The 57,325-nt window shown below is 57.9% G+C and carries 50 protein-coding genes and 2 pseudogenes (2 of these 52 only partly in view); 37 read left to right on the top strand and 15 right to left on the bottom strand.

Translation table 11 applies throughout. The features are described from left to right. Together yfhb and tadA are read left to right on the top strand one after the other, a co-directional pair. Positions 1-243: the final stretch of a phosphatidylglycerophosphatase C gene (yfhb, locus tag QZH36_RS18325; RefSeq protein ID WP_253459257.1), read on the top strand. It extends 396 nt beyond the left edge of the window; 243 of the gene's 639 nt are visible here — the last part of the coding sequence; its start codon lies off the left edge, out of view; the stop codon is at positions 241-243. A gap of 39 nt (positions 244-282) precedes the next feature. Continuing rightward, entirely contained in the window at positions 283-795 is a 513-nt protein-coding gene (gene tadA, locus QZH36_RS18320) for a tRNA adenosine(34) deaminase TadA (protein ID WP_301252051.1), read from the top strand. Between the two features lie 132 nt (positions 796-927). On the opposite strand, the gene mltF is transcribed toward tadA, so the two are convergent. Then, entirely contained in the window at positions 928-2,385 is a 1,458-nt protein-coding gene (gene mltF, locus QZH36_RS18315; RefSeq protein ID WP_253459260.1) for a membrane-bound lytic murein transglycosylase MltF, read from the bottom strand. Between the two features lie 268 nt (positions 2,386-2,653). On the opposite strand from mltF, the gene purL reads away from it, so the two are divergent. The 5 genes from purL (at position 2,654) to glnB (ending at position 11,087) form a co-directional block, all read left to right on the top strand. Continuing rightward, entirely contained in the window at positions 2,654-6,544 is a 3,891-nt protein-coding gene (purL, locus tag QZH36_RS18310) for a phosphoribosylformylglycinamidine synthase (protein ID WP_301730819.1), read from the top strand. Between the two features lie 600 nt (positions 6,545-7,144). Then, on the top strand, positions 7,145-8,572 hold the full coding sequence (locus QZH36_RS18305; RefSeq protein ID WP_301252049.1) for a sensor histidine kinase: 1,428 nt from the start codon (positions 7,145-7,147) through the stop codon (positions 8,570-8,572). 38 nt (positions 8,573-8,610) lie between these two features. After that, positions 8,611-9,276, top strand: a complete 666-nt coding sequence (qseG, locus tag QZH36_RS18300; RefSeq protein ID WP_253459268.1) for a two-component system QseEF-associated lipoprotein QseG — start codon at positions 8,611-8,613, stop codon at positions 9,274-9,276. Then, the gene (gene glrR, locus QZH36_RS18295) at positions 9,273-10,607 is read left to right on the top strand and encodes a two-component system response regulator GlrR (protein ID WP_253459270.1); all 1,335 of its coding nucleotides are present in this window, start codon (positions 9,273-9,275) and stop codon (positions 10,605-10,607) included. The genes qseG and glrR overlap by 4 nt, the downstream gene beginning before the upstream one ends. A gap of 141 nt (positions 10,608-10,748) precedes the next feature. Then, positions 10,749-11,087 (top strand): nitrogen regulatory protein P-II, encoded by a 339-nt coding sequence (glnB, locus tag QZH36_RS18290; protein ID WP_125289509.1) that lies wholly within the window; start codon positions 10,749-10,751, stop codon positions 11,085-11,087. A 49-nt stretch (positions 11,088-11,136) separates the two neighbouring features. Here the strand turns inward: glnB and hmpA are convergent, their stop codons facing one another. Beyond that, positions 11,137-12,321, bottom strand: coding sequence for an NO-inducible flavohemoprotein (hmpA, locus tag QZH36_RS18285; RefSeq protein ID WP_301730818.1), 1,185 nt, complete (start codon positions 12,319-12,321; stop codon positions 11,137-11,139). A gap of 333 nt (positions 12,322-12,654) precedes the next feature. Between hmpA and glyA the strand changes: the two genes are divergently transcribed. Further along, positions 12,655-13,908, top strand: a complete 1,254-nt coding sequence (gene glyA, locus QZH36_RS18280) for a serine hydroxymethyltransferase (protein ID WP_301730817.1) — start codon at positions 12,655-12,657, stop codon at positions 13,906-13,908. A 118-nt stretch (positions 13,909-14,026) separates the two neighbouring features. Then, positions 14,027-15,178 (top strand): 3-phenylpropionate MFS transporter, encoded by a 1,152-nt coding sequence (locus tag QZH36_RS18275; protein WP_253459279.1) that lies wholly within the window; start codon positions 14,027-14,029, stop codon positions 15,176-15,178. A gap of 353 nt (positions 15,179-15,531) precedes the next feature. Here QZH36_RS18275 and csiE read toward each other — a convergent pair whose 3' ends face one another. Further along, positions 15,532-16,797, bottom strand: a complete 1,266-nt coding sequence (gene csiE / locus QZH36_RS18270; RefSeq protein WP_301730815.1) for a stationary phase inducible protein CsiE — start codon at positions 16,795-16,797, stop codon at positions 15,532-15,534. A gap of 183 nt (positions 16,798-16,980) precedes the next feature. On the opposite strand from csiE, the gene QZH36_RS18265 reads away from it, so the two are divergent. Both QZH36_RS18265 and QZH36_RS18260 read left to right on the top strand, forming a co-directional pair. Then, positions 16,981-17,577, top strand: a complete 597-nt coding sequence (locus tag QZH36_RS18265; protein ID WP_301730876.1) for a DUF1007 family protein — start codon at positions 16,981-16,983, stop codon at positions 17,575-17,577. Then, on the top strand, positions 17,568-18,569 hold the full coding sequence (locus tag QZH36_RS18260) for a nickel/cobalt transporter (protein WP_301730814.1): 1,002 nt from the start codon (positions 17,568-17,570) through the stop codon (positions 18,567-18,569). Before QZH36_RS18265 ends, QZH36_RS18260 begins: the two co-directional genes overlap by 10 nt. Before the next feature lie 55 nt (positions 18,570-18,624). Here the strand turns inward: QZH36_RS18260 and suhB are convergent, their stop codons facing one another. Continuing rightward, a complete protein-coding gene (suhB, locus tag QZH36_RS18255) occupies positions 18,625-19,428 on the bottom strand; it encodes an inositol-1-monophosphatase (RefSeq protein ID WP_253459288.1) in 804 nt (267 codons plus the stop codon). A 117-nt stretch (positions 19,429-19,545) separates the two neighbouring features. Between suhB and trmJ the strand changes: the two genes are divergently transcribed. From trmJ to sseB, 5 genes are all read left to right on the top strand, one after another. Then, positions 19,546-20,274 (top strand): tRNA (cytosine(32)/uridine(32)-2'-O)-methyltransferase TrmJ, encoded by a 729-nt coding sequence (trmJ, locus tag QZH36_RS18250; protein WP_253459291.1) that lies wholly within the window; start codon positions 19,546-19,548, stop codon positions 20,272-20,274. A 151-nt stretch (positions 20,275-20,425) separates the two neighbouring features. Beyond that, complete coding sequence (iscR, locus tag QZH36_RS18245) at positions 20,426-20,923, top strand: Fe-S cluster assembly transcriptional regulator IscR (RefSeq protein WP_253459294.1); 498 nt, start codon at positions 20,426-20,428, stop codon at positions 20,921-20,923. A 112-nt stretch (positions 20,924-21,035) separates the two neighbouring features. Then, a complete protein-coding gene (locus QZH36_RS18240) occupies positions 21,036-22,217 on the top strand; it encodes an IscS subfamily cysteine desulfurase (RefSeq protein WP_253459297.1) in 1,182 nt (393 codons plus the stop codon). Between the two features lie 130 nt (positions 22,218-22,347). Beyond that, positions 22,348-23,631: an aminopeptidase PepB gene (gene pepB / locus QZH36_RS18235; RefSeq protein ID WP_253459300.1), complete on the top strand. Its 1,284-nt coding sequence runs from the start codon at positions 22,348-22,350 to the stop codon at positions 23,629-23,631. 47 nt (positions 23,632-23,678) lie between these two features. Then, positions 23,679-24,434, top strand: a complete 756-nt coding sequence (sseB, locus tag QZH36_RS18230) for an enhanced serine sensitivity protein SseB (RefSeq protein ID WP_301730813.1) — start codon at positions 23,679-23,681, stop codon at positions 24,432-24,434. Positions 24,435-24,561: 127 nt separating this feature from the next. Here sseB and sseA read toward each other — a convergent pair whose 3' ends face one another. Then, the gene (gene sseA / locus QZH36_RS18225) at positions 24,562-25,407 is read right to left on the bottom strand and encodes a 3-mercaptopyruvate sulfurtransferase (RefSeq protein ID WP_253459307.1); all 846 of its coding nucleotides are present in this window, start codon (positions 25,405-25,407) and stop codon (positions 24,562-24,564) included. A gap of 274 nt (positions 25,408-25,681) precedes the next feature. On the opposite strand from sseA, the gene ndk reads away from it, so the two are divergent. From ndk to QZH36_RS18170, 11 genes are all read left to right on the top strand, one after another. Beyond that, positions 25,682-26,113 carry a nucleoside-diphosphate kinase gene (gene ndk, locus QZH36_RS18220; RefSeq protein ID WP_125289523.1) on the top strand — a complete coding sequence of 144 codons (432 nt, stop codon included), beginning with the start codon at positions 25,682-25,684 and terminating at the stop codon, positions 26,111-26,113. Between the two features lie 180 nt (positions 26,114-26,293). Further along, a complete protein-coding gene (gene rlmN / locus QZH36_RS18215; protein WP_253459309.1) occupies positions 26,294-27,454 on the top strand; it encodes a dual-specificity RNA methyltransferase RlmN in 1,161 nt (386 codons plus the stop codon). Positions 27,455-27,520: 66 nt separating this feature from the next. Further along, positions 27,521-28,243 (top strand): type IV pilus biogenesis/stability protein PilW, encoded by a 723-nt coding sequence (gene pilW / locus QZH36_RS18210; protein WP_301730812.1) that lies wholly within the window; start codon positions 27,521-27,523, stop codon positions 28,241-28,243. After that, positions 28,233-29,246, top strand: a complete 1,014-nt coding sequence (rodZ, locus tag QZH36_RS18205; protein ID WP_301730810.1) for a cytoskeleton protein RodZ — start codon at positions 28,233-28,235, stop codon at positions 29,244-29,246. The genes pilW and rodZ overlap by 11 nt, the downstream gene beginning before the upstream one ends. 37 nt (positions 29,247-29,283) lie before the next feature. Further along, a complete protein-coding gene (gene ispG / locus QZH36_RS18200; RefSeq protein ID WP_125289527.1) occupies positions 29,284-30,405 on the top strand; it encodes a flavodoxin-dependent (E)-4-hydroxy-3-methylbut-2-enyl-diphosphate synthase in 1,122 nt (373 codons plus the stop codon). Between the two features lie 60 nt (positions 30,406-30,465). Then, a complete protein-coding gene (gene hisS, locus QZH36_RS18195) occupies positions 30,466-31,755 on the top strand; it encodes a histidine--tRNA ligase (RefSeq protein WP_253459318.1) in 1,290 nt (429 codons plus the stop codon). 11 nt (positions 31,756-31,766) lie between these two features. Then, positions 31,767-32,387 carry a YfgM family protein gene (locus tag QZH36_RS18190; RefSeq protein ID WP_253459321.1) on the top strand — a complete coding sequence of 207 codons (621 nt, stop codon included), beginning with the start codon at positions 31,767-31,769 and terminating at the stop codon, positions 32,385-32,387. A gap of 31 nt (positions 32,388-32,418) precedes the next feature. Continuing rightward, positions 32,419-33,600, top strand: a complete 1,182-nt coding sequence (gene bamB / locus QZH36_RS18185; RefSeq protein ID WP_253459324.1) for an outer membrane protein assembly factor BamB — start codon at positions 32,419-32,421, stop codon at positions 33,598-33,600. Between the two features lie 152 nt (positions 33,601-33,752). After that, a complete protein-coding gene (gene der / locus QZH36_RS18180) occupies positions 33,753-35,243 on the top strand; it encodes a ribosome biogenesis GTPase Der (RefSeq protein WP_301252036.1) in 1,491 nt (496 codons plus the stop codon). A 218-nt stretch (positions 35,244-35,461) separates the two neighbouring features. Beyond that, on the top strand, positions 35,462-35,689 hold the full coding sequence (locus tag QZH36_RS18175; RefSeq protein ID WP_253459330.1) for a zinc ribbon domain-containing protein: 228 nt from the start codon (positions 35,462-35,464) through the stop codon (positions 35,687-35,689). Between the two features lie 441 nt (positions 35,690-36,130). Next, a complete protein-coding gene (locus QZH36_RS18170) occupies positions 36,131-38,563 on the top strand; it encodes a glucose/quinate/shikimate family membrane-bound PQQ-dependent dehydrogenase (protein WP_301730807.1) in 2,433 nt (810 codons plus the stop codon). A 47-nt stretch (positions 38,564-38,610) separates the two neighbouring features. Here QZH36_RS18170 and QZH36_RS18165 read toward each other — a convergent pair whose 3' ends face one another. Together QZH36_RS18165 and QZH36_RS18160 are read right to left on the bottom strand one after the other, a co-directional pair. Next, a complete protein-coding gene (locus QZH36_RS18165; RefSeq protein WP_301252034.1) occupies positions 38,611-38,943 on the bottom strand; it encodes a protealysin inhibitor emfourin in 333 nt (110 codons plus the stop codon). After that, a complete protein-coding gene (locus QZH36_RS18160) occupies positions 38,940-39,953 on the bottom strand; it encodes a M4 family metallopeptidase (protein ID WP_301730805.1) in 1,014 nt (337 codons plus the stop codon). Before QZH36_RS18160 ends, QZH36_RS18165 begins: the two co-directional genes overlap by 4 nt. Before the next feature lie 176 nt (positions 39,954-40,129). On the opposite strand from QZH36_RS18160, the gene QZH36_RS18155 reads away from it, so the two are divergent. Then, the gene (locus QZH36_RS18155) at positions 40,130-40,648 is read left to right on the top strand and encodes a hypothetical protein (RefSeq protein ID WP_301730803.1); all 519 of its coding nucleotides are present in this window, start codon (positions 40,130-40,132) and stop codon (positions 40,646-40,648) included. 180 nt (positions 40,649-40,828) lie between these two features. Next, complete coding sequence (locus tag QZH36_RS18150) at positions 40,829-41,146, top strand: contact-dependent growth inhibition system immunity protein (RefSeq protein ID WP_301252029.1); 318 nt, start codon at positions 40,829-40,831, stop codon at positions 41,144-41,146. A gap of 185 nt (positions 41,147-41,331) precedes the next feature. Here the strand turns inward: QZH36_RS18150 and QZH36_RS18145 are convergent. After that, positions 41,332-41,442 (bottom strand): annotated as a pseudogene (locus QZH36_RS18145) (protealysin propeptide domain-containing protein); the annotation flags it as partial. 226 nt (positions 41,443-41,668) lie between these two features. Between QZH36_RS18145 and QZH36_RS18140 the strand changes: the two are divergent. Further along, positions 41,669-41,926 (top strand): type II toxin-antitoxin system RelB/DinJ family antitoxin, encoded by a 258-nt coding sequence (locus QZH36_RS18140; RefSeq protein WP_253459348.1) that lies wholly within the window; start codon positions 41,669-41,671, stop codon positions 41,924-41,926. Next, positions 41,926-42,201 (top strand): annotated as a pseudogene (locus QZH36_RS18135) (type II toxin-antitoxin system YafQ family toxin). Before QZH36_RS18140 ends, QZH36_RS18135 begins: the two are co-directional and overlap by 1 nt. Before the next feature lie 45 nt (positions 42,202-42,246). On the opposite strand, the gene xseA reads toward QZH36_RS18135, so the two are convergent. Further along, positions 42,247-43,617, bottom strand: coding sequence for an exodeoxyribonuclease VII large subunit (gene xseA / locus QZH36_RS18130; protein ID WP_301730802.1), 1,371 nt, complete (start codon positions 43,615-43,617; stop codon positions 42,247-42,249). A 170-nt stretch (positions 43,618-43,787) separates the two neighbouring features. Between xseA and guaB the strand changes: the two genes are divergently transcribed. Next, the gene (guaB, locus tag QZH36_RS18125; RefSeq protein WP_253459355.1) at positions 43,788-45,254 is read left to right on the top strand and encodes an IMP dehydrogenase; all 1,467 of its coding nucleotides are present in this window, start codon (positions 43,788-43,790) and stop codon (positions 45,252-45,254) included. Between the two features lie 77 nt (positions 45,255-45,331). Then, positions 45,332-46,912 (top strand): glutamine-hydrolyzing GMP synthase, encoded by a 1,581-nt coding sequence (gene guaA, locus QZH36_RS18120; protein ID WP_253459358.1) that lies wholly within the window; start codon positions 45,332-45,334, stop codon positions 46,910-46,912. Between the two features lie 162 nt (positions 46,913-47,074). On the opposite strand, the gene QZH36_RS18115 is transcribed toward guaA, so the two are convergent. From QZH36_RS18115 to QZH36_RS18105, 3 genes are all read right to left on the bottom strand, one after another. Then, positions 47,075-48,229, bottom strand: coding sequence for an epoxide hydrolase family protein (locus tag QZH36_RS18115; protein ID WP_301730801.1), 1,155 nt, complete (start codon positions 48,227-48,229; stop codon positions 47,075-47,077). Positions 48,230-48,702: 473 nt separating this feature from the next. Beyond that, the gene (locus QZH36_RS18110; RefSeq protein ID WP_301730800.1) at positions 48,703-49,665 is read right to left on the bottom strand and encodes a GlxA family transcriptional regulator; all 963 of its coding nucleotides are present in this window, start codon (positions 49,663-49,665) and stop codon (positions 48,703-48,705) included. A gap of 57 nt (positions 49,666-49,722) precedes the next feature. Continuing rightward, the gene (locus QZH36_RS18105) at positions 49,723-50,499 is read right to left on the bottom strand and encodes an MBL fold metallo-hydrolase (RefSeq protein ID WP_301730799.1); all 777 of its coding nucleotides are present in this window, start codon (positions 50,497-50,499) and stop codon (positions 49,723-49,725) included. A gap of 429 nt (positions 50,500-50,928) precedes the next feature. Between QZH36_RS18105 and QZH36_RS18100 the strand changes: the two genes are divergently transcribed. From QZH36_RS18100 to QZH36_RS18090, 3 genes are all read left to right on the top strand, one after another. Next, positions 50,929-51,285 (top strand): MarR family winged helix-turn-helix transcriptional regulator, encoded by a 357-nt coding sequence (locus QZH36_RS18100; protein WP_253459366.1) that lies wholly within the window; start codon positions 50,929-50,931, stop codon positions 51,283-51,285. A gap of 24 nt (positions 51,286-51,309) precedes the next feature. Next, on the top strand, positions 51,310-52,044 hold the full coding sequence (locus QZH36_RS18095) for an NADPH-dependent F420 reductase (protein WP_445235136.1): 735 nt from the start codon (positions 51,310-51,312) through the stop codon (positions 52,042-52,044). A 112-nt stretch (positions 52,045-52,156) separates the two neighbouring features. Continuing rightward, the gene (locus QZH36_RS18090) at positions 52,157-52,921 is read left to right on the top strand and encodes an NADPH-dependent F420 reductase (protein ID WP_301252014.1); all 765 of its coding nucleotides are present in this window, start codon (positions 52,157-52,159) and stop codon (positions 52,919-52,921) included. A 130-nt stretch (positions 52,922-53,051) separates the two neighbouring features. Here the strand turns inward: QZH36_RS18090 and mgtE are convergent, their stop codons facing one another. Both mgtE and QZH36_RS18080 read right to left on the bottom strand, forming a co-directional pair. Then, on the bottom strand, positions 53,052-54,491 hold the full coding sequence (gene mgtE, locus QZH36_RS18085) for a magnesium transporter (RefSeq protein ID WP_125289544.1): 1,440 nt from the start codon (positions 54,489-54,491) through the stop codon (positions 53,052-53,054). Positions 54,492-54,592: 101 nt separating this feature from the next. Continuing rightward, on the bottom strand, positions 54,593-54,769 hold the full coding sequence (locus QZH36_RS18080) for a YfgG family protein (RefSeq protein ID WP_125289545.1): 177 nt from the start codon (positions 54,767-54,769) through the stop codon (positions 54,593-54,595). 287 nt (positions 54,770-55,056) lie between these two features. Between QZH36_RS18080 and QZH36_RS18075 the strand changes: the two genes are divergently transcribed. Further along, on the top strand, positions 55,057-57,303 hold the full coding sequence (locus QZH36_RS18075) for a sensor domain-containing phosphodiesterase (protein WP_301730798.1): 2,247 nt from the start codon (positions 55,057-55,059) through the stop codon (positions 57,301-57,303). Positions 57,304-57,306: 3 nt separating this feature from the next. Here the strand turns inward: QZH36_RS18075 and tehB are convergent, their stop codons facing one another. After that, a protein-coding gene (gene tehB / locus QZH36_RS18070) for a tellurite resistance methyltransferase TehB (protein ID WP_301730796.1) crosses the window boundary here: on the bottom strand, positions 57,307-57,325 show its 3' portion. 578 nt of this gene lie beyond the right edge of the window; the window shows 19 of its 597 coding nt (coding positions 579-597); the start codon falls outside the window, past its right edge; the stop codon is at positions 57,307-57,309.

Here is a 57,325-nt window from a genome sequence, read left to right as displayed (position 1 = left end):
GACTCTGCTTTTCTGCCGAAGGTAAAAACGATCGCCAGCCAGATGTCACGCGGCTACGGTGGACGAGTGCTGACAATGCGCTGCCTGGGACATGAAAAGGTGGCGCAGCTGGAAAAACGTATCGGCACGCCTTTACAGCTTTACAGTGGCTACAGCGACAGCAAACAGGATAACCCGCTGCTTTTCTTCTGCCAGCATCGCTGGCGGGTGACGCCGCAGGGCGAACTGCAACAGCTGGAGTAAACGGGTATACTGCCCCGCGATTTTTTGCTGGAGGCTCAGGTGAGCGATACCCAAATTGATGAAAAATGGATGCGCCATGCTTTAACGCTGGCGCGCCGTGCCTGGGAAGAAGGCGAAGTGCCCGTCGGCGCCGTGCTGGTGCAGGGCGATACCGTTATCGGCGAAGGCTGGAACCGGCCTATCGGCTATCACGATCCGACCGCACATGCGGAGATTATGGCGCTGCGGCAGGGCGGCAAGGTGCTGGAAAACTATCGGTTGCTGGACACCACGCTGTACGTAACGCTGGAGCCGTGCGTGATGTGTGCGGGCGCGATGGTGCACGGCAGAGTGGGGCGGCTGGTGTTTGGCGCGCGGGATGAGAAAACCGGCGCGGCGGGGTCGTTGCTGGATATCTTAGGCCATGCGGGCATGAATCATCAGGTCAGCGTGGAGCAGGGCGTGCTGGCGGCAGAGTGCGCGGCTATGCTAAGCGATTTCTTCCGCCATCGTCGGGCGGAGAAAAAGGCGCTGCGCGACAGGCTGCGCGCGGAGCTGCTAAAAGGAGAATAAACAAGGGCGCTGGATAACAGCGCCCTTTTACAGAAAAGAGCAGAGAACGTGGCCTGGCTTAAAGACGCATAAAATGTCGCCCGTGCCGCGCTCAGGGTGTTTTTACTTCCCCGCCGTTCGCCGCGCCCACATTCAGTTCATCGCCACCTGCGGCTCCACGGCCGGATAGCCTTTACCCAGCTGCGCTTCCATTGCCGCCTGCTGCGCCAGCTTCCTTTCCTGATCCTGTAAATAGCCCACCAGGCTCAGCTGGTAAATGCGGATGTTCTCCACATAGTTGTAGGCTTCCTGGCCGCGCGCGTAGCCGTAGGTGGTCTGGCTGTAATAGCGTTTCTGGCTCAGCATCGGCAGCCGCTGCTTGACGTCGGCCCAGCTGTCCGGATTGCCTTTTTGCTTTTCGGTCAGCCTGCGCGCGTCCAGCATATGCGCGTAGCCCATGTTATACGCCGCCAGCGCGAACCAGATGCGCTCATCTTCCGGGATGGTCGGCGGCACCTTCTCCATCATTTTCACCAGATACGCGCTGCCGCCGCGAATGCTCTGTTCCGGATCGGTTCTGTCGCTGACGTTGACGCTGTCCGCCGTATTGCGGGTCAGCATCATCATACCGCGCACGCCGGTAGGCGAGGTGGCCTGCGGGTTCCAGTGCGACTCCTGCCAGGAAATAGCCGCCAGCAGCCGCCAGTCGATCTCGCTGGCGTATTTTTGAAACAGCGGGCGGATAGCAGGCAACATACTGTCGATGGCGCGCAGAAAAGTGCGGGTATCGACATAGTCGAAGGTGCCGACGTGGCCCAGATACTTCTCATCCAGCCGCGCCATCGCGCCTTCTTCCGCCATCTGGTTAAAGTAGTCCAGCATCGCCGCATACAGGCTGTCATCTTCGTCGCGCGCCATATACCAGGTCACCGGCTCTTCATCCGTGATATCGAAAGCCACCGCCAGCTGCGGATGGATCCGCTGTAGCAGCGCGATCGACACCGAATCGCCCACCGTATAGTCGAGCTTGCCGTCCGCCACCGCTTCCAGCAGGGCATTCGGGCTCTGATCGGTAGAGATGGCCCAGTCCAGATCGGGATACTGATTTTGCCGGATATCGCGCAGCGTCGAAGCGAACGCGGAATCGGACGCAACCGTCAGGCGACCCTTCAGCGCGCCCAGATTCGGCGGACGCGGCTTGCCCATCCGGTAAACCAGCTGCTGGGAAACGGAATAGTAGGTCGGGCCGGTGCGAAAGCGCGACAGGCGATCGCTGTTGTAGATTAGCCCCGCCGCCAGCACGTCCGCTTTATCCTCTTCCAGGTCGTCAAACAGCTCGCTGAGGTTTTGACGCACCGTGATTTGCAGCTTTACGCCCAGATAATCGGCAAAGCGTTTCGCCAACTCGTAATCCATACCGGCCGGTGCTTTATTCACTGTGTAGTAAGTCAGGGGCGAATTGAGCGTGCTGACGCGCAATACTCCCCGTGCTTTTATCTGTTCCGTTCGGTCCAGCCCGCTGCTGTGCCACGGGATCGACGGCCACAGCGCAAGCGCGAGCAGTACCGTCACCAGCCCGATGAACAGATAATTAATTTTCAGGCGTTTCAAATGGTTATCTCTCGATTTCTCTCAGGATTCTGTCTGTAACGGCAGTATTTGTGGTCTTTAATGGTCCCTGAGCGTGGGGCATTTTGCGCAACTCCCTGCGGCGGCGCAACCAGATTTGTGCAGAATTGTGCGCTTTTCAGGCAATTCCCTGTGCCGATTAATTCTGCGCAAACGGTTTCGTAACAGGTGGGGATTCTTTATAATGGCGCCCGTTTTCCCCTGTTGCGCCCAAAGAAGCGTCGCCTGGCGCTCTGACGAGAGATCTTTAATGATGGAAATTCTGCGTGGTTCGCCCGCTCTGTCGGCATTTCGTATTAACAAACTGCTGGCCCGCTTTCAGGACGCTCACCTGCCGGTGAGTGACATTTACGCCGAGTACGTCCATTTCGCCGATGTCAGCGCGCCGCTTGACGAGGCTGAAAAAGCCCGTTTACAGCGCCTGCTGAAATATGGTCCTTCTCTCGCCGAACATACCCCCGAAGGTCGCCTGCTGCTGGTGACGCCTCGTCCGGGAACGATTTCCCCGTGGTCTTCCAAGGCGACCGATATCGCCCACAACTGCGATCTGCCGCAGGTGAAGCGCCTGGAGCGCGGGCTGGCTTTCTATATTAAAGCGCCGCAGCTGACCGAAGCGCAGTGGACGCAGCTGGGCGCGCTGCTGCATGACCGCATGATGGAAGTGGTGCTTGGCGATCTGTCTCAGGCCGCGCAGCTGTTCGCGCATCATCAACCGGCTCCGCTCACCAGCGTGGACGTGCTGGGCGAAGGCCGTACGGCGCTGGAGCTGGCCAACCGCAGGCTGGGCCTGGCGCTGGCGGAAGACGAAATCGACTATCTGCAGCAGGCTTTTGAAAAACTCGGGCGCAACCCGAACGACATTGAGCTGTATATGTTCGCCCAGGCGAACTCAGAGCACTGTCGTCATAAAATCTTTAACGCCGACTGGATCATCGACGGCGAACAGCAGCCAAAATCGCTGTTCAAAATGATCAAAAACACCTTTGAGAAAACGCCGGATCACGTGCTGTCCGCCTATAAAGATAACGCGGCGGTGATGGAAGGCTCGCAGGTTGGCCGCTTCTATGCCGATGCGGAAAGCCGCTACGATTTCCATCAGGAAGAGGCGCATATCCTGATGAAGGTGGAAACCCACAACCACCCGACGGCGATTTCGCCGTGGCCCGGTGCGGCAACCGGTTCCGGCGGTGAAATCCGCGATGAAGGCGCAACCGGACGCGGCGCGAAGCCCAAAGCGGGCCTGGTGGGTTTCTCCGTCTCCAACCTGCGCATTCCCGGTTTTGAACAGCCGTGGGAAGAGGATTTCGGCAAGCCTGACCGCATCGTTACCGCGCTGGATATCATGACTGAAGGCCCGTTGGGCGGCGCGGCGTTTAACAACGAGTTCGGCCGTCCGGCGCTGACCGGCTACTTCCGTACCTATGAAGAAGAAGTTAACAGCCACAACGGTGTCGAGCTGCGCGGCTACCATAAGCCGATTATGCTGGCCGGCGGCATCGGTAATATTCGCGCCGATCACGTGCAGAAAGGCGAAATCACGGTGGGCGCGAAGCTGATCGTGCTGGGCGGCCCGGCGATGAATATCGGCCTGGGCGGCGGTGCAGCCTCTTCCATGGCTTCCGGCCAGTCGGATGCGGATCTCGACTTTGCCTCGGTACAGCGCGACAACCCGGAGATGGAGCGCCGCTGTCAGGAAGTGATCGACCGCTGCTGGCAGCTGGGCGAAGAGAACCCGATCCTGTTTATCCACGACGTGGGCGCGGGCGGTCTGTCTAACGCCATGCCGGAGCTGGTCAGCGACGGCGAACGCGGCGGCCGCTTCAACCTGCGCGATATCCTCAGCGATGAGCCGGGCATGAGCCCGCTGGAAGTCTGGTGTAACGAGTCGCAGGAGCGTTACGTGCTGGCCGTGTCGCCGGACAAACTGGCGCAGTTCGCTGCGCTTTGCCAGCGTGAGCGCGCGCCTTACGCCGTTATCGGCGAAGCCACGGAAGAGATGCACCTGTCGCTGAGCGACAGCCATTTCGATAACAAGCCGATCGATATGCCGCTGGACGTGCTGCTGGGCAAAACGCCGAAGATGACCCGTGAAGCCGTCACGCTGAAAGCCAAAGGCGAGCCGCTGGCGCGGGAAGGCATTACCGTTGCCGATGCCGTTAAACGCGTGCTGCATTTACCGAGCGTGGCGGAAAAAACCTTCCTGATCACCATCGGCGACCGTACCGTTACCGGCATGGTTGCGCGCGATCAGATGGTGGGGCCGTGGCAGATCCCGGTCGCCAACTGCGCCGTGACCACCGCCAGCCTCGACAGCTATTACGGCGAGGCGATGGCGCTGGGCGAGCGCGCGCCGGTAGCCCTGCTGGATTTTGCCGCTTCCGGCCGCCTGGCGGTAGGCGAGGCGCTTACCAATATCGCCGCCACGCAGATTGGTTCGTTAAAGCGCATCAAGCTTTCCGCTAACTGGATGGCGGCGGCAGGCCATCCAGGCGAAGACGCCGGGCTTTATGAAGCCGTTAAAGCGGTAGGCGAGGAGCTTTGTCCGGCGCTGGGCATCACTATCCCGGTCGGCAAAGACTCCATGTCGATGAAAACCCGCTGGCAGCAGGGCACCGAGCAGCGCGAAATGACGTCGCCGCTTTCGCTGGTGATCACCGCTTTTGCCCGCGTGGAAGACGTGCGCCGCACCGTGACGCCGCAGCTGCAAACCGCCAACCATGACAATGCGCTGCTGCTGATCGACCTTGGCCAGGGCGTGAATGCGCTGGGCGCGACGGCGCTGTCGCAGGTGTATCGTCAGCTGGGCGACAAGCCTGCCGACGTGCGCGATGCGCAGCGGCTGGCGGGCTTCTTCACGGCCATGCAGACGCTGGTGGCGGAAGAGAAGCTGCTGGCCTATCACGACCGCTCCGACGGCGGCCTGCTGGTGACGCTGGCGGAAATGGCCTTTACCGGCCACTGCGGCGTTGAGGCGGATATCGCCGCGCTGGGCAGCGATGCGCTGGCCGCGCTGTTTAACGAAGAGCTGGGCGCCGTCATTCAGATTGCGGCGGCCGATCGTGAATACGTAGAGCAGGTTTTTGCCGCTCAGGGACTGGCGGACTGCGTGCACATGCTGGGCCGCGCGCTGCCTGGCGATCGTTTTGTGATCACCTCCGGCAATTCGGCAGTCTACAGCGAAAGCCGCAGCACTCTGCGTACCTGGTGGGCAGAAACCACCTGGCAGATGCAGCGCCTGCGCGACAATCCGGCGTGCGCCGATCAGGAACATGAAGCGAAGAAAAACGATCTCGATCCGGGCCTGAACGTGAAGCTGACCTTCCGGCCGGAAGAAGACATCGCGGCGCCTTATATCGCAACGGGCGCGCGGCCAAAAGTGGCCGTATTGCGCGAGCAGGGCGTTAACTCCCACGTCGAGATGGCGGCGGCTTTCCATCGCGCCGGGTTTGATGCGGTCGACGTGCATATGAGCGATCTGCTGGCTGGCCGTCGCGATCTGGCGGATTTTCAGACGCTGGTGGCCTGCGGCGGTTTCTCCTACGGCGACGTGCTGGGCGCGGGCGAAGGCTGGGCCAAATCCATCCTGTTCAACAATCGCGTGCGCGACGAGTTTGAAACCTTCTTCCATCGTCCACAAACGCTGGCGCTGGGCGTCTGCAACGGCTGTCAGATGATGTCCAACCTGCGCGAGCTGATCCCCGGCAGCGAAGCCTGGCCGCGCTTTGTGCGTAACCAGTCAGAGCGCTTCGAGGCCCGTTTCAGCCTGGTGGAAGTGGCGGCCAGCCCGTCGCTGCTGCTGGTCGGCATGGCGGGATCGCAGATGCCGATTGCCGTTTCGCACGGCGAAGGCTTTGTGGAAGTGCGCGACGAGGCCCATCTGGCCACGCTGGAGCATAAAGGCCTGGTGGCGCTGCGCTTTGTCGACAACTTCGGCAAGGTGACCGAGCAGTATCCGGCTAACCCGAACGGCTCGCCGAACGGGATCACGGCGGTGACCAACGAAAGCGGCCGCGTCACCATTATGATGCCGCACCCGGAACGCGTTTTCCGCACGGTCAGCAACTCCTGGCATCCGGCAGAGTGGGGCGAAGACAGCCCATGGATGCGGATTTTCCGCAACGCGCGTAAGCAGCTTGGTTAAGTTTAGCCTCAACCTTAAAGGCAGCTTCGGCTGCCTTTTTTTATGTTTTCTGAGCCGATGGTGAACAACCGTTGCAAAATAGCGACAGGCCGTCAATCGGGTGTCTCTTAATGGCGACATTTAACTTATTGATTATGCTGTGTTCCTGAGGTTAATCCTAATCCTGTTCCCGAACGGCGACACTTTCTGCCAGCCGGGCGAACTCTTCTGACGCCATTGCGCCGTGCTGTTTTTAAAAAGCTATTTAAAATAAAGCGTTATAATTTAATTCCAAACATGGCATGGAATTTGCTATACTAGGCCCAGCGGCTCATTCACCTGGTTATGACAGCCCTGCGCAAGCGGTCAAGCGCTTCATAACGTTCCGAATGACGCACAATACGGTGCCTGCCGTCCAGCGAGACCGATACAGCTCCGGCTCTATCACACTCAGGGCGCAACGTTGAGTTAGGCACCACCTATTCAGGCATGTCGGGATCCCGGCATCGCATCGCATGACGGCAGGCTCCCTGAGCCTGCCGTTTTTCGTTTTACGCTAAGGCTTTCCTCTCGCAGCACACTCCGTTAGCATCGGGCTGACTAAAAACAGGAGAGCTTCCCGTGAAAAAATGGCGTCTGTTTCCCCGATCGCTGCGCCAGCTGGTGCTGATGGCCTTTCTGCTGGTGCTGCTGCCGCTGCTGGTGCTCGCCTGGCAGGCGTGGGAAAGCCTCTCCGCGCTGAGCAATCAGGCGGCCGATATCAATCGCAATACGCTGACCGATGTGCGCCGCAGCGAGGCGATGGCGCGCACCGCGCTTGAACTGGAACGAAGCTACCGCCAGTACTGCGTGCTGGACGATCCGATGCTGGCGAACCTTTATCAGACTCAACGAACCAAATATGCCCGCATGCTGGAAGAGCAGGCGGCGGCGGTGCCCGACGATCGGCTAACGCAGTCGTTGCAGCAGCTGCTGTCCGGACTGGCGAAAATAGCGTGCGACAACAGCAGTCCTGTTAAGACGGCTTCCGACAATCTGGAACGTTTTTCCGCCGTCAACGGCCGGCTGGTGCAGTCCACGCGTGATGCAGTATTTTCACGTGGGCTACAGCTGCAGCGCGAAATAGCCGAACGCGGCCAGTATTTCGGCTGGCAGGCGCTGATCCTGTTTCTGCTCAGTTTAGGGCTGGTGGTGCTGTTTACCCGCATGATCATCGGGCCGGTCAAGGCGGTCGAGCGCATGATCAACCGGCTGGGTGAAGGGCGTTCGGCCGGGCACAATCTCGCGCTGAAAGGCCCGCGCGAGCTGCGTTCTCTCGGCCAGCGGATCTTATGGCTTAGCGAGCGCCTGGCCTGGCTTGAATCGCAACGACATGAGTTCCTGCGCCATATCTCTCACGAGCTGAAAACGCCGCTGGCCAGCATGCGTGAAGGGACGGCGCTGCTGGCGGATGAAGTCGCCGGCCCGCTGACCACCGATCAGCGCGAGGTGGTCGCCATCCTCGACGAAAGCAGCCGCCATCTGCAACGGCTGATTGAGCAGCTGCTGGACTATAACCGCAAGCTTTCAGAGGCGCAGGTGGTGCTGAAGCCGGTGGAGCTGCAACCGCTGATCGAGCGCATCGTCAGCAGCCACAACCTCACGGCACGCAAGCGCCTGATCCAGACCGATATTGCCCTGACCGCCACCGCCTGCCGGGCGGATGAAGCCCTGCTGACAAGGGCGATCGATAATCTCTACTCGAATGCGATACACTACGGCGATGAATCCGGTACCATCTGGATCCGCAGCTGGCCGCAGGGCCGCAAGGTCATCATCGAGGTCGCCAACAGCGGCACGCCGATACCGGATGCGGAGCGGGCGATGATTTTTGAGCCTTTCTTTCAGGGAAGCCAGCAGCGCAAAGGCGCGGTAAAAGGCAGCGGTCTGGGCCTGAGCATCGCCAAAGACTGCGTGCATCGCCTGCTGGGCGATCTACAGCTGACCGCCAGTAAAGAGGCCGACGTCTGCTTTCGCATCGAACTTAACTCCATTGGCGAGAACAAATAATGCGATTACCTTTCTTTTTTCCGGCTGCGGGATCGGTTATGCAGCTGGGCAAATACACGGCAGCCGCGCTGCTGGCTGGCCTGCTGGCCGCCTGCGCGAGCGACGCGCCCGGCGCTAAAATCGTGGGTCATAGCGCGCCCGTAGAACCGGAAGCAAAGATAGTGGACTACCGGCTGGTGGACTGCGCCCGGATCTGGGACGTGGAAGAGAGCAAAACCAGCAATCCGCTTTACTGGCTGCGGGCGACAGACTGCGCGGCGCGGCTTTCTGCCGCTGACGCGCGCGCTCAGGCACGCCAGCAGGGCGGCGACAGCTGGCAGGGCGCTTTCAAAGAGGCGGTGCTGATGGCCAACGGTAACGTCACGCCCGTCGAGCGGCGTCAGTATATGCTCCAGCTGGACGCCTTCAGCCGCGACTATCCCGCCGCCGTGCGCCCGCTGCTTCAGCTGTGGCGTGATAACCAAATGGCGCAGCTGCAGCTCTCCGAGGAGCGCACCCGCTACCATCATTTGCAGCAGACCAGCGATGCCCAGCTGGACGCGCTGCGCCAGCAGCAGGCGACGCTGAACAGCGAGCTTAAAGTCACCCGACGCAAGCTGGACACGCTAACGGATATTGAACGTCAGCTCTCCACGCGCCGTTCGCCCGACGGCAGCGACGGCCACAGCGAGAAAAACGACGCGGAAAAAGGAGCGCAGCGATGATAAAAAAATCGGCAAACCTGCTGCTGGTGGATGACGATCCCGGCCTGTTAAAGCTGTTAGGGATGCGCCTGGGCAGCGAAGGGTTTAGCGTATCCACCGCCGAAAGCGGGCCGGAGGCGCTGCGCACGCTGCAAAACGAGCGCATTGATTTGGTCATCAGCGACCTGCGCATGGATGAAATGAACGGTCTGGCGCTGTTTGCCGAGGTGCAGAAAAGCCATCCCGGCATGCCGGTGATTATTCTTACCGCTCACGGCTCGATCCCCGAAGCCGTTTCCGCCACGCAGCAGGGCGTATTCAGCTTTTTAACCAAGCCGGTGGATCGCGACGCGCTCTATAGCGCCATCGATCAGGCTCTGGCACATCGCGCGCCGGCCAGCGACGACGCCTGGCGGGAAAGCATTGTTACCCGCAGCCCGGTGATGCTGCGGCTGCTGGACCAGGCCAGGATGGTGGCGCAGTCCGACGTCAGCGTGCTGATCAACGGCCAGAGCGGAACCGGAAAAGAGATCCTGGCGCAGGCGATTCATGCCGCCAGCCCGAGAGCCGGCAAGGCTTTTATCGCGATTAACTGCGGCGCGCTGCCGGAGCAGCTGCTGGAGTCCGAGCTGTTCGGCCACGCAAAAGGTGCTTTTACCGGCGCGGTGAGCCAGCGCGAAGGGCTGTTTCAGGCCGCAGAAGGCGGCACGCTGTTTTTAGATGAAATCGGCGATATGCCGCAGGCGCTCCAGGTCAAGCTGCTGCGCGTGCTGCAGGAGCGCAAGGTGCGGCCGCTGGGCAGCAATCGCGATCTGGATATTAACGTACGTATTATTTCCGCCACGCATCGCGATCTGCCGAAGGCCATGGAGAAAAAAGAGTTCCGCGAGGATCTCTATTATCGTCTGAACGTGGTGACGCTGCGCCTGCCGGCGCTGCACGAGCGCGCGGAAGATATTCCGCTGCTGGCGAACCATTTGCTGAAGCAGTCCGCCGAAAGGCATAAGCCCTTTGTCCGCAGCTTTTCTACCGATGCGATGAAGCGCCTGATCGCCGCAAGCTGGCCGGGCAACGTGCGCCAGTTGGTTAACGTCATCGAGCAGTGCGTGGCGTTAAGCTCCGCGCCGGTAATAGGCGAAGCGCTGGTGGAGCAGGCGCTGGCGGGCGAAAACACGGCGCTGCCAACTTTTGTCGAGGCCAGAAACCAGTTCGAGCTGAACTACCTGCGCAAGCTGCTGCAAATGACCAAAGGCAACGTGACGCACGCGGCGCGCCTGGCCGGACGCAACCGCACGGAATTCTACAAGCTGCTGTCGCGCCATGAGCTGGATGCCTCTGATTTTAAAGAATAGTTTTTTTGTGCCGCATCGCGGTGCAGATATGATAGTTTATCTGCCCGGCAAAAGTGACAGACCGCGCGGCGGATCCTGTCTGCTGCACATATACTGAATACGCTTACCCTCCGGCTGGCGAGGGAACAACAAGGGTCTGCCATGAAAAAGATCGATGCAATTATCAAACCGTTCAAACTGGATGATGTGCGCGAGGCGCTGGCTGAAGTCGGCATCACCGGGATGACCGTGACCGAAGTGAAGGGGTTTGGCCGCCAGAAAGGGCACACCGAACTTTATCGCGGCGCGGAATATATGGTCGATTTTCTGCCGAAAGTTAAAATCGAGATCGTTATCGCCGACGATATTGTGGATACCTGCGTGGAAACGATTATGCGCACCGCCCAGACCGGGAAAATCGGCGATGGCAAAATTTTTGTCTTCGACGTGGCGCGCGTGGTGCGTATCCGTACCGGCGAAGAAGATGAAGAAGCGATCTGAGTCGCCTGTCTTCAGGTAAAAAAGGCCGGACTATCCGGCCTTTTGCGTATTACAGCACTTTATGCGGGCCGAATACCTCATAGTGCACGCGCTCAACCGCTACTCCCATGCTCACCAGCTGTTCAGCGATATGCTGCATAAAGCCGACCGGGCCACAAAGATAGAAGTGCATGGCCGGATCGCTGAGCTGCTCTGCGATCGGCAGCAGATCCATCAGGCCCGGCGTCTGATAGCGATCGCTATCGTCGGGCTGCGGATCCCGATACCAGATATGCTGTGAAAACTGCGCCAGCTGCTGGCCCGTCGCTACAACCTCATCAGCAAAAGCGTGGGTTTTGCCGTTATCTGCCGCGTGCAGCCAGCGTACCGGCGCAGGGTGGTGCTGTTCCGCCAGCACGTGCAGCATCGCCAGCATCGGCGTCTGACCGACGCCCGCTGAAATCAGCGTGACCGGCGTTTGCGGCGTGATATTCAGGAAGAAATCTCCGGCAGGCGCTGCCAGGCGCACCTCGTCGCCCACTTTGGCGTGATCGTGCAGCCAGCCGGAAACCGTTCCGCCCGCCTCATGCCGCACCGCAATCCGGTAATCTTTGCCGTTTGGCGAACGCGTCAGGGAATACTGGCGGATCTCCTGATTAGCAAAGCTTTTTTCCCGCAGCCAGACGCCCAGATACTGCCCGGCCTGATAATCGGCTACCGGCTGACCATCAACCGGGCTGAAGACAATACTTTTTATTACTTCGCTTTGTGGCGTAATCTCGCTGATGCGGAACGCGCGCGGCGTCCGCCAGCCGCCCACTTTTTGTTCCGACGCCTCATACAGCTCTTCTTCACGCTTAATAAACACGTCTGCCAGCACGCCATAGGCTTTTCCCCACGCATCCAACACTTCCTGGCCGGGGCTGAGCATCTCATCCAGCGTGGCCAGCAGGTGTTCGCCCACTACCTGGTAATGTTCAGGCTGCACGGCAAAGCTGGTGTGCTTCTGCGCGATTTTCTCAACCGCCGGCAGAATAGCGGGCAGGTTTTCAATATTGCCCGCATAGGCGCAGATAGCGTTGAACAGCGCTTCACGCTGATTGCCGTTGCGCTGGTTGCTCATATTGAAGATGTCTTTCAGCTCCGGATGATGGCTGAACAGCCGATCGTAAAAGTGGGCGGTAAGGGCGGGGCCGGTAGCCAGCAAAGCCGGGATGGTCGCTTTGATGGTGCTGATAGTGCGGGCGTCTAACATGGCGAACTCCTGAGGATTTTTATAAGTTGCATTTTAAATGCATCTTATAGCGAAACGCGTCACGCTGTAAATAACCTTTAACCAGACAAGGGCATTTATTACCATAAAAAAAGGACGATGTTGAAAAACCTGCACGTAGATGATGATGAAACAGACGAGCCGCCACGCCAGGGAAAAAGAGAACTAACCCTTGCCAGCGCTGGAGCCAATCGTTTGCGTAAAAACCCTGCTTTCCGGCTATCCCTGAGCAGGCAAAACGGTTTACACTGTTGGCCTTCGCCCAAAAGGGCCGTTCAATGCCGAATAGATTGTTAGCTGAGTCAGGAGAAGCGGATGTTAAAGCGTGATATGAATATTGCCGATTATGATGCCGAGTTGTGGCAGGCAATGGAGCAGGAGAAAGTGCGTCAGGAAGAGCATATTGAACTGATTGCTTCGGAAAACTACACCAGTCCGCGCGTCATGCAGGCGCAGGGATCTCAGCTGACCAACAAATATGCGGAAGGCTATCCGGGCAAGCGCTACTACGGCGGCTGTGAGTATGTTGATATCGTAGAGCAGCTGGCGATCGATCGCGCTAAAGAGCTGTTCGGCGCCGATTTCGCCAACGTGCAGCCGCACTCCGGTTCTCAGGCTAACTTTGCCGTTTATACCGCGCTGCTGCAGCCGGGCGATACCATTCTGGGCATGAACCTGGCGCACGGCGGCCATCTGACCCACGGCTCCCCGGTTAACCTTTCCGGCAAGCTGTACAACGTGGTGCCTTACGGCATCGACGAGACCGGCAAAATCGATTATGACGATCTGGCCGCGCAGGCGCAGAAGCATAAGCCGAAAATGATCATCGGCGGTTTCTCTGCCTACTCCGGCATCTGCGACTGGGCGAAAATGCGTGAAATCGCTGACAGCATCGGCGCTTACCTGTTTGTCGACATGGCGCACGTCGCCGGTCTGATTGCCGCAGGCGTTTACCCGAACCCGGTTCCGCACGCGCATATCGTAACCACCACCACCCATAAAACCCTGGCGGGCCCGCGCGGCGGCCTGATCCTGGCGAAGGGCGGCGATGAAGATTTCTATAAAAAGCTGAACTCCGCCGTCTTCCCTGGCGGCCAGGGCGGCCCGCTGATGCACGTGATTGCTGGTAAAGCGGTAGCGCTGAAAGAAGCGATGGAGCCGGAGTTCAAGGTCTATCAGCAGCAGGTTGCCAAAAACGCTAAAGCGATGGTGGAAGTCCTGCTGGAGCGCGGTTACGACATCGTTTCCGGCGGCACCTATAACCACCTGTTCCTGATCGATCTGGTGAGCAAAGGCCTGACCGGTAAAGAAGCTGATGCGGCGCTGGGCCGTGCCAACATCACCGTTAACAAAAACAGCGTGCCGAACGATCCGAAAAGCCCGTTTGTGACTTCCGGCATCCGTATTGGCTCGCCAGCGGTGACTCGTCGCGGCTTTAAGGAAGCGGAAGTGCGCCAGCTGGCCGGCTGGATCAGCGACATTCTTGACAATATCAACGATGAAACGACCATCGAACGCGTGAAAAAGCAGGTGCTGGAACTGTGCGCCCGCTTCCCGGTGTACGCGTAAAAGCCATAAGCCTGCGGGATGCTGTATCCCGCTTCAGAACGCCGGAGAATTTTCCGGCGCGACAACGAAACGGGACGCTACGTCCCGTTTTTTTCGTCTGTACATTGCCGGAGGAAAAATGGCAATCCGTTCTGCGTGGTGGCTGGGGCTGGGCTACTTCACCTACTTCTTTACCTACGGCGTCTGGCTGCCGTTCTGGGCCGTCTGGCTGAAAGGCATCGGACTTGATGCGGAAAAAATCGGCCTTTTATTAGGCGTCGGCATGGTTTCCCGCTTTACCGGCAGCCTGCTTATCGCTTCCCGCGTGACGACGCCTTCGCGCCTGATTAGCGTGCTGCGTCTGCTGGCGGGGCTGTCGCTGCTGTTTGCCCTGGGCTTTTGGTTTAGCGCGTTCTGGGTCTGGCTACTGCTGGTCATGATTGGCTTCAACCTGTTTTTCTCTCCGCTGGTGCCGCTGAGCGACGCGCTGGCCGCCACCTGGCAACGGCAGATTGCAATGGCTTACGGCCCGGTCAGGCTGTGGGGATCGCTGGCGTTTGTTATCAGCTCGGCGCTGACCGGCGTGCTGGTTAACGCTTTCTCTTACCAGGCGATCCTGTGGCTGCTCTGTGCAGGAACGGCGGCGATGCTCGGCGGGATGCTGCTTCGCCCGGCGACCCCGCCGCAGGGGAGCGACAAGGTTGTCGCACGTGCGGGCTGGCAGGACTGGCAGCGGCTGCTGAAATCATCCTGGCGCTTTCTGCTCTGCGTCACCCTGATGCAGGGCGCGCACGCGGCCTATTATGGCTTTAGCGCTATCTGGTGGCAGGATGCAGGCTATTCGGCGAGCGTGGTGGGCTACCTCTGGTCCTTGGGCGTGGTGGCAGAAATTATCGTGTTTGCCTCCAGCAACCGGCTTTTTGGGCGCTGGACCGCACGGGACCTGCTGCTGCTCTCCGGCGTATGTGCGCTGATCCGCTGGAGCCTGATGGCCTCAACCACGGCGCTGCCGCTGCTGATCGTAGCGCAGATCCTGCACTGCGGCAGCTTTACCATTTGTCACCTGGCGGCGATGCGCTTTATCGCCGCCAGGGAAGGCGCCGAGGTTATTCGTCTGCAGTCCGTATATTCGGCGCTGGCGATGGGCGGCGGCATTGCGGTAATGACGATAGTCTGCGGGGCGCTGTTCCAGCATCTGCACGGCGATATATTTTGGGTGATGGCGCTGCTGGTGGTGCCGGCGCTGTTTCTGCGGCCGGAAAAGAGCGCTCGCATTGCGGCGAAAACCTAATCGCACTGCGGCTTTGCTAAAATACTCCCCCTTTGCGCGTAGCGCATTGGGGGAAGTACCTCAGAACTTATGCTTGACGATAATGTAGCCGTTAAACCTTACGGCACAATCCTTATCATTCACAAAAGGCGACACAGTTAACCGCACGGGCGGCGGCCTCTCAACAGGCAAAAAGTAAAAATCAGGCAACAAGGTATTCAAAGCCATTGGGCATTGATTTTATATAAAACAGACGTAGTTATAGGCCACTATGGGATTTTCAGTCCGCAAACCTTAATCCCGCCTGCCGCTATGTGACTCAGCAAAACAGATGCTTTGCCTGCAAGTTCTAACCTGCTTTTCGCAGGCCCGGGTCAGGACTCCAGCAGCAGCCTGATACGATCCTGCTGATGCGGCTGTAGCGGCAGTTCCGCATGGATTAACGGCGGAGAGTAGAGCGGCAGCGGCGTGGCATAGGGCGTAATCACCAGCGCAATACCCTTTGGGGCGCTGCTGCGCTGATATTCCGCCACGTCCAGATATTTGATGTTCAGCGGCAGCAGCGTTAATTCCCGGAGCTGCTGTTCGAGCTCTTTTTCCAGCGCGGCATCTTTTCCGGTTAGCAGCAGTACCTGTTTTTCCTGCAGCACGTTTTCCTGCATCAGCCACGCGCCGAAAATAATAGCAATAAGCCCCATCTCTTCTTCAGAAAAACGCAGCGAGTAGCGCTGTTCAAAGCTGACTATTGCCGCCTGGGTGGTACGCAACAGCCGTGGATAAAGCTGCAGAACCTCTTCCGCCAGGCTGTTATCAATGCCGATACCAAACAGGGATCGCTCCAGCGCCTGCGCCATGTGCGTATAGAGCTGTTCGCACAGGCCCTGCACGTTGCCGATACGGTGACCGGAAAGCATCTGAAATTGCTCAATCAGCCGATAAATATCGGCAAGCAGCTGCTGCTCATAGTCATGACGGATCCCGGCGAGGGTGGGCGTATGAAGCTGGCTGAACAGCAGGGCAAGCAAGCAGGCAATATTCGCCTCCGGCGCGGCCTTACAGCGTTTTTGCCAGTGCTGCACAATCTCCTGCGCTACCTGATATTCCCGACGCTTTGCCAGCCAGGCCTGCTGGGCCTCATTAAATGACAGGGGCGCCTGGCGACCCAGCGAATGCTGCATAAACAGCGCCAGAAACTGACAGTCGCGCGGCGTAAAGTCTCGTGACAAACCCTGCGCGCAGTGGTGAACCAGCGCATTCAGGTTATGGTCATCATAAAGGGCTTTTTCTATCCGCAGCGTTTGCAGCTGCTGCTTCAGCGCCGGAGAAAAATGCTGCCGAACAAAATCAGGGCTTAGCCGCAGCGCGCGTTTAAGCCAATGCAGCAGGCAAAGCCGCCGATCCAGTTCCGCACCGTCAATCCGATAGCCGTCAGTAGCGTGCTGTAGCAGCGACAGCCGGTGATAGCGCTGGATTTCTGCCGTGACCTCCGCTATATCTTGCCGGGCCACGGAAGGATCCACGCCGTTGAGCTGGCACAATAGCTCCAGCGTGACGCTGCCTGGCAGATAAAGCAGTAATAGCAGATGGCAGCGTCGCTGCGGACTGGAGAAAGCAGCTGGCCCGATTAGAGGTTGAGTCATGATCTGCTGTCCCGATAAAAGTCACCCCGCTAAGAATAGCGTGACCCGGTCGGACTAAACCGACAGCCAGCAGATTTTTTTGTAGCTTTTAAGGCAGGTCACAGATTTTTTCACCGGTTGGATAAGGAGCAGGTATTGTTACGTTATAACATTTTTATCAGACTGCTGTGCATAGCGCTGCTGATGGTAATGCCGCAAGCATGGAGCCATCCCCATAGCTTTATCGCTATGCAGGCCACGCTGGTGCAGCAGGACGATCGGCTGACCGGCCTGAAAATGCACTGGGTGATGGATGAGATCACCTCCGCCGATTTATTGTACGACGCGGGCAAAGCCAAACCGGATTCGGTGGTCTGGAAAAAACTGGCGGCGGAAGTGATGGCCAACGTGATGGCGCAGCATTATTTCGCCGAGTTTTGGCATAAAGGCAAGCCGGTGAAATTTGGCAACTTACCGCCGGAATACCGGCTGTCGCGAGAGGGAAACAAAGCCGTGCTGGAGTTTATTCTGCCGCTGGACGAACCGCAGCCGCTGGCCGGACAGCGCTACACCTTTTCCATTTTCGATCCGACTTACTTTGTCGATATGACTTTTGCATCCGAACAATCGCTGCATCTTCCGCCAGAGCTGGCGCAGCGCTGCCGATTGACGCTTAAAACGCCCAATCCCAACGCTTCGCTCCAGACCTATGCGCTGTCGCTGGATAAAGCCGATGCGCCGCCTGCCGATATGGATCTTGGCCGTCAGTTTGCCCAAACGGTGACCTTATTATGTCAGTGATGTCCGTAGCGCAGCGATCCCGCAGCCGCTGGCTTCAGGCGTGGCCGCTTTATCTGCTGCTGTTGGTATTTATCGCAGCGGGTGTGACAGCCTGGCTGTACTGGCCGCAATTATTGCTGCAAAGCGTGGTCTGGCAGCGCAATTTGCATGTGGAGATGACGGCGCTGCTGCAGCAGGTGGCAAGCCGGCCGCATCAGGTCGGCCTGACGCTGATGGGGTTCAGCCTGATTTATGGCATCCTGCACGCGCTTGGGCCGGGCCACGGCAAAGTAGTGATTGCAACGTTTCTGGCTACGCATCCCACGAAGATGAACACCAGCATCCGGCTGACCCTGGCCGCAACCCTCCTACAGGGCGGCGTGGCGATTGCGCTGGTGACGATAATGCTGGTGGTGCTACAGCTCTCTTCCCGCCAGCTGCATGTGGGCAGCTACTGGCTGGAAAAGGGCAGTTATCTGCTGGTAGTCGGGCTGGGGCTGTGGTTGTGCTGGCGAGCGGGCGGCAGAATTGTGCGCCTGCTGAAAAAGCCCCGCCTTGCCGTTCGCCGCCTGGTGCCTGTAGAACAGGGCCATCGGCACGGCGCACACTGCGGCTGCGGGCATCAGCACGTGCCGGATAGCGGAATGCTGGATAAGGCGGTCAGCGGTAAAACCAAAGCGCTGGTGGTGCTGTCAATGGGGCTGCGGCCGTGCTCCGGCGCGATTATGATGCTGCTGTTTTCTAAAGTGATCGGCGTTTACGCATGGGGCGTGCTTTCCGCACTGGCGATGGCGGTGGGAACGGCCGTTACGGTAACGGCTATGGCCGTGTTGGTGCAGGTTTCGCGCGCGCTGGCGCTGAAGCTGAGTCGACGAGAAAACGCGCAGAGCGATCGCGCTTTTATCTGGGCAACGCTGTCGCTGGCAGGCGGCCTGCTGCTGCTGGCAACCGGCGTAATGCTGTGGTTGAGCGCGCAGCCTGCGTTATCCGGCGGGATACGACCGCTTTTTTAAATGCGCGGCAATAAAAAAGGGCTGAACAAACGTTCAGCCCTTTCTTGAGAGTGATTTAGCGCTTCAGCGCTTCGCTCAGCTCGTCGCGCATGGTCGCCAGCATCGCTTTTACCACGCGTGGGTTACCGGCGACGATGTTGCCGGAGTGCATATAGCCATGCGCGCCAACGAAGTCGGTCACCAGGCCGCCTGCTTCACGTACCAGCAGCTCGCCCGCGGCGAAATCCCACGGCTTCAGGCCGATTTCAAAGTAGCCGTCCACGCGGCCGGCGGCAACGTAAGCCAGATCCAGCGCGGCAGAACCGGTGCGACGGAAATCCGCGCACTGGGTAAAGAGTTTACCCACGATATTGATATACGGCGTGGCGTGCTGCTTCAGCTTGAACGGGAAACCGGTCGCCAGGATGGTGCCATCCAGATCGCGAGCGGTGGAGCCGCGCAGGCGATAGCCGTTCAGCTGGGTGCCCTGGCCGCGTACGGCGCTGAACAGTTCGTTACGCATTGGATCGTAAACCACGGCCACTTCGGTGCGGCCTTTGATACGTACGGCGATAGAAATACAGAAATGCGGCAGGCGCTTAATGAAGTTAGTAGTGCCATCCAGTGGATCGATAACCCATTGCACATCCTTGTCTTCTCCGGGCAGCTCACCGCTTTCTTCACAAATAATGGTGTGCTTTGGATAAGACTTGCGGATCACCTCAATAATCAGGCGCTCGGCGTCGCGGTCAACATTGGTAACGAAGTCGTTGCTGCCTTTCTGGCTGGCTTCAACGGCGTCTGGCGTTTCATAATTCTTGGCAATTAAATTACCGGCCTTGCGCGCAGCGCGCACGGCGATGTTGAGCATCGGATGCATCGGTCTCTCTCACTGGATGTTAAAGAACGGAAAACGGCGCGGATTATAGCAGGGGGCTCGGTAAAAGTCCTGAAAATATGTTAACATTGGCAAATTATCTCACAGACCTGAACTCCTATGCTGCATAACATCCGAATCGTGCTGGTGGAAACTTCTCACACCGGCAATATGGGATCCGTCGCTCGCGCGATGAAAACCATGGGCCTGACCAACCTTTATCTGGTCAATCCGCTGGTCAAACCTGACTCGCAGGCTATCGCACTGGCCGCTGGCGCCAGCGACGTAATTGGCGAAGCGCACATTGTTGACACGCTTGATGAAGCGCTGGCCGGCTGCAGTCTGGTGGTTGGCACCAGCGCCCGTTCGCGTTCGCTACCGTGGCCGATGCTCGATCCGCGCGAGTGCGGCATCAAGAGCGTGCAGGAAGGGCAGCAGGCGCCGGTTGCGCTGGTGTTTGGCCGCGAGCGCGTGGGCCTGACCAACGAAGAGCTGCAAAAGTGCCACTATCACGTAGCCATTGCCGCTAACCCGGAGTACAGCTCGCTCAACCTGGCAATGGCGGTACAGATCATCGCTTATGAAGTGCGCATGGCGTTTTTGCAATCGCAGGAAACCACGCAGCCCGACTACGAAGAGTCGCCTTATCCGCTGGTCGACGACCTTGAGCGCTTTTACCAGCATATGGAACAGATGATGGTGAGAAGCGGCTTTATACGTGAAGGCAATCCCGGCCAGGTGATGAGCAAGATGCGCCGCCTTTATACGCGGGCGCGTCCGGAGCGCGACGAGCTGAATATTCTGCGCGGCATGCTCTCTTCGCTGGAAAAGCCAAAGAGCGAGAAGTAGTCGAGGCGCGCAAAAAAGCAACGGTAATAGTTGAGTAAATTACCAGGTTAAATACTTGAGTGAATTACTCGGTTAAATAGTTGACCAAAACACTCAGGAATGGCAGACTTCGTCCATCAAATGTTCACGAAAAACCGAGGTCGTTTACGCCATGAGACTGACATCCAAAGGCCGTTATGCCGTTACCGCTATGCTTGATGTTGCGCTGCACTCGCACGAAGGGCCAGTACCTTTAGCTGATATTTCAGAGCGTCAGGGCATTTCGCTGTCCTACCTGGAGCAGCTTTTCTCTCGCCTGCGTAAAAACGGTCTGGTGGCCAGCGTACGTGGGCCAGGCGGCGGCTATCTGCTGGGCAAAGCGTCCGGCGAGATTGCGGTTGGCGCGGTGATCACCGCCGTGGATGAGTCTGTAGATGCGACCAAGTGTCAGGGCAAAGAAGGCTGTCAGGGCGGCGAACGCTGTCTGACCCACGTGCTGTGGCGCGACCTGAGCGAGCGCATCAGCGACTTCCTGAACAACATTACGCTGGCGGAACTGGTGAACAACCAGGAAATCCTGGATGTGGCCGATCGTCAGAACAACACTGAAAAAGCGCGCGTGCCGGCCGGCCGCCTGCATGAAACGATTAACGTCAATCTGCGAGCCTGATTAAAGCGGCGGCGAAAGCCGTCGTCCTCATACCACTCTGTGTCGGGGACGATGGTCACCGACGCGGCAGACCGCATTGAATGACATACTTAACTGTACGGAGTTCAACGCAATGAAAGTCCCGATTTACCTTGATTACGCCGCCACCACGCCCGCCGATCCCCGCGTAGCGCAAAAAATGGTGCAGTTTCTGACCCTTGACGGGACTTTTGGCAATCCGGCTTCCCGCTCCCATCGCTTTGGCTGGCAGGCGGAAGAAGCGGTCGACGTCGCCCGCAACCAGGTTGCCGAACTGATTGGTGCCGATCCCCGCGAAATCGTTTTTACCTCTGGCGCAACCGAATCCGATAATCTGGCCATCAAAGGCGCGGCCGAACTCCAGCAGGAGAAAGGCAAACACATCATCACCAGCCAGACCGAGCACAAAGCCGTGTTGGATACCTGTATCCAGCTGGAGCGCGAAGGGTTCGAGGTAACTTACCTGGCCCCGCAGGCCGACGGCATTATCACGCTGCAACAGCTGCAGGACGCGATGCGCGACGACACCATCCTGGTTTCCATTATGCACGTCAATAATGAAACCGGCGTGGTGCAGGATATTGCAGCTATCGGCGAACTGTGCCAGTCGCGCGGCGTTCTCTTCCACGTTGACGCCACGCAGAGCGTCGGCAAGCTGCCGGTGGATCTCAGCGAGCTGAAAGTCGACCTGATGTCTTTTTCCGCGCATAAGCTCTATGGCCCGAAAGGCATCGGCGGACTTTACGTGCGCAGAAAGCCCCGTATCCGTATCGCCGCGCAGATCCACGGCGGTGGTCACGAGCGCGGCATGCGTTCCGGCACGCTGCCCGTGCATCAAATCGTCGGCATGGGCGAGGCCTACCGTATCGCAAAGGAAGAGATGAGCAGCGAAAGCGCCCGGCTTAACCTGCTGCGCAGAACCCTGTGGGCGGGCCTGAGCGAAATCGACGAGGTGTATCTTAACGGTAGCCTGGAGCAGAGCGCGCCGAATATCCTTAACGTCAGCTTTGCGCACGTGGACGGCGAATCGCTGATTATGGCGCTGAAAGATCTGGCGCTCTCCTCCGGCTCCGCCTGCACCTCGGCCAGCCTTGAACCTTCCTATGTCCTGCGCGCGCTGGGCCTGAGCGAAGAGCTGGCGCACAGTTCGCTGCGCTTTTCGCTGGGGCGCTTTACCACGGGTGAGGAGATCGAATACGCTATCGAGCTGGTGCGTAAATCCATTACCCGCCTGCGTGACTTGTCTCCGCAATGGCGAGCGGCGTCTTCGCGCTAATCTTTTCCGTTCTACGGGCTGTTTAGCCCGTTATGCTTAATCTGTTAATCTTAAAACGAACAGGCAGCGTTATCGCTGCCGTCGGCCGTTGCAAGGTCGATATAACAAATTTTTAACAAGGAGCCAGGTTATGACAACCACGCCAATGATCATTACGCTGTCGACGACAGCGGCGGATGCGCGCTGGGGCGAAAAAGCGACCCTGACCAGCAACGACAGCGGCATGACCATCCACCTTAACGGCGGCGATGTGCTGACCACCATTCAGCGCGCGGCGCGCAAAATCGACGGGCAGGGCATTCGTCACGTCAGCCTGCAGGGCGACTGGGACCTGGAAAAAAGCTGGGCCTTCTGGCAGGGCTATCGCGGGCCGAAAGGCGAAAGAAAAGTTGAATGGGCCGCGCTGAGCGAGGCGGATCGGGCCGAGCTCGATCGTCGTCTGAAAATCATCGACTGGGTGCGCGACACCATCAACCTTCCGGCGGAAGAACTTAGCCCGGAGCAGCTGGCGCAGCGCGCGGTCGATCTGCTCTGCGGCGTGGCGGGCGAAAAGGCCAGCTACCGCATTACCAAAGGCGAGGATCTGCGTCTTCAGGGCTACAGCGGTCTGCATACGGTAGGGCGCGGCTCAACACGCAGCCCGGCGCTGCTGGCGCTGGACTATAACCCGACGGGCGATGAGAAAGCGCCGGTCTTCGCCTGCCTGGTGGGCAAAGGCATCACCTTTGATACCGGCGGCTACAGCCTGAAACCCAGCGGCTCGATGGATTCAATGAAGTCGGATATGGGCGGTGCCGCCACGCTGACCGGCGCGCTGGCGCTGGCTATCGATCGCGGACTGGATAAGCGCGTGAAGCTGTATCTCTGCTGCGCCGACAACATGGTCAGCGGCAACGCTTTCCGTCTGGGCGATATTATTCGTTACCGCAACGGGAAAAGCGTAGAGGTGATGAACACCGATGCGGAAGGGCGCCTGGTGCTGGCGGACGGCCTGATCGACGCCAGCGAACAGAACCCGCAGCTGATGATCGATGCGGCGACGCTGACCGGCGCGGCCAAAACGGCGCTGGGCAACGATTATCACGCGCTGTTCAGCTTTGATGACGCGCTGGCGCAGTCGCTGCTGGAGAGCGCCGCCAGCGAGAACGAACCTTTCTGGCGACTGCCGCTGGCCGAGTTCCATCGCGGCTATCTGCCTTCTAACTTTGCCGATTTAAACAATATTGCCGCGCCTTCGCATACGGCAGGCGCCAGCACGGCCGCCGCGTTTCTGTCGCACTTTGTGAAGCACTATCAGCAGGGCTGGCTGCATATCGACTGCTCAGCGACCTACCGTAAAGGCGCGGTGGATCAGTGGTCTGCCGGCGCGACCGGACTGGGCGTACGTACCGTGGCGAATCTGCTGCTGAAATAGAACGTGTAGCCGGGCGCTGCGCCCGGCGCTTTGACTGGAAGCAAGCAATGAACGAAATCAACCAGCGCCTGGAAGAGGTGTTGAAACTGGCGGCAACCGAGCCTGCGCACCGCCCGGAGTTCTTTACGTTACTGATGGAAGCCAGCGTCTGGGTGCCTGGCGAAAGCGTGGAGCAGGCCGATGCGGAGCTGCAGCACTGGGAAAAAGAGGACGGCACCAGCATTATTCCCTTTTTCACCTCAGAGCAGGCGCTACAGCAGGCCGTCACCGAAGAACAGCCTTTTCTGGTGATGCCGGTACGCACGCTGTTTGCCATGACCCAGGGCGAAACGCTGTTTCTGAATCCCAAACTGCCCGTCGGCAAAGAGTTTTCGCCGGGGGAAATCAGCAGCCTGTTGGGGAAAGAGGGCAACGCCCTGAGCCAGCAAACGGTGCTGGAAGGCGGCGCTTCGCTGCTGCTGTCGGAAATTGCCGAACCGCCTGCGCAAACCATCGCCTCGCTGACGGAGCTGTTTGCTAAACATAAGCAGGTGCGGCGCGCATGGGTAGCGCATATTAAAGAAGCGGCGGACGCGAAGCCTAATTTGTTAATTGGCATTGAAGCCGACGGTGATATCGAAAATATCATTCAGGCGGCGGGCAGCGTGGCGACCGATACGCTGTTAGAGGATGAGCCGGTAGATATTTGCGAAGTAGTGGATAATGACAATATCAGCCACTTCTTTACCGCGCATCTTACGCCCTTTTATGAACGGCGGTGGGGCAGCTTCCTGCGCTCGCTTAAGCAGGACAGGATCCTGTAAACCGCCGGGCGACTTCTGCTTTGCTGATGGCGTTAAAACAGCGCGGCCAGTGTAAATAGCCGCGCTGAATATCGATCGCCATCGCCCGTCTTAATAAGGCTTTCTTTCCGGCCGCCAGGGCGGCTGTTTATCGGGTAGCGATCGGCAAATCGTCGCGGCTACCCCATTCGCCCCAGGAGCCGTCATAGAGCGTGACGTTTTCCACGCCCAGCGACGTCAGCGCCAGGATCAGCACGACCGCCGTCACGCCGGAGCCGCAGCTGGCCACCACCGGCTCGTCGAGCTTCACGCCCTGACGCTGGAAAATGGCCGTCAGCGCCTCCGGCGACTTCAGCTGACCGTTTTCCACCAGTTCGTTCCACGGCACGTTCAGGCTGCCGGGAATATGACCGCGATGCAGGCCCGGACGCGGCTCGTCCACTTCACCGTAAAACCTGTTGGCGGCTCTGGCGTCGACAATCTGCGCGCCGCCTTCGTGGCTGATGACCATCACGTCGGTGATCCGCTTCACCACCGCCGGATCGAAACTGGCCTCAAACTCCGCTTCCGGCAGCGCGACGTCGCCGGTAGCCACCTCGTAACCGGCTTCGCGCCAGCCGCTCAGCCCACCGGCCAGAATGGAAACCGAGGCTACGCCGAACTGACGCAGCATCCACCAGGCGCGCGGCGCAGAGAAGAGGTTACCCTCATCGTAAACCACTAAATGTTTTTCGCTGCTGACGCCCAGCTCGCGCATCGCCACGGCAAAAGCCTCCGCTCGCGGCAGCATATGCGGATAAGGGCTGGCAGGGTCGGAAAGCGCTTCGATATTGAAAAAAGGCGCGTCCGGCAGATGGCCCGCACGGTACTCCGCCTGAATATCGCGAACCTTCTCCTGACCCGGCGGCAGCATACGCGCGTCCAGTACCTGAATATCATCATCGGCATAGTGTTCCGCCAGCCAGTCGGCGGTCACAAACAAAGAGCAAGTCATAGCGGCCTCGCAACAGGAATAGTTGCCCTGAGTGTCGGTTATCCTGACGGGCATCTCAAGATCTTCTCGGGTTTTCTCCACGCCGGGCGGCGAGCTGAAGCATTTTTGCGCGATTGCGCACTAAGGTTGCCAGTCTGTAGGCGCTTAAGCGACTTTTTTAACGATTTGTTGAATATCCGATAGGAATGCGGGCTTATGCCCCCTATAATCGGCGCCATTTTCCCGGCCGGGGAGCCTTTTCACCGGCCAAACTCGACATCAAACAGGGGTCACTATGACTATCGAACGTACTTTTTCTATCGTAAAACCAAACGCGGTGGCAAAAAACGTAATTGGTGCCATTTTTAACCGTTTTGAAAGCGCTGGCTTCAAAATCGTTGGCACCAAAATGCTGCACCTGACCAAAGAGCAGGCTGAAGGCTTCTACGCAGAACACCAGGGTCGTCCTTTCTTCGACGGCCTGGTTGAATTCATGACCTCTGGCCCGGTAGTGGTTTCCGTGCTGGAAGGCGAAAACGCCGTACAGCGTCACCGCGATCTGATGGGCGCAACTAACCCGGACAACGCGCTGGCTGGTACGCTGCGTGCCGACTACGCGGACAGCTTCACCGAGAACGCGACCCACGGTTCTGACTCTGCCGAGTCTGCCGCTCGCGAAATCGCCTTCTTCTTTGGCGAAGGCGAAGTGTGCCCACGCACTCGTTAATTATTGATTATTGATGGCAGGGGAATGCGGCGCGTTTACAATTTATTTTCATAACGCCCTTTAATCCGCAGACGCTCTGCCTGTACAATAATGCGCCCCTGCTCAGCGGGGGCGTTTCATTTATACTTCTTATTAACCTCCCCAGCGCCATAACGTGTAACAACGAGGCCAGAGAATATTATGTCTGAACAAATTGTCACCCCGTCATCTGCTATCACCACGCCAAAAAAAGAAAAAATCAACCTGCTCGATCTGAACCGTCAGCAAATGCGCGAATTTTTTGTTGGCCTGGGCGAAAAGCCGTTCCGTGCCGATCAGGTAATGAAGTGGATTTATCACTACTGCTGTGATGATTTCGATGAGATGACCGACATCAACAAGGTTTTCCGCGGCAAGCTGAAAGAGCTGGCCGAAATCCGCGCGCCGGAAGTGGCGGAAGAGCAGCGCTCGGCGGACGGCACCATCAAATGGGCGATCACGGTCGGTGGCCAGCAGGTGGAAACCGTTTATATTCCGGAGAAAGATCGCGCCACGCTGTGCGTCTCCTCGCAGGTCGGCTGCGCGCTGGAGTGTAAATTCTGCTCGACCGCGCAGCAGGGCTTCAACCGCAACCTGCGCGTATCCGAAATTATCGGCCAGGTCTGGCGCGCGGCTAAAATTATCGGCGCGTCGAAAGTAACCGGCCAGCGTCCTATCACCAACGTGGTAATGATGGGCATGGGCGAGCCGCTGCTCAACCTGAATAACGTTGTCCCGGCGATGGAAATCATGCTGGACGATTTCGGCTTCGGGCTGTCAAAACGCCGCGTGACGCTGTCCACCTCCGGGGTCGTTCCCGCGCTGGACAAGCTGGGCGATATGATCGACGTAGCGCTGGCGATTTCGCTACATGCGCCAAACGACGCTATCCGCGACGAAATCGTGCCGATCAACAAAAAATATAATATCGAAACCTTCCTGGCTTCCGTCGCGCGCTACATCTCCAAGTCCAACGCCAATCAGGGCCGCGTGACCATCGAGTATGTCATGCTGGATCACGTCAACGACAGCACCGATAACGCGCATGAGCTGGCCGCGCTGCTGAAAGAGACGCCGTGCAAGATTAACCTTATTCCGTGGAACCCCTTCCCGGGCGCGCCGTATGGCCGGAGTTCGAACAGTCGCATCGATCGCTTCTCTAAAGTGTTGATGGATTATGGTTTTACCACTATTGTGCGTAAGACCCGCGGCGATGATATTGATGCCGCCTGCGGCCAGCTTGCTGGTGAAGTCATCGACCGCACGCGCCGCACGATGCGTAAAAAAATGGCCGGCGAAGCGATTTCTGTGAAAGCGCTCTGAAAGCCAGGCTCGCGGCTTGTCCGCTGAGTAAAAGGGCGTAACATCGCTTCCGCTAAGGAGGCGATGATGAATAAGGGATTATCATTTTGGCTGGTCGCGCTGCTGCTTGCGGGCTGTAGCCTGACGACACCGCGCAGCGAGCTGGCCGGGACGCGACTACAATTAGGCCTGGCCTGGCTGGCGCAGGATCAGCTGGCCCCGGCGGAACGCAATTTACGACAGGCGCTGCAGCTGGCGCCTGACGACTATCGCTGCAGGCTTGCCATGGCCCGCTATTTTCAGCGCGTGGGCGACAACGCCTCGGCGCAGGAGCATTACCGAAAAGCCGTGGCGCTGGCAGGACAAAACCGTGACGTAATCAATAATTACGGTGCGTTTCTCTGTCTTTTAGGGCAGTATGATGCGGCCCAGCAGCAGTTCAGTAAGGCGATCCGAATACCGGGTCGCGCCGACGCCCTGGAGAATGCCGGCTATTGCTATCTGCGCGCGGGTGAAGCGCAGAAGGCCAAAGCCGCGTTGCTGGAAGCGACGCAAAACGATGCGGAAAAGGGCGCTGCGCTGCTGGCGGAAGCCGAAAGGCGATTTGGAAAGAACGAGCGCGATTCATCGCGGCTCCTGTTAGATGTTTATCAACACAACTTTGCCGCTTCGGCGCAGAGCTTGTGGTTAGAGATTCGCTTCGCCGCGCGGGCAGGGCATCCGGAGAGCATCCGGCTTGCCGGGGAACAGCTGGCGCGAAATTTTCCACAATCGATACAGTACCTGCATTTTTTAGCTAATGAATACTGAAGCCACTCAAGATAAATCAGCAGTAAATTCAACAGGCGAGCGCCTGCGCGTAGCCCGTGAGCAAATGGGCCTGTCTCAGCAGAACGTTGCGGAGCGCCTTTGCCTGAAACTTTCCACCGTCCGCGATATTGAAGAGGACAAGGCGCCTGCGGATCTGGCGTCTACCTTCCTGCGTGGCTATATCCGTTCTTACGCCCGGCTGGTGCACGTGCCGGAAGAAGAGCTGCTGCCGATGATGGCGAAACAGGCACCCGTACGGGCTGCTAAAGTCGAGCCGATGCAGAGTTTTTCCCTGGGCAAACGCCGCAAAAAACGCGACGGCTGGCTGATGATTTTTACCTGGCTGGTGCTGTTTGTGGTGGTAGGCCTGACCGGCGCATGGTGGTGGCAGAACCACAAGGCGGCGCAGGACGATCTGGTTTCAATGGCCGATCAGAATGTCAGCGCAGGCGGCGATAACAGCCAGTCCATTCCGCTGAACAACAGCGGCGCGGACGGCATGTCGCCAGCCGAAGAGGCGCCGACGGCGCCGGCCCAGAGCGCGCCTGCGGATACCGCGGCCGCGCCTGACGCTGCTGCCACTTCTTCTGCGGCCAATACTTCAGCTGCCGCGACCGGCTCTGCCGCCTCCGCAGCCAATACTTCAGCCGCTGCTACCGGCTCAGCCGCGCCGGTTGCGGTTTCGCCTTCGCAGGTGCCGGCCGACAACGGCCAGATGCCGACGGCTTCTGCAGGCGTTAGCGCGCCAGCCGCCGAGGCCAACGCGCTGGTTATGAACTTCAGCAAAGAGTGCTGGCTGGAAGTTTCCGATGCGACAGGCAAGAAACTGTTCAGCGGGATCCAGCGTAGTGGTGGTAAACTCAGCCTTTCCGGCACGGCGCCATATCGTCTTAAGATTGGCGCGCCGGGCGCCGTTCAGATCCAGTATCAGGGCCAGCCGGTCGATCTGAGTCGTTTTATCCGTAGCAACCAGGTTGCCCGCCTGACAGTCGGTGCGCAATAACGCATCTTCTGGTCGCGAGTAATTTCGGAGAAAGAATATGCATAACGAAGCACCCATTATCCGTCGCAAATCAAAGCGCATTTACGTCGGCCAGGTGCCAGTGGGCGACGGCGCGCCTATCGCCGTCCAGTCCATGACCAATACGCGAACCACCGATGTGGCCGCAACGGTTAACCAAATCAAAGCGCTTGAGCGCGTCGGCGTTGATATCGTTCGCGTCTCTGTTCCCACCATGGATGCCGCCGAAGCGTTCCGCCTTATCAAGCAGCAGGTTAACGTCCCGCTGGTTGCCGATATCCATTTTGACTACCGTATCGCGCTGAAAGTGGCTGAATACGGCGTTGACTGCCTGCGCATCAACCCCGGCAATATCGGCAACGAAGAGCGTATTCGGCAGGTCGTTGACTGCGCGCGTTACAATAATATCCCAATCCGTATCGGCGTTAACGCCGGATCGCTGGAAAAGGATCTGCAGGAAAAGTATGGCGAGCCGACGCCGCAGGCGCTGCTGGAATCCGCTATGCGCCATGTCGATCACCTCGATCGTCTTAACTTCGATCAGTTCAAGGTCAGCGTAAAAGCGTCGGACGTGTTCCTGGCGGTGGAGTCGTATCGCCTGCTGGCTAAGCAGATCGAGCAGCCGCTGCACCTGGGCATTACCGAGGCAGGCGGCGCGCGCGCCGGCGCGGTGAAATCCGCGATTGGCCTGGGCCTGCTGCTGTCGGAAGGCATTGGCGATACGCTGCGTATTTCGCTGGCGGCCGATCCAATCGAAGAGGTGAAAGTCGGTTTTGATATTCTGAAATCGCTGCGCATTCGCTCCAGAGGCATTAACTTTATCGCCTGTCCAACCTGCTCCCGTCAGGAGTTTGATGTGATCGGCACCGTTAACGCACTGGAGCAGCGGCTGGAAGATATCATTACGCCCATGGACGTTTCTATTATCGGCTGCGTGGTCAACGGGCCGGGCGAGGCGCTGGTTTCCACGCTGGGCGTCACCGGCAGCAACAAGAAAAGCGGGTTTTACGAGGACGGCGTGCGCCTGCGCGAGCGTCTGGATAACCACGATATGATTGACCAGCTGGAAGCGCGTATTCGTGCCAAAGCCGCGATGATGGACGAATCCCGTCGTATCGATGTGCAGCAGGTTGAAAAATAAATAATGGCGGGGCGGGCCGCAGCTTGCGCGTCCGCCCCCGAAAGGAAAGAAGAGAAAACAGTGGCGAAGAATATTCAGGCAATCCGCGGCATGAACGACTATCTGCCTGTGGATACCGCGGTGTGGCAGCGTATTGAACAAACCCTTAAGCAGGTGCTGGCCAGCTATGGCTACAGCGAAATCCGCACGCCGATTGTAGAGCAGACCCCGTTATTCAAACGCGCTATCGGTGAAGTCACCGACGTGGTTGAAAAAGAGATGTACACCTTCGACGATCGCAACGGCGAAAGCCTGACGCTGCGTCCTGAAGGCACGGCAAGCTGCGTGCGCGCCGGCATCGAGCACGGTCTGCTCTACAATCAGGAACAGCGCCTGTGGTATATCGGGCCGATGTTCCGCTACGAGCGTCCGCAGAAGGGCCGCTATCGTCAGTTCCATCAAATCGGTGCGGAAGTGTTTGGTCTTCAGGGGCCGGATATCGACGCCGAGCTGATTATGATGACCGCGCGCTGGTGGAAGTCGCTGGGCATTGCCGATCACGTCCGTCTGGAGCTGAACTCTATCGGTTCGCTGGAGGCGCGCGCCAGCTACCGCGATGCGCTGGTGGCTTTCCTGGAACAGCATAAAGAAGTGCTGGACGAGGATTGTAAACGCCGCATGTACAGCAATCCGCTGCGCGTGCTGGACAGCAAAAACCCGGACGTCCAGCAGCTGCTGAACGACGCGCCGGTACTGGGCGACTATCTGGACGCTGACTCCCGCGAACACTTTGACGGTCTTTGCCAGCTGCTGGATGCCGCCGGTATCGCCTACACGGTGAACCAGCGCCTGGTGCGCGGCCTGGACTACTATAACCGTACCGTCTTTGAATGGGTGACCAGCAGCCTGGGCGCGCAGGGCACGGTGTGCGCTGGCGGCCGCTACGATGGGCTGGTCGAACAGCTGGGCGGTCGCGCTACGCCGGCCGTCGGTTTTGCGATGGGGCTGGAGCGTCTGGTGCTGCTGGTGCAGGCGGTGAATCCGGAATTTGAACCGACGCGCATTGTCGATGTCTATGTTATCGCTTCAGGGGCTGGCGTACAGTCTGCGGCGATGCAGCTGGCGGAAAAACTGCGCGATGCGGATCCGTCTCTGAAGCTGATGACCAATTTTGGCGGCGGCAACTTCAAGAAGCAGTTTGCCCGCGCGGACAAGTGGGGCGCACGCGTCGCGCTGGTGCTGGGCGAGGAAGAAGTGGCCAACAATCAGGTTGTCATCAAAGATTTGCGCAACGGCGAGCAGCAGAAGCTGGAGCAGCATGAGGCGGCAGCGACGCTGGCAGCAATGCTGAAGCAGACGGCCGCGATTTAAGGAGAGTTTGCGTGGAAGTGTATAGCAACGAAAACGAGCAGGTCGACGCGCTAAAAGGCTTTTTCGCGCAGAACGGCAAGGCGCTGGCTATCGGCGTGATTATCGGCATCGGCGCGCTGGCGGGCTGGCGCTACTGGAGCAGCCATCAGGACACCAGCAGCCGCGAAGTCTCGGCGACCTACCAGCAGGTTTCGGGCGCGCTGGACGCCAGCAAGCCGGAAACGCTGACGGCGGCGGCGAAATTCGCCGACAGCAACAGTAACACCTATGGCGCGCTGGCTTCGCTGGATGTGGCAAAACGCTATGTTGACAACAACGAGCTGGATAAAGCCGCCGCGCAGCTGCAAAGCGGCCTGAAGGCGACCAAAGACGCCAATCTGCAGGCGGTGTTGAACCTGCGCCTGGCGCGTATTCAGCTGCAGCAGAAGCAGCCGGATGCGGTACTGAAGACCCTGGATGCGATCAAGGGCGACGGCTGGACGGCTATCATTGCTGACGTACGCGGCGAAGCGCTGCTCAGCAAGGGCGACAGCAAGGGCGCTCGCGAAGCCTGGAGTAAAGGCATTGCTTCCAACGCCTCGCCGGCGCTGAAAGAGATGCTGCAGATGAAAATGAATAATTTGCCAGGTTAATAATTGCCGCAACGGGCTTAAGAGGGATTTCATGGAATTGCGTAAGATACTGCTGCCGGCACTGATTTCAGTCACGCTGCTCAGCGGATGTTCATGGTTCAGCGGTGAAGAAGACGTGGTCAAAATGTCGCCGCTGCCGAAAGTGGAAAATCAGTTTACCCCGGAAGAGGTCTGGAGCACGTCGGTAGGCGATGGCGTGGGCGATTACTACTCCAACCTGCATCCGGCCTGGTCTGAGAACACCGTTTACGCCGCCGATCGTTTCGGCGTGGTAAAAGCGCTGAACGCGGGCGACGGCAAAGAACAGTGGAAGGTCGATCTGTCGACCAAAACGGGCTTCTTCTCTAAGAACCTGCCCGCGCTGCTTTCCGGCGGCCTCTCTTACGACGGCGGTCACGTCTATGTCGGCAGCGAGCGCGGCCAGGTTTATGCGCTGAACAGCAGCGATGGCTCCATCGCCTGGCAGACCAAAGCGGCTGGCGAAGTGCTGTCGCGCCCGGTTGCCAGCGACGGTCTGGTGCTGGTGCATACCAGCAACGGTATGCTGCAGGGCCTGGATCAGAGCAGCGGCGTCGTAAAGTGGACGGTTAACCTTGACGTGCCGGCGCTGTCGCTGCGCGGTGAGTCCGCGCCTGCTACCGCCTTCGGTGCGGCTATCGTCGGCGGCGACAACGGTCGCGTCAGCGCGGTGATGATGAACCAGGGCCAGATTATCTGGCAGCAGCGTATCTCCCAGCCGGGCGGCGCGACGGAAATCGATCGTCTTGCCGATGTGGATACCACGCCGGTCGTCGTTGACGGCGTGGTTTACGCGCTGGCCTATAACGGCAGCCTGGCGGCGCTGGATCTGCGCTCAGGACAGGTGATGTGGAAACGCGAAATCGGCTCCGTAAACGATATGATCGTGGACGCGGGACGCATCTACCTGGTTGACCAGGACGATCGCGTAGTGGCCTTGAGCACCGATGGCGGCGTAACCCTGTGGCGTCAGAGCGATCTGCTGCACCGCAACCTGACCGCGCCGGTGCTTTATAATGGCTATCTGGTCGTAGGCGATAGCGAAGGCTACCTGCACTGGGTGAATACCACCGACGGCCGTTTTGTTGCGCAGCAGAAAGTGGACGGCTCTGGCTTCCAGACCTCGCCGGTGGTCGCCAGCGACAAGCTGCTGATCCAGGCGAAAGGCGGCGAAGTCTACGCTTTCACGCGCTAATACGCTGCCTGCACGTCGAAACGGCTCCTGATTGTTCAGGGGCCGTTTCGTTTTTTTACAGGCGTGGTATCCTCTACGCCTTCAGCCTGCGTGTGCGCCAGTAATCAAGTTGCAAGCGGTCAGGCGTTTAATTTTAGTAATGAGGCTTCAATATGGTACCTGTGGTCGCGCTGGTCGGGCGTCCCAATGTGGGAAAATCTACACTTTTTAACCGTCTTACGCGCACGCGAGATGCGCTGGTAGCGGATTTTCCTGGGCTAACCCGTGACCGTAAGTATGGTCGCGCCGAGGTCGAAGGGCGTGAGTTTATCTGCATTGATACCGGCGGTATCGATGGCAATGAAGAGGGCGTGGAAACCCGTATGGCCGAACAGTCGCTGCTGGCGATCGAAGAGGCCGACGTGGTGCTGTTTATGGTTGATGCGCGTGCAGGCCTGATGCCTGCCGATCAGGCCATTGCCCAACATTTGCGCTCACGCCAGAAACCCACTTTTCTGGTAGCCAACAAAACCGACGGCATGGATCCGGATTCCGCCGTGGTCGATTTCTATTCGCTGGGGCTGGGTGAAATCCATGCTATCGCCGCTTCGCACGGTCGTGGCGTTACCGGCCTGCTGGAAATGGTGCTGCTGCCGTGGATGGATGAGGTTGCGCCGCAGGCGGAGCTGACGGAAGAAGAAGAGAACGAAGCCTACTGGGCGGAGCTGGCGGCGAAAGAGAGCGGCGCAGAGCAGGAAGAAGAGGAAGACGACTTCAACCCGCTGGATCTGCCGATCAAGCTGGCTATCGTCGGTCGGCCTAACGTGGGTAAATCCACGCTGACTAACCGTATCCTCGGTGAGGATCGCGTTGTGGTTTACGATATGCCGGGCACCACGCGCGACAGCATCTATATCCCTATGGAACGCGACGGCCGCGAATATATCCTGATCGACACGGCAGGCGTGCGCAAGCGCGGCAAAATTACCGAAACGGTCGAGAAGTTCTCGGTGATCAAAACGCTACAGGCGATCGAAGACGCTAACGTGGTGATGCTGGTGATCGACGCCCACGAAGGGATTTCCGATCAGGATCTGTCGCTGCTCGGCTTTATCCTCAACAGCGGTCGCTCGCTGGTGATTGTGGTGAACAAATGGGACGGCCTGTCGCAGGAAGTGCGCGAAGAAGTTAAAGAAACCCTCGACTTCCGTCTTGGCTTTATCGATTTTGCCCGCGTGCACTTTATCTCCGCGCTGCACGGCAGCGGCGTAGGCAACCTGTTCGAATCGGTTACCGAAGCTTACGACTGCTCAACCCGTCGCGTGAATACCTCAATGCTGACCCGCATTATGAATATGGCAGCCGACGATCATCAGCCGCCGCTGGTGCGCGGTCGCCGCGTGAAGCTGAAGTATGCGCATGCCGGCGGCTACAACCCGCCGATTGTGGTGATCCACGGCAACCAGGTGAAAGATCTGCCGGATTCCTACAAGCGCTATCTGATGAACTACTTCCGCCGCTCGCTGGAAGTGATGGGTACGCCTATTCGCATCCAGTTTAAAGAAGGGGATAACCCTTTTGCCGGTAAACGCAACCTGCTGACGCCTAACCAGCAGCGCAAGCGCAAACGCCTGCTGAGCCATCTGAAAAAGAACAAACGCTGATTTGCGGGCGATGCCTTATCGCCCTGACAACGGTGTTTTCCGGGCCCGGCATTCTGTCGGGCTCGCTTTTTTGGGGTCGGAATTGATGTCGGCGAGCGGCTTTTCTCTTTGCGGGCCGCCAGCCGGTTACCTCTTTTCTTATTGCCCGACAAAGGCTGCTTCTTAAATGCGGCGGTGCAACTTTGTTTTATACTTATCAAATAAAACAGGAGAAAACGATGAGTGAACACTGCCCGATTTGCCAGCATCCCCTTGTCATCCAGGATGAACGGCTGTACTGCGCCAGCTGCCAGCGTGATTTTGCCGCCAAAGCTATCTGCCCTGATTGCGATCGGCCGCTACAGCTCCTCAAGGCCTGCGGCGCTACCGACTATTTTTGCCCTAACGGCGACGGCTTAATATCCAGAAAGCGGGTTGTCTTCAGGCCGCTGATTGAATCGCTGTAAGCGTATTAAAATAATGCTTCGCTCTGAATGCAGGTTGCTGCTAAGTGGCGAGGCCATTTTCATCAACTCTGCTTTTATTTCCCCGCCCTGAATCCGCTTTAACCCTTTCTTTTTTCGTACCGCCGCGTGCTGCTTATTAAGCTGGCGTGAACTATTATCCCGCGAAATTGTTTAGTAAAAGTTAAAATAACGTACCAATAAATGTGCTTAATACGCACGAGTGTGAAGTTTGTTAATTTTGTGTGTAGTTATTTATGAACCGCGTGGTACAATTTTGCCGTTAGCGGTCGGCAGGCCGCCAACGCAGGACGGGGTCAACCCGTATCGCCTTGTTAAGCGTCTATAGCATAATGTTGAGTTGCTTTACGCCGCGCCCGTTTAAAATGGGTGCAGAAGCAGCCTGAGATTACGCTAAACGCTGTTTTCCAGGAGTGTTTTTCCATGTCTCAAACAAATGCCCGGTCGTCGAAATGGCTGGGCCTGTGGTGCGTTCTGCTGGGCCTGATCTTGCTGGCAACCGGCCTGTTCTTCGTGGTTGGTGGCGGAAAACTGCTGTCGCTGGGCGGCAGCTGGTATTTCATGATCGCCGGTATTTTGACCGTGATTGCCGCTATCCAGTTTTTCCGCCGCAAATCTTCCGCCGTTGCGGTTTACGCGCTGGTCTTTATCGGCACGGTAATCTGGGCGCTGCTGGAGGTCGGTCTGGATTTCTGGCCGCTGGTTTCGCGCCTGATGACCATCGCCGGGCTGATGCTGCTGGCCTTGATTACGCTGCCCGCGCTGCGCAGGCACGAAGGGAAATCTGCTGCGGCTAAGCCTGCTTATATTTCTGCTGCCGTGCTGGTTGTAGGCCTGGTGGCGACCTTTGTACAGATGTTCCAGCCACACGCGCCGGTTGCCGACGGCAGCGAACTGCCGCTGGTGCCGGTAAATAAAGCGACCGAACAGAAAAACTGGGACAACTACGGCAATACGCCGGGCGGCAGCCGCTTTGTGGCGCTGGACCAGATCACGCGCGACAACGTGAAAGACCTGAAGGTAGCCTGGACTTTCCGCACCGGCGATATTCCTGACAGCCCAACCGGCAACGGCGCGGAAGATCAGCAAACGCCTTTGCAGATTGGCGATGTGCTCTACCTTTGCACGCCGCACAACAACGTGATCGCGGTCAACGCCGACACGGGGAAAAAGATGTGGGAACACGTGGTGAATGCGCAGGCAGAGGTCTGGAACCGCTGTCGCGGCCTGGCTTACTTTGACGCCACTCAGCCACTGAAACAGCCTTCAGTGCCTGGCTCTACGCCAGTGCCGCAGGCCGTGCTGCCTGCGGGCGACAGCTGCCAGCGTCGTCTGCTGATGAATACCATCGATGCGCGCCTGATGGCTATCAACGCCGACAATGGCGAACTGTGCCAGAACTTTGGCGACCACGGTGTGGTTGACCTGAAAGCGGGCCTGGGCGAAGCGCAGGATCCAAAATATCAGCTGACCTCTGCGCCAACGCTTGCGGGCACCACCGTTGTGGTCGGTGGCCGCGTTGCGGATAACGTCCAGACCGATATGCCTGGCGGCGTGATCCGTGGCTTTGATGTGATTACCGGCCAGATGCGCTGGGCCTTTGATACGGGCAATGACGATCCGAATGCAAAACTGCAGCCGGGCCAGAACTATGCCCGCAGCACGCCTAACTCCTGGGCGCCGATGTCCTACGATCCCGCGATGAATACCGTGTTTATGCCAATGGGCAGTTCGTCGGTCGATCTGTATGGTGCAACGCGTACCGCGCTGAACCATAAATATGGCGCTTCCATTCTGGCGGTCGATGCGACTACCGGCAAAGAGAAGTGGGTTTACCAGACCGTGCACAACGATCTGTGGGACTTTGACCTGCCGATGCAGCCAAGCCTGATCGACTTCCCGATGAAGGATGGCACCAGCAAACCGGCCGTAGTGATTGGCACCAAAGCGGGCCAGATCTACGTGCTGGATCGTCTGACCGGCAAGCCGCTGACCGAAGTGAAAGAAGTACCGGTTAAAAAAGGCAATATCCCGAACGAGCAGTATACGCCGACGCAGCCTAAGTCTGTCGGCATGCCGCAGATTGGCGCGGAAACGCTGAAAGAGTCTGATATGTGGGGCGCTACGCCGTTCGATCAGCTTGCCTGCCGCGTGGCCTTTAAATCCATGCGCTACGATGGCCTGTACACCGTGCCGGGCACCGACAAAGCCCTGAGCTTCCCTGGCTCGCTGGGCGGCATGAACTGGGGCAGCCTGTCTACCGATCCGAACAATCACTACATCTTCGTCAACGACATGCGTCTTGGCCTGTGGGTGCAGATGATCCCGGCCAATACCGGCGCTACCGCTCGCGGCAGCAACGGCGGGGAAGCGATCAACACCGGCATGGGTGCGGTGCCGCTGAAAGGCACGCCTTATGCGGTAAACAAAAACCGCTTTATGTCGCCGCTGGGCATTCCTTGCCAGAAACCGCCGTTCGGTACGCTCTCTGCTATCGATCTGAAAACGCAGAAGCTGGTGTGGCAGGTTCCGGTTGGTACGGTGCAGGATACCGGCCCGTTCGGCATCAAAATGCACGCGCAGATGCCGGTAGGGATGCCGACGCTGGGCGGCACGCTGGCTACGCAGGGCGGCCTGGTGTTTATCGCGGGCACGCAGGATTACTATCTGCGCGCGTTTGACACGGCTACCGGTAAAGAGGTGTGGAAAGCACGTCTGCCGGTTGGCAGTCAGGGCGGCCCCATTAGCTACAAGTCGCCGAAAACAGGCAAGCAGTACATCCTGATTTCAGCCGGCGGCGCGCGTCAGTCTCCGGATCGCGGCGACTACGTAATTGCTTACGCGCTGGATAAATAAGCGCGATAATAAAAAGCCCCGCCAGCAATGGCGGGGCTTTTTTCTGGCTACTGGCCATCGTGCCAGAGCTGCACCAGCTCGGGCGGCGCCAGATCCTCAGGGATTAGGATCACCAGATTGCCGACCTGCTGCCGCGTGGCATAGCTGATTTCGATACGGTAATAGCGCTGATCGCCTCTTCCGGCGCGGCTTTGCTCTCCCGGCGGTTCTCCCAGCCGCAGCGCGTGGCGCAATACGCTGCACACATGCTCCCGCTGCGGAGGATCCAGTTGGGCCAGCGCGATGCGTCTTGGGCTGGACAGTTTAGGGATAAAAGCAAAACCGCCTTCGCGCGCCACGTCGATGATCGCGTCGTCGCTCAGTTCCGGAAGTGAATTCATAACACGCCAACCTCCTTCCAGGCATTTTCAATGGCCTGACCTACCGATTTATTAAAACGTTTCTGACCGTGATTAACAGTATACTGCGCGAAAGTTTTAAAGTCGGCATTCTGCGGCAGCGTTTTATCGCATACCGTATCGTACCAGGCGTAGCCGGCCAGCTCCCAGGCGTAGCCGCCGAGCGTCTTCGCGGCCAGATAGAAAGCGCGATTGGGAATGCCGGAGTTCAGATGCACGCCACCGTTGTCTTCGCGCGTCTGGATATAGCCTTTCATATCCGCAGGCTGAGGATCTTTGCCCAGCAGCGGATCGTCGTAGGCCGTTCCCGGCGCCGACATAGAGCGTAGTCCTTTGCCGTTAATGCCTTCGGCCAGCAGCCCTTCGCCGATTAGCCAGTCCGCCTGATCGGCCGTCTGCTTGCGGCTGAACTGCTTAACCAGCGAGCCAAACACGTCCGACAGCGATTCATTCAGCGCGCCCGCCTGCTCAAAATAGATCAGGCCGGCTTCGGTTTCCGTTACGCCGTGCGCCAGCTCGTGGCCGACCACATCCAGCGCGATGGTAAAACGATTGAAGATTTCGCCGTCGCCGTCGCCGAACACCATTTGCTGACCGTTCCAGAAGGCGTTCTGATAGTCTTTGCCATAGTGCACGGTGCCTTTCAGCGTCAGCCCCTGATTATCCAGGGAATTACGCTTATAGGCCTGCCAGAAAAAGTCGTAGGTGACGCCAAGATAGTCGTAAGCCTCATTGGCGGCAACGTCGTTATTGCCTGACTGGCCTTCGCTGCGCACCAGCGTGCCGGGAAGATTTTGGGTCTGCTCTGAATCATAGATTTCCCGCTGGACCTGGCCCGGCGTGGCGGTTTTTGCCCCGTCCGGTTTGACCCAGGTTTCCGCCATCAGCGTCTGCACGTGCGCCAGAGTCTGGCGCGCGCAGCTCTGCTGCAGGCCGGAGCCGTTATCAATGATTTTGCTTAGCATATAGGGAGGGATGACGCCGTAATGCATACCATGCTCCTTGGTCCATCGTAAATGTCCAAAAAGTATAGTGGCTGCTTTGCGTACGCGCTTAACAACACTGGAGCATGTTTCGCATTAACGCAGTAGGCCGTTTTCTGCTATTCCATAATAGCAAGAGAGAATGTATCCTTTCTTTACCCCAACAGTAAGTAAGGATATTTACTATGTTTGCAGAAACCACGGCAGCCATCGCAGCAGCTAAAGAAGCCTATGCTCTTGTCAAAGTATTGAAGGACGCCAGGGAACAGTCGGTTATTGATAAGGCGACTGGAGAATTACATGAGAAAATCACAGAATTACAAATGCTTAATGCAGAACTCGCGAGCCTGTACCACGCGGAGAAACAGGTCACCATGCAACTCACTGAGGAAAATGCTCAGATCAAGATGTTTGCTCTGCAATCTTCTCAATACGAAATTCACACGATGGAGTCCGGTTCTACGGTATATCGGCTTAAGGCAGTACCTGACCCTGATATGAAAACGCATTACCTTTGTGCAAACTGCTACCAGAAAAGAGAAATATCGATACTTCAGCCGACCGGAAAAGTAATAGCAGATTCTGCATCTAATTATTGTAAGCAGAGCCTTTGTCCCGCTTGCGGTACTACATTTCTTATGCACAGGCTCCCCAAAAAAGAAAAATACATTCCGCAACCAATATCCAGAAAAGGGGGATGGTAACTTTGTAGATACGGAAATGGGTTTTAGAATATAAATGGAGCGCCCTGACGCATCACAGCGATAATTACATGGCATATCCACCGCAGTTCTAAAAGGGAAAGCGCCGAGGGTAAGTCCATTATTGGGAAGTGTCATATACACAGAAATCCGCGGCCATTACTATATAAAAGCAAGCCAGTGATGAAAAACTTCACCCCAGTCAGCAATTTTTTTGTCGTCTTTTTCGGCCAGGACAGCGATGAATATGGCGACAGTTATCCAGAGATTGTTGACGCTGCTTTCAAAATTTATCTCGAAGACGGCCCGCATTATCTTGATAATTTAATTCGTAATATCGATGATTTTCGGCGTACTTATCCAGATAATGAAACGGCCGCAGTAGCGCTGAATGAATTAACGCGAGGTTCCGCAGGTGACACAAGGGAATATACTCCGACGCTTATTGGTTTTCTTGATTGGTTATCAGCCTACCTCAAAAAAAAGCGGGATGGCATCTGATTTTTTGAACATCCGATTTTTTTGGATCTTATTTAATCCAGACTGGGGAGACATATACCCTTAAATCGTAGATACGTATCTTGAGTATCAGGATATGATTGAAGAATTTATTAAGCAAGTTGACGCGTTTTTAAAACGATTATCCAGATAATAAATCAGCAATCTCCGCCCTTCAGCTGCGCCGCCATCAGCATCTGCACGTGCGCCAGAGTCTGACGCGCGCAACTCTGCCGCAGGCCGGAGCCGTTATCAATGATTTTGCGCAGAATATAGGGAGAGATGACGCCATAATGCATACCATGCTCCCTGGTCCATCGTAAATGTCCTTTGCGTACCCGCATAAACAAGCCTGCGGCGCGTCCCGCATTTTTAAAACAGCGATTTTCTTTTGGTTTCTTCAGAAGGTAGATTTGTTTACGGCAACGCTGAATGGCGAAAAGGACGCTTGATATGTGGTCTTGTTGTGCCCACAATATCAGTCGGAGCTACCCCGACCATTTAGCCTTGACCGAAGGAGTAAATATGAACGCAGATGCACTGGTAAAGGCTCGTATCCCGCAAGATATCAAGGAACGAGCCGTCGCTGCCCTTAACAAAATGGGCCTCAGCACATCGGATGTAATCCGCATGGTAATGATCCGCGTGGCGGACGAAGGCCGTCTTCCTTTTGAGGTAAAAACCCCAAATGTGGCTACCCAGGCTGCTATGGAAGAGCTGGATAATGGCCACGGAGAACGCTTTGAATCCGCTGACGCTCTGTTTAAGGACACAGGGATCTGATGTTAAAACCGGTACTGGCGAGTGCCTTCAAAGGAGATATAAAAAGACAGCAGCGACGCGGCAAAGATATGACCCGACTGAAAATATTAATCACGTTGTTGGCCGAGGGGAGAAAGATCCCATCTGAATAAGAAGATCATCCTTTGCAGCATACCTGGCGAGGCTACCGCGATGCGCATATTGAAGGCGACTGGATCTTGATTTACAAAGTCGTAGGTAACGATCTCAAACTCGCAAGAACCGGTACGCATCAGGATATCTTCAGCAGCGCCTGAGGTGAGAAACCCGAAGGCGGCGAAGCGATATGTCTGCCAAAAGCCTCACGCCTTTTTAGCGCGGGCTTTTTTAACGGGCGTGACCGCCGTGACTTCGCTCTCTACCCAGCCGTCGTTCAGCCGGGTCTTCAGCCTGTCGCCCGCCTTCAGCTGCGCGGCCTTTTTAATGGCCTGACCGTCGGCTGCCGTAGTGACGCTGAAACCGCGCGCCAGCGTCGCCAACGGGCTGACGCCTTCCAGCTGGGCCGCCAGCGTGGCGAACTGCTGTTTGCCGCCGTTGAGCTGCGCCTGCATCGCCTGCTGTAAACGGTAGCGCCACTGCTGAAGCTGCTGCTGCGCGCGATAAAGCCGGTTCTGCGGCTGCGTGGCGGCAAGCCGCTGCGTAGCCTGTTCCTGCTGACGAGCGGCCTGGCGCAGCCGCAGCTGCATGGCGTCATCCAGCCTGCGGTGGAGCCGCATCAGCGTCGTCTGCTGGCGCGCCAGCCGCAGCTGGGGATGCTGCTGCTGTAAACGGTGGTGCAGGCGGGTAAAGGTGCGGTTCTGCTGCGCGAGATAGTAGTCCATCGCCATCTCCAGCCTTGTCTGCTGCGACTGAAGCTGGCGCAGCAGCTCAATCTGATTGCGGCTGACCAGCTCCGCTGCCGCAGAAGGCGTTGGCGCGCGCAGATCCGCCACAAAGTCAGCGATAGTCACGTCGGTTTCGTGCCCTACGGCGCTGACGATAGCGATGCGGCTGGCGAAAATTGCCCGTGCCACGCGCTCGTCGTTGAAGCTCCACAGATCCTCCAGCGAGCCGCCGCCGCGTCCGACGATCAGCACGTCACACTCTGCGCGCTGGTTGGCCAGCTCAATCGCCCGCACAATGCTGGCTGGCGCATCCGCCCCTTGAACCGGCGTGGGATAAATCACCACCGGCAGGGAAGGGTCGCGGCGGTGTAAAACCCGCAGCACATCGTGCAGCGCCGCGCCGGTGGCAGAGGTGATCACGCCTACCTGGCGTGCAGGATCGGGCAGCGGCTGCTTATGGCTCTGTTCAAACAGGCCTTCGCTCGTCAGCTTTTGCTTCAGCTGTTCAAACTGCTGCTGAAGCAGGCCGTCGCCGGCAGGCTGCATACTTTCGGCAATCAGCTGATAGTCGCCGCGCGGTTCATAAAGCGTGATGGTGGCCCTGACCAGCACCTGCTGGCCGTTTTGCGGACGAAAGGTTACGCGGCGGTTACTGTTGCGGAACATCGCGCAGCGTACCTGTGCGCCGTCGTCCTTCAGCGTAAAATACCAGTGGCCGGAAGAGGGCTGGGAAAAGTTAGAGATCTCGGCGCTCAGCCAGACCTGGCCCATCTCCATTTCCAGCAGCTTGCGCACCGTGGTATTCAGGCGGCTGACGGTAAAAATATTGGCGGTTGGCGGTAGCGACATGTGATAGAGATCAAACTTTAAATCAGAGGGTTAATTAACCGATACTACATGCCTGACGGGAGGGATCAAGAGTTTTTCGTAAATAATGCTGGAGGCAATCGATTACGCCCTGTATAATGCCGCGGCAATATTTTACAAGTTCTCATTCACCCTGAGGTTGAGATATTGCCATGCTAAGAATCGCTAAAGAAGCCCTGACATTTGACGACGTGCTGCTCGTTCCCGCTCATTCGACTGTGTTGCCTAATACGGCCGACCTCAGTACCCAGCTTACCAAAACCATTCGCCTGAATATTCCTATGCTCTCTGCGGCTATGGACACCGTGACCGAAGCGGGCCTGGCTATTGCGCTGGCGCAGGAAGGCGGGCTGGGCTTTATCCATAAAAATATGTCCATCGAGCGCCAGGCGGAAGAAGTCCGCAAGGTGAAGAAACATGAAAGCGGCGTGGTGACCGATCCGCAAACCGTGCTGCCCACTACGGCGCTGAGCGAAGTGAAGCTGCTGACCGAGCGTAACGGCTTCGCGGGCTATCCGGTGGTTAACGGCGACAACGAGCTGGTAGGTATCATCACCGGCCGCGACGTGCGTTTTGTCACCGATATGAGCCTGCCGGTTTCGGCGGTCATGACGCCAAAAGAGCGTCTGGTCACCGTACGCGAAGGCGAAGCGCGTGAAGTCGTGCTGCAAAAGATGCACGAAAAACGCATCGAAAAAGCGCTGGTGGTGGACGATGCTTTCCATCTGCTGGGCATGATCACCGTTAAAGATTTCCAGAAAGCCGAACGCAAGCCTAACGCCTGTAAAGACCAGGAAGGTCGTCTGCGCGTCGGCGCAGCGGTAGGCGCGGGCGCGGGCAACGAAGAGCGCGTGGACGCGCTGGTCGCGGCTGGCGTTGACGTGCTGCTGATTGACTCTTCTCACGGCCACTCTGAAGGCGTATTGCAGCGTATCCGTGAAACCCGTGCTAAATATCCTGACCTGCAGATCCTCGGCGGCAACGTCGCGACCGGCGCTGGCGCGCTGGCGCTGGTTGAGGCTGGCGTAAGTGCGGTGAAAGTGGGTATCGGCCCTGGCTCCATCTGTACCACCCGTATCGTCACCGGCGTGGGCGTGCCGCAGATCACTGCAGTTTCTGACGCGGTCGCCGCGCTGGAAGGTACCGGTATTCCTGTTATCGCCGACGGCGGCATTCGCTTCTCCGGCGACATCGCCAAGGCGATTGCGGCTGGTGCCAGCGCGGTCATGGTCGGCTCTATGCTGGCGGGCACCGAAGAATCGCCGGGCGAAATCGAACTGTATCAGGGCCGCTCGTTCAAATCCTATCGCGGCATGGGCTCGCTGGGCGCGATGTCCAAAGGCTCTTCCGACCGTTACTTCCAGACCGATAACGCGGCGGACAAGCTGGTGCCGGAAGGTATCGAAGGTCGCGTGGCCTATAAAGGCCGTCTGAAAGAGATCGTGCATCAGCAGATGGGCGGCCTGCGCTCCTGTATGGGTCTGACCGGCTGCGGCACCATCGAAGCTCTGCGCACCAAAGCGGAATTCGTTCGCATCAGCGGCGCGGGCATCACCGAAAGCCACGTGCACGACGTCACCATTACCAAAGAGTCGCCAAACTACCGCATGGGTTCCTGATAACCCGGCCCGATGCCCGGCGCTGACCGGGCATTTTACTTAATCCCTGTATTTGTTTATCGCTCTGGAATAGCCCAATGACCACGGAAAATATCCATAAACACCGCATCCTGATCCTTGATTTCGGCTCGCAGTATACGCAGCTGGTGGCACGCCGCGTGCGCGAGCTGGGCGTCTACTGTGAACTTTGGGCGTGGGACGTCACTGAAGAGCAGATCCGCCAGTTTAATCCAAACGGCATCATTCTTTCCGGCGGCCCGGAAAGCACCACCGAACACAACAGCCCGCGCGCGCCGGAATACGTTTTCAACGCGGGCGTGCCGGTATTCGGCGTTTGCTACGGGATGCAGACCATGGCGCTGCAGCTTGGCGGCAAGGTGGAAGGCTCCAGCGAGCGCGAGTTTGGCTATGCGCAGGTAGAAGTTGGCGTGGACAGCGCGCTGACTCGCGGCATTGAAGATTCCCTGAGCGCGGACGGCAAACCGCTGCTGGACGTCTGGATGAGCCACGGCGACAAAGTTACCGCTATCCCGTCCGATTTTGTGACCGTTGCCAGCACCGAAAGCTGCCCCTTCGCCATTATGGCTAACGAAGAGAAGCGCCTGTACGGCGTGCAGTTCCACCCGGAAGTGACGCACACGCGTCAGGGCCAGCGGATGCTGGAGCGTTTTGTGCTGGATATCTGCCAGTGTGAAGCGCTGTGGACGCCGGCAAAAATCATCGAAGATGCGGTTGAGCGCCTGCGCGTGCAGGTGGGCAACGACAGGGTGATCCTGGGCCTGTCCGGCGGCGTGGACTCTTCCGTGACCGCGATGCTGCTGCACCGCGCCATCGGCGATCGTCTGACCTGCGTATTCGTCGACAACGGCCTGCTGCGCCTGAACGAAGCGGAGCAGGTGCTGGAGATGTTCGGCGATCACTTTGGCCTGAACATTGTCCACGTGGAAGGCGAAAAACGTTTCCTGGACGCGCTGGCGGGCGTCGACGAGCCGGAAGCCAAGCGAAAAATCATTGGCCGCGTCTTCGTGGAAGTGTTCGATGAAGAGGCGCTGAAGCTGGAAGACGTGAAGTGGCTGGCGCAGGGCACCATCTATCCGGACGTGATCGAATCCGCCGCTTCTGCTACCGGCAAAGCGCACGTTATCAAGTCGCACCACAACGTGGGCGGCCTGCCGAAAGAGATGAAGATGGGCCTGGTTGAACCGCTGCGTGAGCTGTTCAAAGACGAAGTGCGTAAAATCGGCCTGGAGCTTGGTCTGCCGTACAACATGCTTTACCGTCATCCGTTCCCTGGACCGGGTCTGGGCGTGCGCGTGCTGGGCGAAGTAAAGAAAGAGTATTGCGATCTGCTGCGTCGCGCCGATGCGATCTTTATCGAAGAGCTGCACAAGGCCGATCTGTATAACAAGGTCAGCCAGGCGTTCACCGTGTTCCTGCCTGTACGTTCAGTAGGCGTGATGGGCGACGGGCGTAAGTATGACTGGGTGGTTTCGCTGCGTGCGGTAGAAACCATCGACTTTATGACCGCGCACTGGGCGCACCTGCCTTATGAGTTCCTGGGCCGCGTCTCTAACCGCATCATCAATGAAATCAACGGTATTTCCCGCGTGGTTTACGATATCTCCGGCAAGCCGCCGGCGACGATCGAGTGGGAATAGTACTGTAGTTAACCGCCTGTTTTTATACCTGGAATAAAAACAGGCGGTGGTTTTTCTGCGTCATCAATCGTTTTGGTGCGCAGTGCAGGCCTCATCAGAAAAGCCCCTCGAAACCCTGTTCAGTTAGTTAATGCTGACAGGGTATCAGGCACGCTTGTCCGCTCAACGCAGCAAGCGAAAAGTCTCACGCACATGGTCGGTAAGCACTGCCGGGTTTTCCATCGCGGCAAAGTGGCCGCCGTGCTCAGCTTCCGCAAAGAACCTCAAATCCTCGAAACGCGCCTGCGCCCAGCGCCGTGAGAGACGAAGCAGCTCGCCCGGAAACATGCTCACGCCCGCAGGGGTGGGGATGGCAGAAGCGGGACCTTGCTGTTGCATTTCACGTATTCCTTCCCAGTAGAAGCGGACCGAGCTTGGGCCGGCGTTAGGCAGCCAGTACAGCATGATGTCATCGATCAGGGCGTTGATGTCGATTGCCCGCTCAGGCTCGCCGCCGCTGTCGGAGGCGTCCTGAAATAGCGCGTATATCCATGCGGCCAGGCCCACGGGGGAGTCTGCCAGGGCAAAACCTACCGACTGCGGCCGGGTGCTTTGCACCTTCATATAGCCCGAAAGCTCCTGGTCGTAGCGTTGCGCATCAGCCAGCATGCGCTGCTCTTCAGGGGTGGCCTGCGCGATTTCATCCTGGGTCGGCTGATACATCACCATGTTCAGGTGAATGCCGACCAGGCCTGGCGGGCGCATATGCCCCAGAGCGGTGGTCACGGCCGATCCCCAGTCTCCACCCTGGGCAGCCCAGCGCTGGCCATAGCCCAAACGCGTCATTAGCTGCACCCAGGCGCTGGCGGTTTTACCCACGCCCCATCCCGGGGAAGTTGGCTTATCACTGAAACCAAAACCCGGTAGCGCAGGGATAACCAAATGGAACGCATCGCTGGCTTGCCCCCCATAGGCCGTAGGGTCGGTAAGCGGGCCGATCATTGCCCTGAATTCAAGAACAGAGCCTGGCCACCCGTGCGTCATCAGCAAGGGAAGGGCGTCAGAATGGGGCGAGCGAATATGTAGAAAGTGAATGCCGAGGCCGTCGATCTCAGTGCGGCTGCTGTTCCACTGGTTGAGCTGGGTTTCAGTGGCGCGCCAGTCATAGTCTTTTTGCCAGTGCGCTACCAGAGCGCGAAGACGTTCAAGCTTCGGCCCCTGGCTGTTGTCGCTTACGGTTTCCGGATCTGGCCACCGGGTTTGCGCCAGGCGCTGGGCCAGATCGTCAAGCTGCGTCTGGGGAATGTGAATGGGGAAGGACTCTACAGGACTGGTCATCGTTTGATTCCTTGCATAGAGGTGTGGGCCAGTGTGTCGCGGATGGAAGCCCATTCCCGCAGGCTATGGCGTGAGCCGCTATCTTGCAAACCCTGCCGGGCGGGAAAGGGGGTTTACGCGCAGGCGTTAGCGCGCGCTACGCTGATAAGGGTGGACAGCGTCCCGATATTGCCGGGTGGTGTGATCCATAAAGCACCTGTTGGTTAGTGGATGCGGATGAGTAAAGCAACGGTTATACGTGTTGATTCCTGACGTTACCGTTTAATTAACGAACAAACAAGGCATGGATAAGTTGCAGGCCATATCGTTGACCCAATTTGGACTTTATTATCTTGTCCTGCCGGGCGGGAGTAGCGCCATACTGCTAACGCCATCGGCTACCCGCTGGCGTAGCGGAAAGTCGCCGTTATCGCTGCCATAACCAGAGCTTTGCAGGCGCGCGCAACAGCTTCTCATCAGCGGCATCCTGCTCTCTACAGCAGCGCGTCCGGCCCTCTGAAGGCCCGACGCCATTCGCTGGGGCTGACGGCAAATCGGTGTTTAAAATTCTGTCGGAACGATACCGGCGACTGAAATCCCGACATGGCTGCCACCACCTCAATACTGTGATCCGTCGACTCCAGCAGCACCTGGCTGCGCTGAAGCCGCTCGCTGATCAGCCAGTCGCTCAGCGTCAGGCCGGTAGCGGTAAAAAAGTGGCGGGTCAGGGTGCGGCGGCTCATATTGCAAAAGGCCGCCAGCGAATCGATAGTGTGCGGTCTTTCGAGGTTTCTGCGCAGATAGCCGATCAGTTCGTTAATCGCATTATCGCGAGTGGTTTCCGGGACGGGACGCTCGATATACTGCGCCTGTCCGCCTTCCCGATAGGGCGGCATCACCATGCGCCTGGCGACCTTGTTGGCTAACACGCTGCCATAACGATCGCGCACGATACTCAGGCAGCAGTCGATGCCGGCAGCCGTCCCGGCGGAAGTGGTCAGGCGTTCATCAGTGATATAAAGCGCGTTGGTATCAAGATGCACCTGCGGGAAGCGTTCCGTGAAGTCTTTTTCATATTCCCAGTGCGTAGCCGCGCGTCGGTTTTCCAGCAGTCCTGCATAGGCCAGCACGTAGGTGCCCAGACATAATCCCACCACCTCTGCGCCGCGCCGCCAGGCTGCTTTTAGCGCGCTGAGCAGCGCCGGAGAGGGTTTCTCTTCCGGACGATCCCAGAAAGGCACCACGATAATATCGGCCTTTTCCAGCAGCGCCAGCCCGTGTTTTACGTTAATAAACAGGCCAATATCGGACAGAACGTTGCCGGGCGTTTCCGCACAGATTTGCAGATCGAAGCGATCCGGCTCGGGCAGCGCCTTGCCGAAAACGATACAGGGGACGGAAAAGTGAAAGGTGCTGACTCCGGCAGTGGCAATCACGGCAACAACAGGAACGGTCACGTTTTTTCTCCTGACTGGGCTGGGAACCCGCCGAACTGAGCAGGTTCCCCAAAAGCATCAGAATACCAGCGTTTCGCCATCTTCGGGCGCGCATACGCTCTGTTGCATACCTTTTTGCTGAGCAAACTCACGGATTTCCGCGCGGGTCAGCACGCAGTGATTAACGGCTTCCAGATGCGAAGCCACGATCGTCGCCTCCGGCAGCATTTGGTGAGTACGCAGGATATCTTCGGTGCCCATAATAATGGCGCCATAACCGTCGACCTGAGCAAAACCGGCATTAAGCACCACGACGTCCGGCCGGTGGCTTTGCAGGCTTTCTTCATAAGGTTTCACCCAGATAGTATCGCCGGCGATATACAGCACTTTTTCATCGGCGTGGCGGAACACCAGGCCGCAGGCATCACCCAGCATGGCAGCCATTTCCGGGTTTGCATAGGCCTCATCGCTGCCGTGCTGCCCGCCCGTTTTAATGATAGTAATGCCTTCATAGCTGTTTTCCGTCGTCAACACGCGAACGTTGGTAAAGCCCTGGCTGCGGATCAGCGTGGCATCAGCATCGTGCTGGGTAAAAATAAGCTTGTCGTCAGGAATAAGCTGCTGCGCCGCATCGTCCCAGTGGTCGGGATGGGTATGGGTCACGATCACCGCATCGACGTTCAGCAGGGTATCCACGGCAACCGGCAGCGCCACCAGCGGGTTACGCAGATGCGGACGTGCCGTTCCGGGAAAGCCCGGCCAGGCTTCTTTGTCCGCCAGCATAGGATCGATAAGAAATTTTTTCCCCGCATATTCAAGAATAAGCGTGGCGTTACGGATTTGCGTCAGTTTCATCGTTTCTTCCTTCTGTAGTCTTTTTCCGCGTAGCGAAAGGCTTTTAAGCAGGTACGGAAGCAGTATAGGGAGGATAAACAGCGAGGCGTGAGTAGCCCGATGGTCAATAAGCGATGAGATTGGGCCAACCTGAAAGTGAGGGTGTGCCGGGGCGTTTCGATCAGGATCGCAGCTGAATCAGCCTGCCTTTCCAGCGCACTATGCCTTTACTATCAAGCAAATACCGCGACAACTATGGCCGTTCTGAAGCAACAGCGCACAAATTACCTGGCGATCCTTTTGCAAGCGACAGGAAAATCTGCCAGGATTATCTAGTGCACTAGATAATCAACCAACAGATATTACGAGATGACCATTAACAAACAACGCCGGGAAATAGGCACCGAGCTTTCCTTTGCCCTTTACGGGGCGGCAAACAGGATGAACCGGATGCATAAACCTTTCCTCGATCCGCTGGGGCTGACCTTCCCGCAGTATCTGGTGATGCTGGAATTGTTTAACGGAACGCCCCGATCGGTAGGGGATTTGGGCGGCAGGCTGGGGATGGATACGGGCACCATTACGCCGCTCCTGAAGCGGTTGGAAGCGGCGGGGAAAGTATCCCGCCGACGCGATCCAAAAGACGAACGTCGGGTGCTGGTCACGCTGACAGAGAGCGGAGAGGCGCTGCGTGACACCCTGTGGGCCGTGACCGATCAAATCAGATCGGCCTGCAAACTGACGGAAGCAGGGCTGGTTCAGCTACGCGACACGCTCAATGACTTTGCCCATCCGGCAGCCGAATAACCCCTCAGCAATCAGGAGACATTTATGAATATCGGCATTATTGGCGCGGGAAATATCGGCGCCACACTGGCAGCCAAACTCTCTGCCTGCGGCCATAGCGTCAGGCTGGCAAATTCACGGGGGCCGGAAACCATCGCCGAGGTCGCCCGCAAGGCTGGCGCAACGGCGGTGACGCGGGAAGAGGCCGTCAAAGGCGCCGACGCCGTTATCCTGTCAACGCCCTTTACCGCTCACCAGGGTCTGGCCGAACTGTTGAAAACCGTGCCGGCCAGCGTACCGGTTATCGATACCTCTAACTACTATCCGTTTCGGGATGATGCTATTCCCGCTCTCGCGCAAGGTAAGCCGGAAAGCGTTTGGGCCAGCGAGCAGGCAGGCAGGCCGCTGATTAAAGCCTGGAATGCCGTGCTGGCGGCTACCCTGGCTGACAAGGGGATGCCTGTGGGCGTAACCGAACGGATTGCCATTCCGGTCGCTGGCGATGATGAAACAGCCAAACGCACCGCGATGGCGCTGGTCAGCGATACCGGGTTTGATGCCGTGGATGCCGGTAGCCTCGCGGAGTCCTGGCGTCAGCAGCCCGGTACGCCAGCCTACTGTACAGAACTTAGCGCAGCGGCGCTGAAGAAGGCGCTGCTGGCGGCAGATAAAGAACGTGCCCCCGTAAACCGCGAGGCGCTGCTGAAAGAGTTTATGTCTGCCAGCGAACCGCTGACCCACGAGCATATCGTTGCCCGCAACCGGGCAGTGACGGCATAACGCCGTTTGCACAATGACAATAATCACGGCGTTCGGGCTGTAGATATCGCCAAAGACACGCCGTATTGGAGAACGCTGCCCCGAGCGGCAGCCAATAAGACAGGAGAGAACCATGAACCCTTCATCCCCTTTGAAAATCGGTATTCTCGGTACAGGTCATATAGGCAAAACCCTGGTCCGTAAGCTGGCCGCCGCCGGGCACCAGGTGAAGGTCGCCAACTCGCGCGGGCCGGAAACCATCGAGGCAGAAACGCTTGCCACGGGCGCCCAGGCGGTAAGAACAGAAGAGGCCGTTAACGATATTGACGTCCTGATCCTTTCTATTCCGCTCGTCCGCATTCCGGACGTGGCGCCGCTTATTCGCGCGCTGCCTTCCGGCGTTGTGGTGGCGGATACCTCCAATTATTATCCGCACCGGGATCTGAAAATCGACGCTATCGAAAATGGCCAGCCAGAAAGCCTGTGGGTGTCAGAGCAGATCGGTCGACCCGTGATCAAAGCCTGGAACGCCATCGGCTCGGGATCTTTTGCCGAAAAGGGCATGCCGCAAGGCGCGGCGGATCGCATTGCGATACCGGTTGCCGGCGATGATGAGGCGAGTCGGCAGCTGATTATGCGTCTGGTGAATGATACCGGCTTCGATGCTTTTGACGCCGGCAGCCTGGCGGATTCCTGGCGTCAGCAGCCTGGCTCGCCGGTTTACTGCACGGATTTGCACTATGATGAGATCCCGGCGGCGTTGGCCGAGGCCGATATCTCTCGTCTGCCGAAAAGAAGAGATCTTGCCGTTGCTGTTTTCCAGGAGCGGGCTGGCGACTCGGTTACCAATCCGAACGCGGACTTTGGCGTCCAGGTATCGCGGATAATCTTCAGGTAAGCGAACCACAAATCTTAAAGTCCTGGCAGCGTGGCGTCTTTTCAGAGGATGTCGGGCGAGGATAAAAGAGTGGCCGTGGGGCGCGGGTACAAAGTGAACAGGCTTTGTGCGCGCGCCCCGGACGATACCGTTACTTATGCAGTAAAAAAATCGTCGCCAGCCCTAAGAAAATGAAAAAGCCGCCGGTATCGGTCAGCGCAGTGATCAGAACGCTGGAGCCGACTGCCGGATCGCGTTTTAGTTTGGTCATAATCAGCGGAATAAGGACGCCCATCAGCGCCGCCAGCAGCAGATTCAGCACCATCGCCAGCATCATGACGCCGCCCAGCGCCGGATTGCCGTACATCGCCCAGGTGACGCCGCCCATAATACCGCCCCAGCAAAGACCGTTAATCAATGCCACGCCCAGTTCGCGCGCGATCAAAAACGAAAAGTTACCCGGTTCGACCTGATGTAGCGCCAGCGCGCGCACGATCATGGTAATGGTCTGATTGCCGGTATTGCCGCCGATCCCGGCTACAATCGGCATCAGCGTCGCCAGCGCCACCAGCTGGGAAATCGTATCCTCAAACAGGCCGATCACGCGTGAGGCGACAAAGGCTGTACAGAGGTTAACCGCCAGCCATGTCCAGCGAGTGCGTACCGCTTTCCTGACCGGGGCAAAAACGTCCTCGTCAGGGTTTACGCCGCCCATCTTACGAATATTGCTGTCGTTCGCCTCGTTAACCAGGTCGATAACGTCTTCGATGGTGACGCGCCCCATCAGCTTGCCTTTGGCATCGATAACGGCGGCAGAGATCAGATCGTAACGCTCAAACGCGCCCGCCGCGTCTTCAGCCTTGTCATCCAGCCGAAAGGTCACCGGCCTGTCGTTCATCACCTCGAAAACCCGCTTGCCGGGCTTGTTCAGCAGAATATCCATCAGCGTCAGCTCGCCCAGCAGCATATTGTTTTCGTCGGTAATAAAAAGCTTATCGGTGCCTTCCGGCATCACTTTCTTCCGTCGCAGATAGCGCTGTACGGTTGCAAGTTTGATGTCGGCCGGTACGGTAACCAGCTTAAAATCCATGATGCGCCCGACGCGGTCGCGGTCGAAATCCATCACTTCCAGCACGCGTGAACGCTGCGCCGGATCGAGCGAGGTCAGCAGCCGGCCCGTTAAATCACGCGATAAATACTTGGCGAGATAAACCTGTTCATCAATATCCAGCGGTTCGATCGCCTGGAGCAGATCGCGATCGCTCATCTCCTCGATCAGGCTTTCCCAGACGTTTTCAGACGCTTCGACCAGCACTTCGCCGCGTCGGTTGGTACCGACCAGCTGCCAGAGCGCCTGGCGTTCCTCTTCCGGCAGCGCTTCCAGCAGGTCGGCGATATCCGCAGCGTGCAGCAGCGGCAGGTAGTCTCTCAGCTCCTGCACCTGCTCCTGATGCGCTGCAGCTTCGGCTTCGCTTTGTTTCAGCGGTTTGCGGAGCAGCGTATCCACGAGGTCGTTGTCGTTGAGCAGAAGATTAAGTATACGGTTACGGATTTCAGCAAGCTGCTGAGCATGTGACTGAGCTACAGACATAAAAATTCCCTTGTGTCTGGCAAAAGCGGACAAAGAAGTAAGTATTGCTTAATTTGGGCGGATGAACGGAATAAGTTGCACTTTTTCAGGCGGCCTGGCCGCTATTTAGCGCCGGGGGCAGAGACCGTCGTTTCCTGCTGTTTTTGTTTGTGGTGTTCAATAGCCCCGGGCAGCACATAAAGCAGGCGTGCTGCCAGGATAATAAAGCTGACCAGCAAAACGATCCGGGTCATACGGCTTGTTTTACGCTGTTTTCTGAATGGCATGGCGCGGTTCACGCAAGTTTCCTGAAGTTAGCCCGTAGGCAATTGCACAATTTAGACACAGCGCGGCCGCTAGGTCAATGCCGATCGCCCGAAGGAGAGGGCTTTGTTCAGACGCGCGGCGCGGCGGGTTTACCTCTCAGCTTCCCTGACGGCAGCGAGATTCTGGCAGAGAAAAGCACTGAAAATGATGAAGATCAATTTTAGCCGGAGGAATATGCATAGTATTGCGGATACGCCAGCGCCGGTCTGCTCCGGCCTATCCTGTTCGGGCGTGATCGCCCTGTTATCCAGCGAGTATCATGATCATCACGGCCCGCCTTAACCGCTTCCGTCAAAGCCCTTGGGGGCTAGCCCTTATTCTGCCGGCTATTCTGATGCCGCTCACCACGCAGCTTTCGGTGCGCCTTTGGATGCTGGATGGCTACGTTTATCTGATCTATCTGCCGCTGGCTATGATTATAGCGATGCTGCTGGTGTATGACTGGAAGGCTTTTCCGGGGATAGCAACAGGGCTGAGCCTCTACTATTTTAACCGCTACGCGCCCGGGCCTGCGGCGGCGATCGCCGCCACCTGGCTGTTGGTGCTGTTAAGCGGCTGGAGCGGCTACCGGCTTCAGGTGAAACGGCGCTGGGGCGTCAGCTATGGCGAGCTGCGCCTGATGCCCAACAGGCTGTTCTGGCTGGCTTTTTTTATTCCCTCGCTGTTTGTTTTTATGATGCAGGGGCTGGCGACGGCAGGCCTTGTGCCGCTAAAAGGCTCGATTTTCCCCTGGGAACCGTTTTCGCTGCATACGCTGCTGAATTTTCAGTCCGTGCTGCTGGCTTGCGTCACTATGGTGCCGGTCTGCTATCTGGTCGTCCGCAGCCTGCGCAGTCCGGGCTATCTGCGGCTGACGATCTTTCGCCTTCGCCAGCAGTTTTCACCCGAGGTCAGCAAAACGGAAGGCGTGGTATGGACGCTGCTGTTGGCGTTTCTGTTGACCATGCTGCTTCAGGTCGCGCCTGGCCGGCAGAATCTGTTGGCCACCGAATACGGTTTGCCCCTGATGCTGCCTTTAATGCTCTGGGCAGCGATGCGTTTCGGCTATCTTTTTACCGGCCTGCTCTGGGCGCTGCTGCTGATGGTGCTTTATCAGCTGCGCGATCGTTTTCTTCATCCGGATACCGGGCCTTATCAGCTGGCGGTTATTTCAGCCAACCTGCTGGTGTTCAGCCTTAGCCTGCTGCTGATGGCGGCTATCACCACGCGCCAGCGCCGCACGCTGGCCAGAACCAAAGCGGCGGCGTTAAACGATCCCGTCATGAATCTGCCTAATCTGCGCGCGCTAAGCCTGGCGCTGGCAAACAGCCCCGGCTCCACGCTCTGCTTTCTGACTATCCCCGATCTGGATCGCCTGAGCCGCATCTATGGACTGCGCCTGCGTATTCATTATAAAAGCAGCCTGGCCGCCCATTTGAAGCCTGAACTTCAGCCGGAGGAAGACGTTTATCAGCTCCCCGGCTTCGATTTAGTGATGCGGCTGGAAGGGAGCGGGCAGCTGGCGCGGATTGAAAAGATCACGGCCCGGCTGAAAGATTACTGCCTGAGCTGGGACGGCCTGCCGGTGCATCCCGGTATCGGCGTCAGCTATTGCAGCGTCCTGCCGCCGGTCAATCATCTTTATGAGCTGCTCGGCGAGCTGAGCGGCATGGCGGAGCTCTCGCTGACCAGCGGCATAACGGAGAACCTGCAGCAGAAAATGACGCAGCCGGTGCAGTACCGCATCAGCAAAAAAATCGCGCTGCTGAATACCATCCAGCAGGCGCTAAAATCCAACGGTTTCCAGCTGATTGCGCAGAGAATTTGCGGCGTGCGCGGCGACGACTATCACGCGGTCTGGCTTGCTTTGGAAAACGACCATCGCGAACCGGTACCGGCAACAGAGTTTTATGCGGTCATCAACGAGTTCGGCTTAACCTGGGAGCTGGACTGCTGGCGGCTGCGCCAGATCCTCTGTTTTATCAACCAGCATCGGACAAGGCTGCCCGGCATCCGCATTGCGACGGAGCTTTTCACCCTTAGCCTGTGCAGGCCGGGGCTGGCGAAAGAGATACAGGCGATGTTGCAGGACTACTGCGTTGAGCCGTGGCAGCTGATCTTTTACGTGGAAGAGTCGCCGATGCTGACGCCGCACGGCGGTGGCTATCGGGCCATCGACCAGCTGCGCTATCTGGGTTGCCGCGTCGCTATCAGCAACTTTGGGCACGGCTACAGCAGCTACGCGCTGTTAAAGCAGATCGAAGCGGATATGCTGCGGCTTAACGGCGAGTTTGTCCGCAATATGTTTAATAACAGCCTGGATTATCAAATCATTGAATCAACCTGCATTATGGCCCGGCTGAAAAAAATGCAGATTGTGGCGGCGGACGTGGAAACGCAGGAGGCAGACACTCTGCTGCGCAAGCTGGGCGTGGATTACCTTCAGGGCGCGCTGTACGGCGAAGCAAAGCCGCTGTATTCGCTGGCGGAGAAGGCCGAGGCGCCTCCGCAGAGGCTGCCCGACTAGCCGCTACTCTTTCACCCGCTCT

The organism is Erwinia wuhanensis, assembly GCF_030484085.1.
GTDB lineage: Bacteria > Pseudomonadota > Gammaproteobacteria > Enterobacterales > Enterobacteriaceae > Erwinia > Erwinia aeris.
Note: the sequence above shows the minus strand (reverse complement) of the source record. Positions and strands in the feature narration are given on the sequence as shown.

Excerpts from the sequence above, each read along its gene's own strand:
- purL (WP_301730819.1), top strand. The coding sequence starts at position 2,654 with ATGATGGAAATTCTGCGTGGTTCGCCCGCTCTGTCGGCATTTCGTATT.
- qseG (WP_253459268.1), top strand. The coding sequence starts at position 8,611 with ATGCAGCTGGGCAAATACACGGCAGCCGCGCTGCTGGCTGGCCTGCTG.
- glrR (WP_253459270.1), top strand. The coding sequence starts at position 9,273 with ATGATAAAAAAATCGGCAAACCTGCTGCTGGTGGATGACGATCCCGGC.
- glnB (WP_125289509.1), top strand. The coding sequence starts at position 10,749 with ATGAAAAAGATCGATGCAATTATCAAACCGTTCAAACTGGATGATGTG.
- hmpA (WP_301730818.1), bottom strand. The coding sequence starts at position 12,321 with ATGTTAGACGCCCGCACTATCAGCACCATCAAAGCGACCATCCCGGCT.
- glyA (WP_301730817.1), top strand. The coding sequence starts at position 12,655 with ATGTTAAAGCGTGATATGAATATTGCCGATTATGATGCCGAGTTGTGG.
- QZH36_RS18275 (WP_253459279.1), top strand. The coding sequence starts at position 14,027 with ATGGCAATCCGTTCTGCGTGGTGGCTGGGGCTGGGCTACTTCACCTAC.
- csiE (WP_301730815.1), bottom strand. The coding sequence starts at position 16,797 with ATGACTCAACCTCTAATCGGGCCAGCTGCTTTCTCCAGTCCGCAGCGA.
- QZH36_RS18265 (WP_301730876.1), top strand. The coding sequence starts at position 16,981 with ATGGTAATGCCGCAAGCATGGAGCCATCCCCATAGCTTTATCGCTATG.
- QZH36_RS18260 (WP_301730814.1), top strand. The coding sequence starts at position 17,568 with ATGTCAGTGATGTCCGTAGCGCAGCGATCCCGCAGCCGCTGGCTTCAG.
- suhB (WP_253459288.1), bottom strand. The coding sequence starts at position 19,428 with ATGCATCCGATGCTCAACATCGCCGTGCGCGCTGCGCGCAAGGCCGGT.
- trmJ (WP_253459291.1), top strand. The coding sequence starts at position 19,546 with ATGCTGCATAACATCCGAATCGTGCTGGTGGAAACTTCTCACACCGGC.
- iscR (WP_253459294.1), top strand. The coding sequence starts at position 20,426 with ATGAGACTGACATCCAAAGGCCGTTATGCCGTTACCGCTATGCTTGAT.
- QZH36_RS18240 (WP_253459297.1), top strand. The coding sequence starts at position 21,036 with ATGAAAGTCCCGATTTACCTTGATTACGCCGCCACCACGCCCGCCGAT.
- pepB (WP_253459300.1), top strand. The coding sequence starts at position 22,348 with ATGACAACCACGCCAATGATCATTACGCTGTCGACGACAGCGGCGGAT.
- sseB (WP_301730813.1), top strand. The coding sequence starts at position 23,679 with ATGAACGAAATCAACCAGCGCCTGGAAGAGGTGTTGAAACTGGCGGCA.
- sseA (WP_253459307.1), bottom strand. The coding sequence starts at position 25,407 with ATGACTTGCTCTTTGTTTGTGACCGCCGACTGGCTGGCGGAACACTAT.
- ndk (WP_125289523.1), top strand. The coding sequence starts at position 25,682 with ATGACTATCGAACGTACTTTTTCTATCGTAAAACCAAACGCGGTGGCA.
- rlmN (WP_253459309.1), top strand. The coding sequence starts at position 26,294 with ATGTCTGAACAAATTGTCACCCCGTCATCTGCTATCACCACGCCAAAA.
- pilW (WP_301730812.1), top strand. The coding sequence starts at position 27,521 with ATGAATAAGGGATTATCATTTTGGCTGGTCGCGCTGCTGCTTGCGGGC.
- rodZ (WP_301730810.1), top strand. The coding sequence starts at position 28,233 with ATGAATACTGAAGCCACTCAAGATAAATCAGCAGTAAATTCAACAGGC.
- ispG (WP_125289527.1), top strand. The coding sequence starts at position 29,284 with ATGCATAACGAAGCACCCATTATCCGTCGCAAATCAAAGCGCATTTAC.
- bamB (WP_253459324.1), top strand. The coding sequence starts at position 32,419 with ATGGAATTGCGTAAGATACTGCTGCCGGCACTGATTTCAGTCACGCTG.
- der (WP_301252036.1), top strand. The coding sequence starts at position 33,753 with ATGGTACCTGTGGTCGCGCTGGTCGGGCGTCCCAATGTGGGAAAATCT.
- QZH36_RS18175 (WP_253459330.1), top strand. The coding sequence starts at position 35,462 with ATGAGTGAACACTGCCCGATTTGCCAGCATCCCCTTGTCATCCAGGAT.
- QZH36_RS18170 (WP_301730807.1), top strand. The coding sequence starts at position 36,131 with ATGTCTCAAACAAATGCCCGGTCGTCGAAATGGCTGGGCCTGTGGTGC.
- QZH36_RS18165 (WP_301252034.1), bottom strand. The coding sequence starts at position 38,943 with ATGAATTCACTTCCGGAACTGAGCGACGACGCGATCATCGACGTGGCG.
- QZH36_RS18160 (WP_301730805.1), bottom strand. The coding sequence starts at position 39,953 with ATGCATTACGGCGTCATCCCTCCCTATATGCTAAGCAAAATCATTGAT.
- QZH36_RS18155 (WP_301730803.1), top strand. The coding sequence starts at position 40,130 with ATGTTTGCAGAAACCACGGCAGCCATCGCAGCAGCTAAAGAAGCCTAT.
- QZH36_RS18150 (WP_301252029.1), top strand. The coding sequence starts at position 40,829 with ATGAAAAACTTCACCCCAGTCAGCAATTTTTTTGTCGTCTTTTTCGGC.
- QZH36_RS18140 (WP_253459348.1), top strand. The coding sequence starts at position 41,669 with ATGAACGCAGATGCACTGGTAAAGGCTCGTATCCCGCAAGATATCAAG.
- xseA (WP_301730802.1), bottom strand. The coding sequence starts at position 43,617 with ATGTCGCTACCGCCAACCGCCAATATTTTTACCGTCAGCCGCCTGAAT.
- guaB (WP_253459355.1), top strand. The coding sequence starts at position 43,788 with ATGCTAAGAATCGCTAAAGAAGCCCTGACATTTGACGACGTGCTGCTC.
- guaA (WP_253459358.1), top strand. The coding sequence starts at position 45,332 with ATGACCACGGAAAATATCCATAAACACCGCATCCTGATCCTTGATTTC.
- QZH36_RS18115 (WP_301730801.1), bottom strand. The coding sequence starts at position 48,229 with ATGACCAGTCCTGTAGAGTCCTTCCCCATTCACATTCCCCAGACGCAG.
- QZH36_RS18105 (WP_301730799.1), bottom strand. The coding sequence starts at position 50,499 with ATGAAACTGACGCAAATCCGTAACGCCACGCTTATTCTTGAATATGCG.
- QZH36_RS18100 (WP_253459366.1), top strand. The coding sequence starts at position 50,929 with ATGCATAAACCTTTCCTCGATCCGCTGGGGCTGACCTTCCCGCAGTAT.
- QZH36_RS18095 (WP_445235136.1), top strand. The coding sequence starts at position 51,310 with ATGAATATCGGCATTATTGGCGCGGGAAATATCGGCGCCACACTGGCA.
- QZH36_RS18090 (WP_301252014.1), top strand. The coding sequence starts at position 52,157 with ATGAACCCTTCATCCCCTTTGAAAATCGGTATTCTCGGTACAGGTCAT.
- mgtE (WP_125289544.1), bottom strand. The coding sequence starts at position 54,491 with ATGTCTGTAGCTCAGTCACATGCTCAGCAGCTTGCTGAAATCCGTAAC.
- QZH36_RS18075 (WP_301730798.1), top strand. The coding sequence starts at position 55,057 with ATGATCATCACGGCCCGCCTTAACCGCTTCCGTCAAAGCCCTTGGGGG.